The 56,823-nt window shown below is 63.7% G+C and carries 51 protein-coding genes and 1 tRNA gene (2 of these 52 only partly in view); 27 read left to right on the forward strand and 25 right to left on the reverse strand.

Annotation, left to right across the window (positions count from 1 at the left end; genetic code table 11):
- Window positions 1-1,507, reverse strand: the 5' portion of a protein-coding gene (locus LB515_RS15420) for a phytoene desaturase family protein (protein WP_224708226.1). The gene continues 113 nt to the left of window position 1, outside the view; 1,507 of the gene's 1,620 nt are visible here — the first part of the coding sequence; it begins with the start codon at window positions 1,505-1,507; the stop codon falls past the left edge of the window.
- Window positions 1,508-1,762: 255 nt separating this feature from the next.
- Here LB515_RS15420 and LB515_RS15425 point away from each other — a divergent pair, with 255 nt between their 5' ends.
- From LB515_RS15425 to LB515_RS15440, 4 genes are all read left to right on the forward strand, one after another.
- Entirely contained in the window at window positions 1,763-2,557 is a 795-nt protein-coding gene (locus tag LB515_RS15425; protein ID WP_224708227.1) for a methyltransferase domain-containing protein, read from the forward strand.
- A gap of 6 nt (window positions 2,558-2,563) precedes the next feature.
- Window positions 2,564-3,250: a transcriptional regulator BetI gene (betI, locus tag LB515_RS15430; protein ID WP_224602325.1), complete on the forward strand. Its 687-nt coding sequence runs from the start codon at window positions 2,564-2,566 to the stop codon at window positions 3,248-3,250.
- A gap of 94 nt (window positions 3,251-3,344) precedes the next feature.
- On the forward strand, window positions 3,345-4,427 hold the full coding sequence (locus LB515_RS15435) for an ABC transporter substrate-binding protein (RefSeq protein WP_224602326.1): 1,083 nt from the start codon (window positions 3,345-3,347) through the stop codon (window positions 4,425-4,427).
- The gene (locus LB515_RS15440; RefSeq protein ID WP_224602327.1) at window positions 4,424-5,722 is read left to right on the forward strand and encodes a flavin monoamine oxidase family protein; all 1,299 of its coding nucleotides are present in this window, start codon (window positions 4,424-4,426) and stop codon (window positions 5,720-5,722) included. Before LB515_RS15435 ends, LB515_RS15440 begins: the two co-directional genes overlap by 4 nt.
- Here the strand turns inward: LB515_RS15440 and LB515_RS15445 are convergent.
- From LB515_RS15445 to LB515_RS15455, 3 genes are read right to left on the reverse strand one after another with little or no spacing between them, the layout of a single operon-like run.
- Complete coding sequence (locus LB515_RS15445; RefSeq protein WP_224602416.1) at window positions 5,686-6,759, reverse strand: ABC transporter ATP-binding protein; 1,074 nt, start codon at window positions 6,757-6,759, stop codon at window positions 5,686-5,688. The two genes, LB515_RS15440 and LB515_RS15445, sit on opposite strands and share 37 nt — an antisense overlap.
- A gap of 37 nt (window positions 6,760-6,796) precedes the next feature.
- Window positions 6,797-7,618, reverse strand: a complete 822-nt coding sequence (locus tag LB515_RS15450) for an ABC transporter permease (protein ID WP_224602328.1) — start codon at window positions 7,616-7,618, stop codon at window positions 6,797-6,799.
- Entirely contained in the window at window positions 7,615-8,532 is a 918-nt protein-coding gene (locus tag LB515_RS15455) for an ABC transporter permease (protein ID WP_224602329.1), read from the reverse strand. Before LB515_RS15455 ends, LB515_RS15450 begins: the two co-directional genes overlap by 4 nt.
- A gap of 289 nt (window positions 8,533-8,821) precedes the next feature.
- On the opposite strand from LB515_RS15455, the gene LB515_RS15460 reads away from it, so the two are divergent.
- Window positions 8,822-10,240, forward strand: coding sequence for an aminotransferase (locus tag LB515_RS15460; protein WP_224708228.1), 1,419 nt, complete (start codon window positions 8,822-8,824; stop codon window positions 10,238-10,240).
- A gap of 44 nt (window positions 10,241-10,284) precedes the next feature.
- Here LB515_RS15460 and LB515_RS15465 read toward each other — a convergent pair whose 3' ends face one another.
- A complete protein-coding gene (locus LB515_RS15465; RefSeq protein ID WP_224708229.1) occupies window positions 10,285-11,487 on the reverse strand; it encodes an aromatic ring-hydroxylating oxygenase subunit alpha in 1,203 nt (400 codons plus the stop codon).
- Window positions 11,488-11,964: 477 nt separating this feature from the next.
- Here LB515_RS15465 and LB515_RS15470 point away from each other — a divergent pair, with 477 nt between their 5' ends.
- Complete coding sequence (locus LB515_RS15470; RefSeq protein ID WP_224602332.1) at window positions 11,965-12,375, forward strand: hypothetical protein; 411 nt, start codon at window positions 11,965-11,967, stop codon at window positions 12,373-12,375.
- 261 nt (window positions 12,376-12,636) lie between these two features.
- Here LB515_RS15470 and LB515_RS15475 read toward each other — a convergent pair whose 3' ends face one another.
- Both LB515_RS15475 and LB515_RS15480 read right to left on the reverse strand, forming a co-directional pair.
- Window positions 12,637-14,739 (reverse strand): ATP-binding protein, encoded by a 2,103-nt coding sequence (locus LB515_RS15475; RefSeq protein ID WP_224708230.1) that lies wholly within the window; start codon window positions 14,737-14,739, stop codon window positions 12,637-12,639.
- A 152-nt stretch (window positions 14,740-14,891) separates the two neighbouring features.
- The gene (locus LB515_RS15480) at window positions 14,892-15,668 is read right to left on the reverse strand and encodes a response regulator transcription factor (protein ID WP_263490298.1); all 777 of its coding nucleotides are present in this window, start codon (window positions 15,666-15,668) and stop codon (window positions 14,892-14,894) included.
- Between the two features lie 44 nt (window positions 15,669-15,712).
- Between LB515_RS15480 and LB515_RS15485 the strand changes: the two genes are divergently transcribed.
- Window positions 15,713-16,414, forward strand: a complete 702-nt coding sequence (locus tag LB515_RS15485; RefSeq protein ID WP_140692892.1) for a response regulator transcription factor — start codon at window positions 15,713-15,715, stop codon at window positions 16,412-16,414.
- Window positions 16,415-16,489: 75 nt separating this feature from the next.
- Here the strand turns inward: LB515_RS15485 and LB515_RS15490 are convergent, their stop codons facing one another.
- Together LB515_RS15490 and LB515_RS15495 are read right to left on the reverse strand one after the other, a co-directional pair.
- Entirely contained in the window at window positions 16,490-16,657 is a 168-nt protein-coding gene (locus LB515_RS15490) for a hypothetical protein (protein WP_224708232.1), read from the reverse strand.
- Between the two features lie 31 nt (window positions 16,658-16,688).
- On the reverse strand, window positions 16,689-17,021 hold the full coding sequence (locus LB515_RS15495) for a hypothetical protein (protein WP_140842958.1): 333 nt from the start codon (window positions 17,019-17,021) through the stop codon (window positions 16,689-16,691).
- Window positions 17,022-17,369: 348 nt separating this feature from the next.
- On the opposite strand from LB515_RS15495, the gene LB515_RS15500 reads away from it, so the two are divergent.
- A complete protein-coding gene (locus LB515_RS15500) occupies window positions 17,370-17,825 on the forward strand; it encodes a L,D-transpeptidase (RefSeq protein WP_224527241.1) in 456 nt (151 codons plus the stop codon).
- A 136-nt stretch (window positions 17,826-17,961) separates the two neighbouring features.
- Here the strand turns inward: LB515_RS15500 and LB515_RS15505 are convergent, their stop codons facing one another.
- Both LB515_RS15505 and LB515_RS15510 read right to left on the reverse strand, forming a co-directional pair.
- Window positions 17,962-21,045: an efflux RND transporter permease subunit gene (locus tag LB515_RS15505; RefSeq protein ID WP_095767407.1), complete on the reverse strand. Its 3,084-nt coding sequence runs from the start codon at window positions 21,043-21,045 to the stop codon at window positions 17,962-17,964.
- Window positions 21,042-22,337 (reverse strand): efflux RND transporter periplasmic adaptor subunit, encoded by a 1,296-nt coding sequence (locus LB515_RS15510; protein ID WP_224708233.1) that lies wholly within the window; start codon window positions 22,335-22,337, stop codon window positions 21,042-21,044. The genes LB515_RS15505 and LB515_RS15510 overlap by 4 nt, the downstream gene beginning before the upstream one ends.
- 147 nt (window positions 22,338-22,484) lie before the next feature.
- Between LB515_RS15510 and LB515_RS15515 the strand changes: the two genes are divergently transcribed.
- Window positions 22,485-23,018 (forward strand): TetR/AcrR family transcriptional regulator, encoded by a 534-nt coding sequence (locus LB515_RS15515; RefSeq protein ID WP_095767408.1) that lies wholly within the window; start codon window positions 22,485-22,487, stop codon window positions 23,016-23,018.
- Window positions 23,019-23,153: 135 nt separating this feature from the next.
- Window positions 23,154-24,764, forward strand: coding sequence for an inorganic phosphate transporter (locus tag LB515_RS15520; RefSeq protein WP_224708234.1), 1,611 nt, complete (start codon window positions 23,154-23,156; stop codon window positions 24,762-24,764).
- Window positions 24,765-24,890: 126 nt separating this feature from the next.
- Here LB515_RS15520 and LB515_RS15525 read toward each other — a convergent pair whose 3' ends face one another.
- The 3 genes from LB515_RS15525 to LB515_RS15535 all read right to left on the reverse strand — a co-directional run bounded on the left by LB515_RS15525 (window position 24,891) and on the right by LB515_RS15535 (window position 27,859).
- Entirely contained in the window at window positions 24,891-25,733 is an 843-nt protein-coding gene (locus tag LB515_RS15525) for an MFS transporter (RefSeq protein WP_224708235.1), read from the reverse strand.
- A 184-nt stretch (window positions 25,734-25,917) separates the two neighbouring features.
- Window positions 25,918-27,078 carry a patatin-like phospholipase family protein gene (locus LB515_RS15530; RefSeq protein ID WP_224708236.1) on the reverse strand — a complete coding sequence of 387 codons (1,161 nt, stop codon included), beginning with the start codon at window positions 27,076-27,078 and terminating at the stop codon, window positions 25,918-25,920.
- Complete coding sequence (locus tag LB515_RS15535) at window positions 27,071-27,859, reverse strand: acetoacetate decarboxylase (RefSeq protein WP_224708237.1); 789 nt, start codon at window positions 27,857-27,859, stop codon at window positions 27,071-27,073. The genes LB515_RS15530 and LB515_RS15535 overlap by 8 nt, the downstream gene beginning before the upstream one ends.
- A 241-nt stretch (window positions 27,860-28,100) precedes the next feature.
- On the opposite strand from LB515_RS15535, the gene LB515_RS15540 reads away from it, so the two are divergent.
- The 8 genes from LB515_RS15540 to LB515_RS15575 all read left to right on the forward strand — a co-directional run bounded on the left by LB515_RS15540 (window position 28,101) and on the right by LB515_RS15575 (window position 36,072).
- On the forward strand, window positions 28,101-28,889 hold the full coding sequence (locus LB515_RS15540; RefSeq protein ID WP_224708238.1) for a 3-hydroxybutyrate dehydrogenase: 789 nt from the start codon (window positions 28,101-28,103) through the stop codon (window positions 28,887-28,889).
- Window positions 28,890-29,051: 162 nt separating this feature from the next.
- On the forward strand, window positions 29,052-29,867 hold the full coding sequence (locus LB515_RS15545) for a chromate resistance protein ChrB domain-containing protein (RefSeq protein WP_224708239.1): 816 nt from the start codon (window positions 29,052-29,054) through the stop codon (window positions 29,865-29,867).
- Window positions 29,867-31,252, forward strand: coding sequence for a chromate efflux transporter (gene chrA, locus LB515_RS15550; protein ID WP_224708240.1), 1,386 nt, complete (start codon window positions 29,867-29,869; stop codon window positions 31,250-31,252). Before LB515_RS15545 ends, chrA begins: the two co-directional genes overlap by 1 nt.
- 246 nt (window positions 31,253-31,498) lie before the next feature.
- On the forward strand, window positions 31,499-31,708 hold the full coding sequence (locus LB515_RS15555) for a hypothetical protein (protein WP_224527262.1): 210 nt from the start codon (window positions 31,499-31,501) through the stop codon (window positions 31,706-31,708).
- A 43-nt stretch (window positions 31,709-31,751) separates the two neighbouring features.
- Window positions 31,752-32,291, forward strand: a complete 540-nt coding sequence (locus LB515_RS15560; protein WP_224708241.1) for a sigma-70 family RNA polymerase sigma factor — start codon at window positions 31,752-31,754, stop codon at window positions 32,289-32,291.
- On the forward strand, window positions 32,278-33,192 hold the full coding sequence (locus tag LB515_RS15565; protein WP_224708242.1) for an anti-sigma factor family protein: 915 nt from the start codon (window positions 32,278-32,280) through the stop codon (window positions 33,190-33,192). Before LB515_RS15560 ends, LB515_RS15565 begins: the two co-directional genes overlap by 14 nt.
- Window positions 33,193-33,385: 193 nt before the next feature.
- Window positions 33,386-34,276: an adenylate/guanylate cyclase domain-containing protein gene (locus tag LB515_RS15570; RefSeq protein WP_224708243.1), complete on the forward strand. Its 891-nt coding sequence runs from the start codon at window positions 33,386-33,388 to the stop codon at window positions 34,274-34,276.
- A 389-nt stretch (window positions 34,277-34,665) separates the two neighbouring features.
- Complete coding sequence (locus LB515_RS15575) at window positions 34,666-36,072, forward strand: NAD(P)-dependent oxidoreductase (RefSeq protein ID WP_224708244.1); 1,407 nt, start codon at window positions 34,666-34,668, stop codon at window positions 36,070-36,072.
- 41 nt (window positions 36,073-36,113) lie between these two features.
- On the opposite strand, the gene LB515_RS15580 is transcribed toward LB515_RS15575, so the two are convergent.
- Window positions 36,114-36,190 (reverse strand) — tRNA-Arg (locus tag LB515_RS15580).
- Between the two features lie 132 nt (window positions 36,191-36,322).
- A complete protein-coding gene (locus LB515_RS15585; RefSeq protein WP_224708245.1) occupies window positions 36,323-37,486 on the reverse strand; it encodes a M20 aminoacylase family protein in 1,164 nt (387 codons plus the stop codon).
- A 220-nt stretch (window positions 37,487-37,706) separates the two neighbouring features.
- On the opposite strand from LB515_RS15585, the gene LB515_RS15590 reads away from it, so the two are divergent.
- Together LB515_RS15590 and LB515_RS15595 are read left to right on the forward strand one after the other, a co-directional pair.
- Entirely contained in the window at window positions 37,707-38,873 is a 1,167-nt protein-coding gene (locus tag LB515_RS15590; protein WP_224708246.1) for a D-alanyl-D-alanine carboxypeptidase family protein, read from the forward strand.
- 8 nt (window positions 38,874-38,881) lie between these two features.
- Window positions 38,882-39,988, forward strand: coding sequence for a CobW family GTP-binding protein (locus LB515_RS15595; RefSeq protein ID WP_224708247.1), 1,107 nt, complete (start codon window positions 38,882-38,884; stop codon window positions 39,986-39,988).
- Here the strand turns inward: LB515_RS15595 and LB515_RS15600 are convergent.
- From LB515_RS15600 to LB515_RS15620, 5 genes are all read right to left on the reverse strand, one after another.
- Window positions 39,985-40,242 carry a sulfurtransferase TusA family protein gene (locus LB515_RS15600; protein WP_095767426.1) on the reverse strand — a complete coding sequence of 86 codons (258 nt, stop codon included), beginning with the start codon at window positions 40,240-40,242 and terminating at the stop codon, window positions 39,985-39,987. The genes LB515_RS15595 and LB515_RS15600 overlap by 4 nt on opposite strands.
- Before the next feature lie 9 nt (window positions 40,243-40,251).
- A complete protein-coding gene (locus tag LB515_RS15605; RefSeq protein WP_224636960.1) occupies window positions 40,252-41,550 on the reverse strand; it encodes a murein L,D-transpeptidase family protein in 1,299 nt (432 codons plus the stop codon).
- Window positions 41,551-41,770: 220 nt separating this feature from the next.
- A complete protein-coding gene (locus tag LB515_RS15610; protein ID WP_140843171.1) occupies window positions 41,771-42,721 on the reverse strand; it encodes an acetyl-CoA carboxylase carboxyltransferase subunit alpha in 951 nt (316 codons plus the stop codon).
- 100 nt (window positions 42,722-42,821) lie between these two features.
- Window positions 42,822-43,736 (reverse strand): site-specific tyrosine recombinase XerD, encoded by a 915-nt coding sequence (locus LB515_RS15615; RefSeq protein ID WP_224527325.1) that lies wholly within the window; start codon window positions 43,734-43,736, stop codon window positions 42,822-42,824.
- Window positions 43,737-43,771: 35 nt separating this feature from the next.
- Window positions 43,772-43,924, reverse strand: a complete 153-nt coding sequence (locus LB515_RS15620) for a hypothetical protein (RefSeq protein ID WP_042643428.1) — start codon at window positions 43,922-43,924, stop codon at window positions 43,772-43,774.
- 191 nt (window positions 43,925-44,115) lie between these two features.
- Between LB515_RS15620 and LB515_RS15625 the strand changes: the two genes are divergently transcribed.
- From LB515_RS15625 to LB515_RS15635, 3 genes are read left to right on the forward strand one after another with little or no spacing between them, the layout of a single operon-like run.
- Window positions 44,116-44,745 carry a shikimate kinase gene (locus LB515_RS15625; RefSeq protein ID WP_224708248.1) on the forward strand — a complete coding sequence of 210 codons (630 nt, stop codon included), beginning with the start codon at window positions 44,116-44,118 and terminating at the stop codon, window positions 44,743-44,745.
- Window positions 44,742-45,887, forward strand: a complete 1,146-nt coding sequence (aroB, locus tag LB515_RS15630) for a 3-dehydroquinate synthase (protein ID WP_224708249.1) — start codon at window positions 44,742-44,744, stop codon at window positions 45,885-45,887. The genes LB515_RS15625 and aroB overlap by 4 nt, the downstream gene beginning before the upstream one ends.
- Window positions 45,884-46,777, forward strand: a complete 894-nt coding sequence (locus LB515_RS15635) for an HlyC/CorC family transporter (RefSeq protein WP_224708250.1) — start codon at window positions 45,884-45,886, stop codon at window positions 46,775-46,777. Before aroB ends, LB515_RS15635 begins: the two co-directional genes overlap by 4 nt.
- 25 nt (window positions 46,778-46,802) lie before the next feature.
- On the opposite strand, the gene LB515_RS15640 is transcribed toward LB515_RS15635, so the two are convergent.
- Genes LB515_RS15640 through LB515_RS15650 form a run of 3 tightly spaced genes read right to left on the reverse strand, consistent with a single transcriptional unit; the run spans window position 46,803 to window position 51,658 of the window.
- Entirely contained in the window at window positions 46,803-48,350 is a 1,548-nt protein-coding gene (locus LB515_RS15640; RefSeq protein ID WP_224708251.1) for a SpoVR family protein, read from the reverse strand.
- A gap of 28 nt (window positions 48,351-48,378) precedes the next feature.
- Window positions 48,379-49,689, reverse strand: a complete 1,311-nt coding sequence (locus LB515_RS15645) for a YeaH/YhbH family protein (protein WP_095767434.1) — start codon at window positions 49,687-49,689, stop codon at window positions 48,379-48,381.
- A gap of 19 nt (window positions 49,690-49,708) precedes the next feature.
- Window positions 49,709-51,658, reverse strand: coding sequence for a PrkA family serine protein kinase (locus LB515_RS15650; protein WP_095767435.1), 1,950 nt, complete (start codon window positions 51,656-51,658; stop codon window positions 49,709-49,711).
- Between the two features lie 276 nt (window positions 51,659-51,934).
- Here LB515_RS15650 and LB515_RS15655 point away from each other — a divergent pair, with 276 nt between their 5' ends.
- On the forward strand, window positions 51,935-52,741 hold the full coding sequence (locus tag LB515_RS15655; protein ID WP_224708252.1) for an alpha/beta hydrolase: 807 nt from the start codon (window positions 51,935-51,937) through the stop codon (window positions 52,739-52,741).
- A gap of 4 nt (window positions 52,742-52,745) precedes the next feature.
- Here the strand turns inward: LB515_RS15655 and LB515_RS15660 are convergent, their stop codons facing one another.
- Window positions 52,746-53,048: a BolA family protein gene (locus LB515_RS15660; RefSeq protein WP_224708253.1), complete on the reverse strand. Its 303-nt coding sequence runs from the start codon at window positions 53,046-53,048 to the stop codon at window positions 52,746-52,748.
- A 136-nt stretch (window positions 53,049-53,184) separates the two neighbouring features.
- Between LB515_RS15660 and LB515_RS15665 the strand changes: the two genes are divergently transcribed.
- The 3 genes from LB515_RS15665 to cobT all read left to right on the forward strand — a co-directional run.
- Window positions 53,185-53,808 carry a J domain-containing protein gene (locus LB515_RS15665; protein WP_095767437.1) on the forward strand — a complete coding sequence of 208 codons (624 nt, stop codon included), beginning with the start codon at window positions 53,185-53,187 and terminating at the stop codon, window positions 53,806-53,808.
- A 125-nt stretch (window positions 53,809-53,933) separates the two neighbouring features.
- Window positions 53,934-54,920: a cobaltochelatase subunit CobS gene (gene cobS, locus LB515_RS15670; RefSeq protein WP_095767438.1), complete on the forward strand. Its 987-nt coding sequence runs from the start codon at window positions 53,934-53,936 to the stop codon at window positions 54,918-54,920.
- Between the two features lie 55 nt (window positions 54,921-54,975).
- A protein-coding gene (gene cobT, locus LB515_RS15675) for a cobaltochelatase subunit CobT (RefSeq protein WP_224708254.1) crosses the window boundary here: on the forward strand, window positions 54,976-56,823 show its 5' portion. It continues 51 nt past the right edge of the window; the window shows 1,848 of its 1,899 coding nt (coding positions 1-1,848); its start codon is at window positions 54,976-54,978; its stop codon lies beyond the right edge, outside the window.

The following is a 56,823-nucleotide window of genomic DNA, read 5'->3' on the forward strand; positions in this document are numbered from 1 at the left end:
TGGAGGAGCCGCACATATAGAGCCCACCGACCGGCGAACGGTATTGCGCGTAGCCCGGCACCGGGCGGTTGAAGAGCAGCTGATCGAAGGTGAGCTCGCCCTGGAAAATATTGCCTTCGGTGAGGCCGACCTCGGCCTCGATCTCGCGCGGCGTGCGCACCTCCATATGGACGATGCGGTCGCGGAAGCCGGGCGAATATTCAGCGATCTGCGCAATCACGCTTTCGGCGAAGCCGTCGCGGTCGGCATCGGTCCAGTCCGCCCCTCTTATCTTCGGCGGCGCGTATTGCACGAAGCAGCTCATGAAATGCTTGCCCGGCGGCGCCATGGTCGGATCGAGCGTGGTCGGGATCATCATGTCGAGGAAGGGATCGGCCGACCAGCGTCCAGCCTTCCAGTCGTCATAGGCGCGCTCCATGCGCTCGATGGAATCGGTGAAATGCATGTCGGCGCGGTAGACCGGCGAATCCTTCGGCAAAGCCGGGAACTCGGGCAGGGAATCGAGCGCGATGTTGACCTTGCCGGACGAACCGCGGATTTTGAAATTGCGGACGCGGCGCAGGAAGATGTCGGGCAGCTCCTTTTCCTCGACCAGCTTCAGGAAGGTGCGCTTGACGTCGGCATTGGAGATGACGAGCTTGCCGTAGATCTCCTCGCCGCCGGCAAGCACCACGCCCTTGGCCTTGCCGTTCCTGATCAGCACGTGATCAACTTCGGCGCCGGTGCGGATGGTGCCGCCACTGGCCTTGAAGGAGGCGGCCAGCGCCTTGGTGACCGCGCCCATGCCACCGCGCGCGTAGCCCCAGGCGCCGACCGAGCCGTCGACCTCGCCCATATAATGATGAAGCAGCACATAAGCCGTGCCGGGCGACATCGGGCCCAGCGCCGTGCCGATGATGCCGGACAGCGCGAAGTTCGCCTTGATGACGTCGGTCTCGAAATACTCGTCGAGGAAGTCCGAGATCGACATCGTCCAGAAGCGCAAGGTCAACGCCATCTCCTCGGCCGAGAGGCCGGCGAATTTCTTGCCGAGATAAAGCAGCTCGCCAAGGTCGCGCGGCCTGAAGCTGGTCGGGTCGGGCGCGGTGCGCATCAACAGCGGCTGGATGAAGCGGCACTGCCTCGTGACGTCGCGCGAATAGCGGTCATAGGCCTCGGCGTCGCGCTTCGAAAAGCGCGCGAACTCGCGGCGATGCGCGTCGGGGTCGCGGTAGTTGGCGAGGTAGTCGCCGTCGCGCGTGAATACCGCGCCACCCTCGTAGGAGATAACCTGCAGGCCGAAGCGCGGCAACTCCAGGTCGCGCATGATCTCGGGCCGAAACAGCGAGCAGATATAGGAACAGTTGGAATAGAGGAAGCCCGGCGTCAGCTCGCGGCTGGTGGCCGCGCCGCCGACCCAATCGTTCTTCTCGACCACCAGCACGTCCAGCCCGGCGCGCTGCAGATAGCAGGCGGTGACCAGCCCATTATGGCCGCCGCCGATGACGATCGCGTCCCATGCCTTCATGCGCGCCGAACCTCCCGCCGGTTGCCTTATCTACTTGTTTCTCCGCAATTCCGGACGGAGAACCGCGTCACGCTTTCCTGGAACTGCTCCGTGCGTCTTGTTCCCGATTGCCCCGAATTTGGCACGGATCACAGTTTTTTGTCCAGCAATATTGAATGAATGTTCAACAAATGGTGTTGCGTTTTCCTGTTGATGCGCTAGGCTTTGCCTTGATTTCTGGATTGATCCGCATCGCCATTTGAGGTTGAGGATCGGATGATCGAGACGGCCGACGCCGAGCCGGAATATGACGAAACCGCCATCCGCTTCCTCGAAGCGCTGTGGGGCGAGGGTTACTTGTCGCCGGGCGGTCCGGACGAGGTCGACCGCGTGGTCGAAGGCCTCTCCCTCAAGGGCAAAACGATCCTCGATATCGGTTGCGGCGCCGGCGGCATCACGCTGCATCTGGCGGCAACGCACGGCGCGGCTCGAGCCACCGGCTTCGACGTCGAAAGGCCGGTGATCGAGACGGCGAGGCGAGGGGCGATCATGCAGGGCCTCGAGGATCGTGTCAGCTTTGTCCAGGCGCCGCGGGGACCGCTTCCTTTCACGAACGCTTCCTTCGACGTCGTCTTCTCCAAGGACGCGCTGCTGCATGTGCCGGACAAGGACGCGCTGTTCGCCGAGATCTTTCGCGTGCTGAAGCCCGGCGGGGTGTTTGCGGCGTCGAACTGGATGATTTCGCATGACGGCGAGCCGTCGCCTCAGATGAAGGCCTATATCGCGGCCGAAGGGCTCTCCTTCGCCATGGCCTCGCCGGCGCGCTATGCCGAGGCGATGCGGCGCGCCGGCTTTACCGACATTACGGTCCGCGACCGCAATCCGTGGTACCGCGAGGTCGCGCGCGAAGAGCTTTCGCGGCTCAAGGGACCGCTCTACGCGCAGGCCGCGGCAGCGGTCGGCGCGGCCTATGTCGACAAGAACATCAAGACGTGGGAGGCGATGCAGAAGGTGCTTGACAGTGGCGAGCACCGCCCCACTCATCTGCGCGGTTGGAAGCCGGTTGGATAGCCGGCGATGCTGGAGATCGTCACACCCATGAAGACTGCAGAGGCGAGCGATGCTCTCCCCGAAACGGCGCGGAAAGGCGACGCCGAAAAGCGCGGCCGCAAGGCCTCGAAAGAGGTCCGGCGGCTGCAGCTGATCGAGGCGACGATCGATTCCCTGGCCAAGCGCGGCTATGCCGAAACGACGATGGCGGACGTGGCCGACGGCGCGGGCCTGTCGCGCGGCATCGTCAACTTCCATTTCGAGAGCAAGGAGAAGCTGCTGATCGCCACGCTGCAGCACATGTATGACGAATATTCGGCGCATTGGCGCACTTCCCTGCAGAAGGCGGGCGACGATCCGGCGAGACAGCTGCAGCATCTGGTATGGGCCGATTTCGACCGCTCGATCTGCAACAAGCGCAAGCTTGCCGCATGGCTCGCCTTCTGGGGCGAAGCCAAGTCGCGGCCGACCTACCAGGCGCTGAGCAGCTCGCGCGACGCCTATTATCAGCAGGTCTTCATCGATCTCTGTACAACGCTCAAAGAGAGCGGCAACTACACCTATGACCCGCAGGTCATCGCGCTGGCGCTCAGCGCCATGCTCGAGGGCTTGTGGCTGCGGCTGATGATGGGGACTGAGGACACCACGCGAGAGACCGCATTGCAGGCGGCGAATGCGTTTTTGGCCGCCGCCTTCCCGAAACACTATGGCTAGCGAGAACTGGAGCTAGCGAGAACTGGAGCTAGCAAAAGCCGGGTTAGCAACAGCCGGCCAATAAGACCGGCAAACCAAAAGAGGATGGAACAGCATGAAGAAACTCAGCCGACGCCTGACATTGACCCTGGCGCTTGGGAGCGCGCTCGCCGCTTCGGCGGCGGCGTTCGCGGTCGCCGCCGACAAGGATCTGATCGTCTTCGACTGGTCCGGCTATGAGGATCCGAGCTTCCACGGCAAGTATGTCGAGAAGAACGGCGATTCGCCGACCTTCGCCTTCTTCGGCGACGAGGACGAGGCCTTCGAAAAAATCCGCTCCGGCTTCAAGTCCGATCTCGGCCACCCGTGCTCGCAGAGCGTGGTGAAGTGGCGCGAGGCGGGGCTGCTGCAGCCGCTCGACACCTCCAAGATCGCAGGCTGGAAGGATCTCAACCCCGGCATCATGGCGATGAAGGATCTTGCCACGACGTCCGACGGCAAGGCCTGGTTCATGCCGTGGGACTGGGGCAACACCCAACTCACCTACAATTCCGACAAGATCGCCGAAAAGGACGTGCAGTCGCTGAAGGCGTTCGCCGATCCGAAATACAAGGGCAGGGTTTCGATCGGCGATAATGTCGACGACGCCTACGCGCTGGCCAGCCTCGCCATCGGGCTCAAGGACTGGACCAAGATGACGGACGACCAGTTCAAGCAGGCATCCGATTTCCTGCGCCAGGTGCACAAGAATGTGCGCTCCTACTGGACCGACACCACCGACATCGTGCAGCTGCTTTCCGGCGGCGAGGTCGACCTCGCCTGGGCCTGGAACGATGCGACCGTGCAGTCGGTCAAGGCCGGCGTGCCGATCAAATCCAAGAAGGACACTGACGAAGGCATCTCGACCTGGGTCTGCGGCTACGTGCTGTTCAAGGACGCGCCCGGCAACGTCGACAAAGCCTATGACTACCTCAACGCCGTCAACGATCCGGAAGTCGCCAAGGTGCTGGTCAAGGATTGGGGCTACGGCCAGGCCAATGCCAAGGGCATGGCCGGCGTCGATCCGGCGGTCCTGAAGGAAAAGGGCTACGACAACGTGGAAAAATGGGTCGACAAGACGCTGTTCCAGCAGCCGCTGCCCTCGGAGCTCAAGCTCAAGATGATCGCCGAGTTCGAGAAGATCAAGGCCGGCTATTGAGCAGCATCATCGAAAGGACCGACGTCGTCATCGTCGGCGCCGGCTTCACCGGCCTGTCCACCGCACTCGAATTGAAGCGCGCCGGTATCGATTTCCTTGTGCTCGAGGCGCGCGACCGCGTCGGCGGCAGGGTAGAGGCTGTGCGCAATGGGCTCGGCGAATTGGTCGACAGCGGCGGCCAGTTCTTGTGCGTGGACATGCCCGAAGTGATGGCGCTGGCGAGGGCCTACGGCAAGAGCTTCGTCGAGACCTATGTCGAGGGCGAATTCATCACCTATCCGTCGATGACGCCGGCGCGGGCGGAGCGGACCTATCATGTCGCGATGTCAATCCGCGAGCGCATGAACGGGATCGAGCCGGACGATCCGTCGATCGCCGGGTTGACCGTGGCGACATGGCTCGAGCGCCAGGCGGACACGGCCGACGCCAAGGCAGCCTTCCGTTCGATGATCGAGGGCCTGTGGTGCCTGCCGCTGGACAAGGTGCCGTTGTGGTACCTGATCGACAATGATCGCCGCATCACCAACGAAGTGTTCGAGCTGCAGTATTTCCTGCGCGAGACGATGCGGTCGCTGGCCGATGATCTGGCAGCAGATCTCGGCGACCGGCTGCGGCTGGGCGAAGCCGCGACGCGGATCGAGCGCGGACGGCAAGGCATTCGCGTCGTCTCGACCGGCGGTGTTGTCGAGGCGGGCGCAGCGCTGGTCGCCTTGCCGCCGGCGACGGCCGCGAAGCTCGACTTCGCGCCGCCTTTGCCGACTGAGCTGGCGAGCGCGCTCGGCGTCTGGGAAAGCGGCGCGGTGATCAAGATCCTGGTGCGTTACGCAATGCCTTTTTGGCGCGAGCGCGACCTGTGCGGCATGGTCATGTGGCGCGACCAGCCGGGGCTGTTTGCCTGCGACGCCAGCACGGATGCCGACCATGCCGCGCTTGTCGTCTTCGTCGGCGGGCCGCTGGCGCTGCGCTGGCATACGCTCGGCGAGGCGGCGTTGCGTGCGGAAATCATCGCGAGGCTTGTCCAGGCGCTCGGCCCGCGGGCCGCCGACATCGTCGATTTCAGCTCGCGCGACTGGACGCATGACCGCTGGAGCGGCGGCGCTTATAGCGACCTCATCGTCGACGTCACCGCGCGGCATGCCGAGCGCGTCATCCTTGCCGGCGCGCCGCCCATCTATTTCGCCGCCTCGGAAGTGTCGCCGTCTTTCCCGGGCTATGTCGAAGGCGCGATCGTGGCGGGGCGCATCGCTGCTGCAAAAATTCAGTCCGCCATCGCCACCAGCGCCTCGGGGTCGTAGGCGAGACGGATCGGCGCGCCGACCGGAATGTCGTCGGCGCCGAAATCGTTGGTCTCGGTCACCGAGAGCGGCTTTTCCAGTCCGGGGATCTCGACGATCAGATGCGTGATCTCGCCGAAATAGTGGCGCTCGACGACCTTGCCTGAGACCTCGAACTTCGCCGTTGCGTTGTCCCACAATACACGCAGCCGCTCGGGCCGAATGCCAAGCGTCGCCGCGCCGCCATTGCGCACGAAAGCCCTTGGCTTGTCGGTCCTGACGCGGCCGAAGCCCAGCGTGTCGAGCACCAGCGAAGCGCCGTTTTCCTCGACGATCTCGGCCTTGACGAAATTCATGCCGCCGAGGAAGTCGGCGACCTGGCGGTTGACCGGGCGCTGGTAGATTTCCTTCGGCGAAGCGACCTGCGCGATCTTGCCGCCGAACATCACGGCGATGCGGTCGGACATTGCCAGGGCCTCGTACTGGTCGTGCGTGACCAGCACGAAAGTGATGCCGACCGCCTGCTGCAAGCGGCGCAGTTCGACCTGCATCTGCTCGCGCAGCTTCTTGTCCAACGCCGAGAGCGGCTCATCGAGCAGCAGCACCTTGGGCCGCATGACCAGCGCGCGGGCCAAAGCGACGCGCTGGCGCTGGCCGCCGGAAAGCTCGGTGGCGCGGCGCTTGCCGAGACCGGTAAGCGAGACCTGCGCCAGCGCTTCCTCGACGCGGCGCTTCTCCGCGCCGGCGTCGAGCTTCAGCCGCTTCAGGCCGTAGGCGACATTCTGCTCGACATTGAGATGCGGGAAGATCGCATAGCTCTGGAAGACCATGTTGGTCGGCCGGCGGTTGGCGGGAATGCCGTCCATCGGCTGGCCGTCGACGGCGATGGAGCCGCTGGTCGGCGTGTCGAAACCGGCGATCATGCGCAAGAGCGTGGTCTTGCCGCAGCCCGAGGGCCCGAGCAGGGAGAAGAACTCGCCCTCCCTGATCGCCAGCGAGGCATTGTCCAGCGCCTTGAAGGAGCCGTAGCTGCGGGTAACGTCGCGGATCTCGATCATGGTGCGATCCGATTGCGTGCGCTCGGACTGGACCCGCTCAAGCATAGAGGCCTCCCTCGTTCTGGGTGCGTCTCGCCGCACGGCGGCGCAGGATTTCGGCAATCGTCATCAGCAGGAACGACGCGAAGAGCAGCAACGTGCCGAGCGCCAGCACGCCGGGAAGCTTGGCCGCAAACCGCAACTGGCCCCAAATGTAGATCGGCAGCGTCGCCTCGGTGCCGGTGAGGAAGAAGGCGATGATGAATTCGTCGAGCGAGATGGTGAAGCAGACGAGCAGGCTGGAGATGATCGCCGGCGCGACCATCGGCAACGTCACGCGCCGGAAGGTGCCGAACGCGCTCTCGCCGAGATCGGCCGAGGCCTCCTCGAGGCTGCGATCGAAACCCTCGAAACCGGAGGTCAGCACGGTCATCGAATAGGGAATGCAGACCAGCACATGGCCAAGCACCACGGTGAACAGCGACAGGCTCAGGCCGAGCTGCAGCATGACCAGCAGCATCGAGATAGCGACGATCACTTCGGGAAGCACCAGCGGCGCCATGATCAGTCCGTTGATGGCGCGGCGGCTGGGATAGCGGTAACGGGTGATCGAGCGGGCGGCGAGGATGCCCAGCACCGTCGACAGGATCGAGGCGGAGACGCCGACGATGAGGCTGTTCCAGGTGGCGTCGATCAGCGCCGGCGTGCGCGGCAGGTCTTCGTACCAGTGCAGGGTGACGCCCTCGAGCGGGAATTTGGGCGTCGCCGCCGTGTTGACCGAGAAGATCGGCAGGAAGACCACCGGCAGGTAAAGGAACAGCAGATAGAGGGCGGCATAGCTCGACAGCCAGCCGGGCAGGTAACGTCTGATCGCCGTCATCGTGCCAGCCTCTGCAGGGCGCGGAAGACCAGCACAGTGGCGCCGGCCATCAACGAGACGATAATCATCGTGGTGACGGAAAGTGCTGCACCCAGCGGCCAGTTTGACGCCTTGCCGAATTGCGCCTGGATTGCGTTGGCGATCATGACGCCGTCCTTGCCGCCGACGAGCTTCGGCGTGACGTAGTCGCCGACTGTCGGGATCATGACGATCAGCGCCGCCGAGATGACGCCGGGCGCCGACAGCGGCAGGGTGACGCGTAGGAAGGAGCGCAGCGGCCCGTCGCCGAGGTCGGTCGCCGCTTCGACCAGGGTCCGGTCGACCTTCTCCAGCGAAACGAAGATCGGCAGGATCGCGAAGGTCGCCCAGGCATGGGTCAGCGTGATGATGACGGCGGTGGAATTGTAGAGCAGCGCCGTCGACGGCTCGTCGATGATGCCGAGGCCCATCAGGCCGGAGTTGAGCACGCCATTATAGCCGAGGATCACCTTCCACGACATCACGCGCAGCAGGTAGCTGGTCCAGAACGGGATGGTGATGAGGAACAGCCACAAGCTCTTGTGTCGGCCGCCATGGAAGGAAATGAAATAGGCAATCGGATAGGCCAGAGCCACGGTCAACAGGCTGACGGTCAGCGAGATGTAGAGCGAGCGCCAGAGCAGGTCGCGGTAGATCGGCTCGGTCAGCGCGATCCGGTAATTCTCGAGCGTGAATGTGTGGTCGATGGTGAGATAGTTCTGCGTCCAGAAGGAATGGGCGATGACGACCAGGATCGGCAGGACGAGGAGAATGAGAGCGTAGACGAAGGTGGGACTGATCAGGGCAAAGCCCTGGACGGCTTCCGATTGCAGAAGGGGCCTTCGTCTCGATCCCGCCATGCGCAACGGGGGCGACCCTTCCGCGGCAACCGTCATTGCAGCGCTCCGGGCGTGATTTCGGTAGCTGGCTCGGACTGTCCCGCCATGCGCCTTCCCATTCGTGGCGCCGGCTGCCTGTTCCCGAATTATGCTTGGAGCGCGATCGCTCCCTGGCTTGCCGGCTTTCTTTCATCATGAGCGCATCCGCCGATTGAAATCAAGCGCTATTTCTGCGATATTGATTGAACGGATATTCAAAATGAAGTGATGAAAAGTTGAATTTCCATGGTTTTCCGCGCAATTTGATATCCGGTGGAATTCAAAAACCTGACAATGCGAGGCGAAAATGGCGGCTCAAAGCAAGATCAAGGCAAGCGAACTCATCGATGCCGGCGATGACGACGCGGTCGAGCTCGCCAAGCGCCATCTCTTGCAGCCCTGGCCCTATGCCGGCTCGGTCGGCAACGAGGCGCGCGCGCTGATCGGCGAGGGCGACGGCATCTACATCACCGACGCTTCCGGCAAGCGCCTCATCGACGGCCCGGCCGGCATGTGGTGCATCAATGTCGGCCATCGCCGCGAAGAGCTGGCCAAGGTCATGTACGACCAGGCGATGGCGCTCTCCTACAACACGCCTTGGTATACGATGAACGCGCCCTCGGCCGAGCTTGCCCGGCGCATCGCCGATGCGGCACCTGGCGATCTCAGCCACACCTTCTTCACCACCGGCGGCTCTTCGGCGGTGGAGACGGCGCTGCGCTTCATGCAGTTCTATAACAATGTGCGCGGACGGCCGGAGAAGAAGCTGATCCTCAGCCGCGGCGGCGCCTATCATGGCTCGACCTATCTGTCGGCCTCGCTCAACGGCCGGCCGCGTGACCGCGACTGGATGGACGGCGCCGACGATCTGGTGGTCAAATTGTCCTCGCCCGACCCGTTCCGGCGGCCGAAGGAGATGAGCATCGCCGCCTTCATCGATTTCCTGGTCGACCAGTTCCGCGACACCGTCGCGCGCGTCGGCGCGGAGCGCATCGGCGCTTTTGTCGGCGAACCGGTACAGGCTTCTGGAGGCGTCATCGTGCCGCCGGACGGATATCTCAAGCGCATCCGCGAGATCTGCCGCGAGAACGACATCCTCTATGTCTCGGACGAGGTGGTGACCGGCTTCGGACGGCTCGGCCATGTCTTTGCCTCAGGCGACGTGTTCGGCATCGATCCGGACATGATCACGTTCGCCAAGGGCGTCACATCGGGCTATTTCCCGCTCGGCGGCGTCATCATCTCGGAGCGGCTGCTCGAAGAGCTGCGCCGTTCCAACCACCCGGATGCGCTGTTCGGCCATGGGCTCACCTACACCAGCCATCCGATCGGCTGCGCCGTCGCATTGAAGAATCTCGATCTGCTGGAAGAGGGCGTGCTCGCCCACACGCGCGAGATCGCGCCCTATTTCCAGGCACGACTGAAGACGCTGGAAGAGCTGCCGCTGGTCGGCGAGGTGCGCGGCGTCGGGCTGATGGCTTGCGTCGAATGCGTCGCCGACCGCGACAGCAAGGATCCGCTGCAGCTCGACAAGAATGTGGGCAAACGCATCGATGCGCATTGCCACGAGCTCGGCCTTCTGGTGCGGCCGCTGATCAACATGTGCGTGATGTCGCCGCCGCTGATCATCAGCCGCGAGCAGGTCGACGACATGGTGGCGATCCTGCGCGAAGGTATTTCACGCACCATGGATGATTTAAGGAAGGAAGGGGTCTGGCGGGGGTGACGGCCCTTTTCCTTCTCCCCGTCGAACGGGGAGAAGGTGAGAGCTCATCCCCTCGACCTCAGCGCGTCGTTCAATCCCCACATGTCCTTTTCCTCGGGTGCCGTCTCCAGGTTCAGAACCGGGATCTGCCTGCGTAGGTGGTCGTGGTGGGTGCGCACGCCGTATTCGAGGTCGGAGAGGTAAAAGCCCTCGAAGGCTTCCGACAGCATGGATTCGTTCGACCACACCGAGAGCTGCACGTCTTCGTTCATGGTGTCGCGGTCGATGCGATAGGCGAGGTAGCGTGCCGCCGCCTGTTCGCGCGTCTCGTCCTTGTAGCGGTAGATGGCGCCGCGCAGCAGCGTCTCGCCGGTCGACAGCGGGAACTCCTGATAGAACTGGACGGATTCCGGCATGATCGACAGCGCGTTGTTGGGGAAGATGCCGTAATAGATCCAGGCCTTGCGCAGATGTTCCGGCAGATGCGTGGCCTCGGGCGCGAGCTTGATGTACTCGCGAACGCTCCAGCGCCGCCCGGCATGCGGATTGTAGGTGGCGAGGGACCGCGACACGCCGTTGATGAAGGGCTCGTCAAAATAGGTCTCGCCATAGAGGTCCTGCAACGCGGGATGCGCCATGGCGACGTGGTAGCCTTCATTGTCGACGTCGCGCACCGACTTCCAGTTGACCGGCGATTTCTGGGTCCAGATGCCCCAGGACGGGACCATGTCGGCGACATTGTAATGCGCCATCTCGGCCTCGATCGGCTTCAGCAGCTCGGCCACCGAAGGCTGCGGGCCGCCCTTGCGGAAGCGGATGAAAATGAAGCCCATCCAGATTTCGAGGTCGAGCGGCATCAGGCCGAACTCGGTCCTGTCGAGCTCGGGAAAGGAACGCGGACGGGCAGCACCGCGCAGCGTGCCGTCGAGATTGTAGACCCAGCCATGGAATGGGCACACCAGGGCGTTCTTGCAGGTGCCCTGGCTGTCGGCGACGACGCGGCTGCCTCGGTGGCGGCACATGTTGTTGAAGGCGCGCACGACGCCGTCCTTGCCGCGCACGATCAGGGCGCGCTCGCCGATGACATCCATGGTCAGATAGTCGCCGGAATTGGGCACGTCGGAAACGTGGCCGGCAATCTGCCAGTGGTTGCGGAAGACGTACTCCTTCTCAAGCTCGAGAACGGCGTTGGAATGGTAGCTCCACCCCGGCAAACCCCGCCGGTCCCAATCGTTGGGGATCGCCACGTCACGGAGGTGCGGGTTCATGGATATGCTCTGCTTTTTATTGAATGCTCATTCAATATAAGCATATTTTTCATTGAAATGCAATGGCTTGCGGAAATGTGAAAATTGCATGGCGGCAAATCCGGCCCCGCCCGGGCTGGAAAAATCCCGGAAAATCCGGGTCTTAATTGAGGAAGCGGAAGGGTAATTCAGAAGGCGGATACCCGTCTCGGAGAAGGCCTGTTTCGACGGTCACGGGCGTGCGTAGACAGCGGCGGAGCGCTCGATTCAGGCGTTGCTGTGTGAGGCTGTTTACAGTCGGGCCGGCACGGCAGGCGCATATCTGCGCCGACCATTTCGATGGCCGCTCGAATGGTTGCCTCGGATTGGGAAGGCTGGCGCCCCCGGCATCTGTTTCAATCCTGTTACACAGGCAATCATCGCCGACCATCCGGCAGTTACCTGGTGCGATTATGTTCGTTTCATAGCAAAAAAGAAAGACAACGAAGGGAGCAACCGATGTTTGCGAAAGTTCGCACCACCGATGCCAATCGCCGCCTGCATGGACCGCAACGCAATGACCGCCGGCCGAAGCTTGCGCTGCGGCAGCGCGCCAGCGACCATCCGATGGCGATGTTCATGCTGATCGGCGCCTGCGCCTTTGTCGCCATGCTGGCCGCGCCTGCCTCAGGGCCGGCTTTCGCCTCGATCAATCCGCCGGCCAATGTCGTCGAGGGCGCGCAGACCACGCTCAAGACCGCTCGCCTGCCGGAATCCACGATCGACTTTGCCTGCAAGGGTCAGAACTGGGGCGCCGAGAGCCTTGAGTGCCTGCGCGCCATCGCCGAGCAATCCGGCCAGCACAGGGAGCGCGCGGTGCGCATGATCGCCAACGCCGCGCCGCTCACCAACACGCCGAACGTTTTTTAAGACCTCCCCTGAGCGCGCCCTCCTGCGCTCCAGTCAGGCTCCCGCCGTGGAAATCGGTCGGGAGCCTCTTTTTTTGGTGCCTGTCGATATTCAGGTGAGGCCGGCCTGCGAAGGGCAGCTTCCTGCGCTTCCGGTGCTCACGTACTGAAAGTACGCTCCGCTCCGGTTCTCGGAATCCACCCTTCTCGGCTCAGCCTGACCTGAATCTCAACAGACCCCGCGGCGGCGCTCATGAGAGCTCGGCCGCGTAGTCGGCCCGCTTTAGATGTGGGCGCCGTTGTCGGCGGCGGCTTCGTCGGCAATGGTCGAGAGGATGCCGCGGACGTCGAGCGTCGAGAATGGCTTTTCCAGGATGTGCGGGCGCTGCTGCGGCGGCAGCGCTTCGATTTCCGCCTTGGCACCGATCAGATCGCCGGTGACCAGCACGAAGCGCTGCGCCAGCGCGGGCCGCTGAGCAAGCAGTTCGCGGTAGATCGCAATGCCGCTGATGCCCGGCATGCGCAGATCGGAAAAAACGATGTCCGGCGGCATGTAGCCGCTCAACACGTCGGCCGCCGATGTCCAGCTTGCCACGACGCGCGACTTCACGCCCATCAGTTCGAGTATGTCGGACAACGAGCCGGCGACGTCCGGCTCGTCGTCGATCACCAGTGCGTGGCGCAGCCCGCTTGAACGCGCCGGACCTTCGCCGGGCGCGGCGCTGCCGCCCGCGATCGCCGGCAACTGCACGACGAAGCGCGCACCTTGCGGCTCGACCTCCTCGAACCAGATGTTGCCTTTGTGGCGCTCGACGATCGATTTCGAGATCGACAGGCCGATGCCGGTGCCGACGCCGACCGGCTTGGTGGTGAAATAGGATTCGAAGATGCGCGAGCGGATCGCCGCGGGGATGCCCGGGCCGTTGTCCTCGACCGAGAAGCCCGGATTGCCGTGCTCGTTGCGGAACGTCCGCACCTTGATGCGCCGTTCGCCGGCGATGCCGGCAAGCGCATGCTGGCTGTTGATGAGGAAGTTTGCCGCGACCTGCGTGATGTGGTCGGCGTCGGCCATGGCAAGCAGCGGCCCGCCGGTGAAATCGGTGTCGATGATGATGCCGCTGGAGCGCGCGCCATAGGCGGTGACTTCGAGCGCCGAGCGCACCACCTGGTTGAGATCGGTCTCGGCTTGCTCGGTCGGGTGTAGGCGCACCATCGACAGGAAGCTCTTGACGATGCGGCCGCAACGCTCGGCGGCGGCGCGCACTTTCTCGGCGCGGACCTTGGTCTGCGGATCGCCGGCGAATTCGTGCAGCAGCGTCGACTGCGCCACAACCACCGCCAGCGGGTTGTTGAGCTCATGCGAGACGCCGGCAAGCAGCGAGCCCATCGCCGCCATCTTCTCGTTCTGGTGCAGCTTCTCGCGCTGACGGTTGATCTCTTCCTCGGCCTGCAGCTTTTCGCGCAGGTCGCGGATCGAGCCGAAGATCAGGCGGCGGTCGGCAACCCGCATCTCGGTCGCCGTCAGCTCGATCGGGAAAATCTCGCCGGCAGCGTTCTGCGTGACGGTCTCCAGCCGCTGGCCGACCATCGGCGCGCCGCGGCCAGCCATGTATTCGGCGCCAGAGGCATAACCTTTGCGGTAGTATAGCGGAACGATGGTATCGAGCAGGTCCTTGCCGAGGATTGCGCTGCGCTGGAAGCCGAACATCTTCTCGGCGGCCGGATTGAATTCGATGATCGAACCCGTCTCGTCGATGACGATGATGGCGTCCAGTGAGGCCTGCAGCATGGTGCGGCGGATCACTTCACTGGCATGCGCTTCCGATGGCGAGCGCTCGATGGCGTCGCCGATGGCCAAAGCGATGATGTGCAGCGTCGCTTCTTCCTCATCCGTCCATTCGCGCTCAGCGATGCAGTCATTGATGGCCAGCGTACCCCAAAGGTGGCCATGCGCGAACACGGAGACGGACAGGAACGACTTGATGTTCTGCTTCTCGAAATCGGCCCGCAGGAAACCCTCGAGGTCGCGCGTGTGGCCGGAGAAAATCTTGCCTTGCCGCTCGTCCTCCTGCAACTGCTCAAGCAGCGAGTCCGAGTTGATGATCGACTGCATGATCACCGTGGGCGAGGCCAGCTCGCCGCCGAAGTCAGGGTCGATCCAATAAGCGGCGACGGACTGGGCGAAGCCTTCGCCCGGCAATTCACGCAGGCGGAAGAGAATGCCGCGCTGGCAATCCATCTTGCGGCACATCGTCGCCAATATGTCATCCATCTCGCGCTGCCAGTCGCCTGCCTCGCGCAGGCGGCGCACGACATGGACAGCCGCCATGGCGGCGCCGCCGGGACGCGAGCCATTCGTATCGGTGCGTGCTGCATCAGCAGTCATGGTCATCCAGGCCCGGACGTCGGTCGTTCAGAGCGCCCCTCCGTTCCACGGAAACGGCGAACCGCTCTATCGCTTTGTTTTGGCGCAATTCCGGACGGAAGGCTACGGCCAAGGCGCCGAGCCTAGCCGTTTCATGCCATTCCCGGAATGCTCTAGTTGGCGTCGCCGCTCGGCAGCGAGAAGATATAGCCTTCGCCGCGCACCGTGCGCAGGAATTTCGGATTGGCGGGGTCGGCCTCGATCTTCTTTCGCAACCGCATGATGCGGATGTCGACCGCGCGCGAGGATTCTGGATCCTCGACGAAGCCGATCGCTTCCGAAATCGCCGCTCGCGTCAGAAGCCGGTTGGCGCGGGTGAGAAAAACCTCGAGCACGTCGAACTCGCTTTTGGCCATCTCGATCACCGCGCCATTGGCGCCGATGACCAGACGGCCGTCGAAGTCGGCCTGGAAGCCGCCGAAATTCACGAAACGGCGATTTGCGGTTTCGGCCTTCGCCGGCTGCGGCTCGGCCGGCTGCGGCACGCGGCGCAGCACGCTGCGCACCCGCGCCAGCACCTCGCGCAATTCGTACGGCTTGACGATATAATCGTCGGCGCCGAGCTCCAGTCCGACGATGCGGTCGAGCGCGGTGCCGGCGGCCGTGGCGTAGATGACGCCGATCTGCGTTTTCGAGCGCAGCCAGCGGCCGAGCGACAGCCCGTCCTCGCCGGGCATGGCGATGTCGAGAATGGCGAGGTGGAAGGACTGCGCCTCGAACAGCGAGCGCGCGGCGGCAGCATTCTCGGCCATGACGACGTCATAGCCGCTGGCGCCGAGATATTCGGCCACAGCCTCCCTCAGATCCGGTTCGTCCTCGACGACGATGATACGTGCCTTCACGACGCGCTCGCTCCCGCTTTCAGCAGAAAGTAGATTGGGTATAAACATGATGTCCAGACTCATCTCGAGTTGTCTGTGGCGGGGTGAAGAAAATGGCCGCACGATCCGTCATTGCGCTTGTGTCCGTCGCCGAGGTGGTGGCCAAAAATCTCGCGGACCATCTCGAACGGCGCGGGCACGATGTGCGCCAGGCGCGCCAGCCCTGGGAGGCGGAGACGCTGCTTTCGGCCGGCGGCATCGATGTCGTGGTCGTCGGCGACGACGTCACCCAGGCCGAGGGCCGCGAACTGCTCAGGCGTTACAGCAGCCAGGGCGGGGGTGGCGAGGGCGGTCCCGACTTCATCCTGATCTGCCGGCCGCGCGACCTCGTCGACAAGGTGCTGGCGCTCGAGCTGGGTGCCGCCGACGTCATCGAAAGCCCGCTCAACGTGCGCGAGCTTGCCGCGCGCATCGGCGGCCTGCTGATGAGACGCGGCAGGGCCGGCGGCGAGCTGATCGTGCTGGAAAACGCCACCGTCGACCTGCGGTCGGCCATGGTGATGCATCGCTCGGGCGCGGAGGAGCAGCTTTCCCCGGGCCAGGTGGCGCTGCTCAAGCTGTTCCTGGCCAGCCCGCGCAAGGTGCTGACGCGCGACGATATCATTGCCGCGGCGCCGGCGGAGAATGCCGACGCTTTCGACCGATCGATCGATTCGCGCATCGTGCGGCTGCGCCGCAAGCTCGACACCGAGACTATCACCACCATCAGGGGCGCCGGCTATCGTTTCGATCCGCCGGTTCCACGCAACGAGTAAGCTTTGATCAGCGAGGCTTTTGAGCATCGGCTTTCCCAAAGCGATGGTCATTTTGGGTCCGACAACGCCTGGCGTTCAGCGCACGACGATGACAGAGGGTCCAGTTGGAACGTTCGCGCTGACGGTTGTTATCCCGGCCTGGGCGCGCTCCTTTAGCAATACCGTCGCAAGAGCGGCAAAGCCCAGCAAACCCTGCGCGTAAAGCAGCGCGGAAAGCACCGAGGCGGCAAGTTTCGTCTTCATCTCTTCAAATCCTCGATCTCGAAATCGGGCTTCAGGAAACTCCCGAAGCGCCCGCGCCGCTGACGGAGCCCCCCGCTGCGGCGCGGGCCTTCGGTCCTCTCGGCAGCAAGTAGCCGGAGGGGCCGCGCGTCCTCATCAACCGGAGGCCGACCCGCCAGAAGGCCTTCAGCCGGTGGACGCGCAGGCTGGACAAAATCCAGACCGTGGCGATGAACAGAGCCATGTGCAGCGTCGAAACCTCGCCGGAAGTCATCGCCGCCAGCGTCGTCGCCGGCTTGCCGGCTACCGAGCCGGCGCCGCCGAGCACGATCGCCGCGACGCTGATCCTGAGAAACCAGGAGCGGAGTTTCGATTTCCTGCCCATTTTCGTTTGTGGATGTCTGTTCCCGTTGCGTCAAATTTGATGCCGGCCTGTATCCAAATCATGCCGCCGCAGATGCATTTTGTTGCAGATCGGTTTCGAAAGTGGGTCCTAGTCTTTCATATACATATCAAATGAACTTTCGTTTCTGGCCGAAGCCGATTGTGCGACGCCTGACCGCCACCTCTCGCAAAGGTCCGCGGTACTGCTCAACCGGCCTCGCTGTTAATTTGCAGAAACGAATTCGAAACAGAAACGAGTATTAAGCGAAATAGGTCTGAAACGGACGAGCACGATAAGGCCCCATCGAAATTGAAGCCGGACACAACGGCAAAAAACAGAGGGATCGTCATGCACACCGCCATTTCGGCCAAGCTTATCCATATCACCGCCGCCGCGCTCACCGGCGCGGCGCTTCTGTTCGGCGCCGGCAATGCCGCCCACGCCAACCAGCTCGTCGCCAAGGTTTCGCTGTCGCAGCAGATCATGGAAGTCACCGTCGATGGCCGCCCGACCTACATCTGGAAGGTCTCGACCGGCAGCAGAGGGCACATCACGCCGACTGGCTCGTTCAAGCCGACCCGCTTGCACGAGATGTGGTATTCGAAAAAATACGACAACGCGCCGATGCCGCATTCGGTGTTTTTCAGCGGCGGCTACGCCGTCCACGCCACCTATGCCGTCAGCCGTCTCGGCCGCCCCGCTTCGCATGGCTGCGTGCGGCTGCATCCCGATGCTGCGGCCGATTTCTATCAGTTGGTCGAGGCCTTCGGCCCCGGCAACACCAGCATCGTCATTGTCAAGTAAGACTTGGCCAAGTAACCGACTAGGTAAGAGTAGCAGGCTGGTTGCCGCCTTCCACCGATCGCGAAGCTGTGAGGCAGCCGCCAAAAAAAGAGGCCGGAATTTTCCGGCCTCTTTTGTTTTCGCTTCGGTTGCCGTCTCAGCTCGGCAGCGCCGGCATCAGATTCGGATCGGGCTTCTCGGCGAGATGCGGCAGGTCCTTGCTGGCGATGAAGGTGTAGAACATCGGCACGACGAAGAGCGTGAACATGGTGCCGACCAGGATGCCGGTGAAGATGACCAGACCCATCGAATAGCGCGCGGCTGCACCGGCGCCGCTGGAGACGATCAGCGGCACGACGCCGAGCGCCATGGCCGCCGTGGTCATCAGGATCGGCCGCAGGCGCACCTTGGCCGAAGCGATGATGGCGTCGCGGCGCCGCATGCCATGGATTTCACGCTGCTGGTTGGCGAATTCCACCAGCAGAATGCCGTGCTTGGTAATCAGGCCGATCAGCGTGATCAGGCCGACCTGGGTGTAGATGTTCAGCGTCCCCAGGCCGATGTTGAGCGGCACGATCGCGCCGAAGATCGACAGCGGCACCGCCATCATGATGATAAGCGGATCGCGGAAGCTCTCGAACTGGGCCGCCAGTACCAGGTAGATGACGATCACCGCCGCCGCGAAGGCGATCAGGATGGTGTTGCCCTGCTCCTTCTCCTGCCGCGACTGGCCGGAATAGTCGACGAAGAAGGTGTCGGGCAGGGTCTCCTTAGCGAGATCCTCCAGCACCTTCAGTCCGTCGCCGGTGGTCACGCCAGGCAGAGGCAAGGCCGAGATCGTCGAGGAGTTCAGCTGGTTGAACTGCTCGATGGCCGCCGGCGAGGCATTGGTCGAGATCTTCACGACCGCCGACAGCGGCACCATCTTGCCGTCGACACTGCGCACGAAATACTCGCCGAGCTTGTCGGGATTGTCGCGGAATTCCTGCGGCACCTGCGGGATGATGTCGTAGCTGTTGGAGTCGCGGTCGAACTGCGCCACTTCGGAGCCGCCCACAAGCAGCGTCAGCGTATTGCCGATATCCGCGATCGGCAGGTTCAATGCTGCTGCGCGCTCGCGGTCGATGGTCACGGTCACCTGCGGCGCATCGTAAGACATCGAGTTCTGCACGACGATGAAGCGGCCGGAAGCCTGCGCCTTGCTCTTGATCTTCTCCGCCTGCTCGAAGACCTCCGAGGGAGCTCCGGTGGAGCGCACCACCATAGAAATCGGCAGGCCGCCGCCGGAGCCGGGCAGCGTCGGCGGCGCGAAGACGAAGGCTTCGACGCCGGCGACCTTGGCGAGGCGGCCCTGAATGTCGGCCTGGAGCTCCTTCGAACTGCGCTTGCGCTCTGCCCAGTCCTTGAAGGCGAAGCCGACGAAGGCGCCGTTGGTCGCGCCGCCGAAGGCGACGGCAGAGAATTGCGCCCTGGTCTCGGGAATGTCCTTCACCAGGCCAAGCATCTGGTTGACGTAGGCCTCGGTGTAATCCGATGTCGCATAGCGCGGCGCGGTGACGATCGAGAGCAGGAAACCCTGATCTTCTTCCGGCGCCAGCTCAGTCGAAGTCTTGGTGAACATGAAGCCGGTCAGCGCCACGAGAGCGACGACGATGATCAGCGTCACCGGGCGGTTCCTGAGCGAAGCGGTGACCGCCCGTTCGTAGACGCGCTCGACGCGGCTGAAGGTTCCGTCGACGATCCGCTGGAAGCGGCCGTGCTGGCCCGGCTTCAGCAGGCGAGCGGACATCATCGGCGTGATGGTCATGGCGATCACGCCCGACAACACCACCGAGCCGGCCAGCGTCACCGCGAACTCGCGGAACAGCGCGCCGGTCAGGCCGCCGGTGAAGGCAAGCGGGGCGAACACGGCGGCCAGCGTGATGGTCATCGCCACGATGGCCGTCGCGATCTCGCGCATGCCGTTGAAGGCCGCCTGCATCGGCGACATGCCGTCTTCCTCCATGTGGCGGTGGATGTTCTCCACCACCACGATGGCGTCGTCGACGACAAGGCCGATCGCCAGCACCATGGCCAGCAGCGACAGAAGGTTGATCGAATAACCGACCGCAAACAGGATGAAGCAGACGCCGATCAGCGATAGCGGGATCGTCACGATCGGCATCATCACCGAGCGGAACGAGCCCAGGAACAGGAGGATGACCACGATGACGATGGCGACGGCTTCGCCGATGGTCTTGAACACTTCCTCGATCGAGGCGCTGATCTGGCCAGTGGCGTCGTAGACGACCTCGATCGTCATGCCTTTCGGCAGCGTCTCCTGGATCTGCGGCACGAGCCGGGTGACCGCGGCGGCGGTCGTCAGCGGGTTGGCCGCAGGCGTCGGGAAGATGGCCAGGAAGGTTCCCGGCTTGCCGTTGAAGCTCACCCTGGTGTCGGTGTTTTTCGCGCCGAGCTCGACATGCGCGACGTCGCGCAGGCGCACCACCTGGCCATCCGTCGAGCGTATCGGGAGCTGGGCGAAGGCCTCAGGCGTCTGCAGGGTCGAATGCACGGTGATCGAGGAGACCACATATTCGTTCTCGGTGTTGCCGGGCGCCGACAGGAAGTTCGAGTTGTTGATCGCGGTCAGCACGTCCACGGCGGTGGCGCCGCGGGCGGCAAGCCTGATCGGGTCGATCCAGACGCGCATGGAATATTCCTGGGCGCCGAAGATCTGGACGTCGGCGACACCTTCCACGGTCGAGATGCGAGGCCGGATGACGCGCTCGATATATTCGGTGAGCTGCTCCTTCGTCATGTTCGGGTTCTGCATCGAGATGTACATCATCGCGAACTGCTGGCCGGTGCCCTTGACGATGACCGGATCCTTGGAGGCGTCCGGCAAGGTGCCGCGCACGCCCTGGACCTTGGACAGCACCTCAGCCAGCGCGACGTCCGGATTGGAGCCGAGCTTCATCTGTACCGTGACCGTGCTCGAGGACGGACGGCTGGACGAGGTGACGTAATCGATGTTTTCGGTCGAGGCGACGGCGCGCGCGATCGGGGCCGATATGAAGCCCTGGATCAGGTCGGCACTGGCGCCGGGATAGGCCGTGGTGATGGTGATCGCCGTCTCGTCAACCTTAGGATATTGACGGATCGACAGGCCGAAGATGCCCTGGAAACCGAGCAGCAGGATCAGGCAGGCCAGCACCGTCGACAGCACGGGCCGGCGGATGAAAAGGTCGGAAAAGCTCATTGCTGAACCTGTTTGTTCGCCGATTTGCTGGGATCGATGGTGTTGTCGACGGCAACCGACATGCCGTTGAAGAGCCGGTTCTGGCCGGCCGTGACGACCTGGTCGCCGTCCTTGAGGCCCTCGACGATCTCAACCATGCCGTTGTTGCGGCGGCCGAGCTTGACGAAGACCTGCGAGATGGTGAGCGCAGGCTGCTGCGCGGCCTCGGCCGGCTTGGCGGCGTCGCCGGCCGCTTTGTCGGCCGGCTTCGCGTCCGCCGGCTTTGCGGCGTTGTCGGCTGGCTTGGTGGCGTCCGCCTGCGGCTTGGCGGCATCGCCGGCCACCTTATCGGCGCTGGCCTTCTGCTCATCCGGCTTCGCCGGCGCGGCAGCGGGCTTCGCCGGCTCGACCACGAAGACATAATCGCCATAGAGGCTGGTCGTCACCGCCGTCTGCGGCACGGAGATGACATTGTTTTCCTGCGGCAGCTCGACACGGATCTGGACGAACTGGCCAGGCGTCAGCTTGCCTTCCGGATTGGCGACCTCGCCGCGAATCGAGACCAGCCGGCTTGCCGGGTCGATTTTGGGGTCGATGCCGCGAATGGAGCCGGCAAAGGACATATCGGCGAGATTGGTGCCGAGCTTGATGGTCTGGCCGATCTTGAGCAGCGGCAGCTGCTGTTCGGGTACCGTGAAGTCGACCCGCATCGTGTCCAGGTCCTGGATCGTCACCACCGCGTTGCCTGGCGCCAGATACTGGCCGATGTCGATCTTCGGGATACCGACCGTGCCGCCGAATGGCGCGGATAATTGCTTCTGGTCGAGCACTGCCTGCAGCTTGTTGACCTGCGCGGCCGAGGCGTCCGCCGCAGCACGCGCGGCGTCAAGCGTCGCGTCGGTGCCGACGCCGCGCCGCTGCAATTCGATCGCGCGGGTCAGCGCCGCCTGGTCCGAGGCGGCCTGCGCCTTCTGCGCCACCAGATCGGCTTTCTCGACGGCATCGTCGAGTTGCACCAGCACCGCGTCGGCGGCAACCTTCTGGTTTGCGTGGAAAAGGATGTCCCTGACGATGCCGCTCGTCTCGAGGGTGAGATCGACGCCTCGCACGGCGTTGACGGTGCCGATGGCCTCGATGCCGGGGGTCCATGCCGAAGGCTTGACCGTCACTGTCGAGACCGTCGCGGCCGGCGGCTTCATGGTAGCGAAATACTGCTTGATGCCGGCGTCGCGCATGAAGTTGAAACCAACGATGCCGACGCACACCAAGGCAAGCAGCAGCAAAAATCCGGCGATGATGAAAAAGCGCTTCACGGATGGTCCCCTCGAGCCGGCAACCGGCAAATCAATCGATGCCGGGGCACATATCGACGATAAGTCCCGATTTCAAATCGGCGCGCTTTACTGTACCGGCTGGACGGTCTTGTCAATTCTGCCTAAGCTAATGTACGGGGAGGCGCGATGAGAGTACCCAGGGCGAACTCGCGCGAAAAGATACTTGCCGCCGCTGCCGACGTGGCGCGCGAGGCTGGTCCGGGAAGCCTGTCGCTCGAGGCGGTCGCAAGCCGCGCCGGCGTGTCGAAGGGCGGCCTGCTCTATAATTTTCCGACCAAAGCCAAGCTGATGCAGGGGCTCGTCGAAAGCTATCTCAACGACTTCCAGAAGGCGCTGGAAACACGCGCCACCGAGGCCGGCCACGAGAGCGTCCTCTCAGCCTATATCAAGCTGTCTGCCGACGACTGCGAGCGGCCGAAACCATCGGCGTCGTGGATGTTCTCGGCGATTGCGGAGGATCCCGATTTTCTGACACCGATCAAGGCCTTCAAGCGCCAGCTGTTCGAAAGGCTGAAGGGGGAGACGGACGACCTCGGCTCGCTGCTGGTCTGCTTTCTCGCCATCGAAGGGATGCGCAGCATGAATCTGTTCGATTCAGACGTGCTCTCAGAAGACGAGCGCAAGCTTCTGGTGTCCTCGCTCCTGAAGATAGCCGGATAGGTCACCAACGGTTTGGTGGTGACCAAACGGCTTGGTAGTGGTGGTGACCAAACGGTTAACAGCGTCACACCAGCTTCATCCTAGGGACATAGCGTCCTCCCCGGTTCTTTGCTGCAATGCAAAAGGAGTGGGACAATGGTGGACGTAGTTTCGAGTGAAGCGGGGATCCCGAGACCGGATCATCCCCTGGATCAATCGGGCGGTGCCAAATGGTTCCTGCCGACTTTCGGCGTGCTGGTGCTCGTCGGCATCGTCTATGTCGGCTATGCGCTCAGCCAGGATCTGGCCATCGCCAAGACGGTGCCCTGGATCCTGCTTGGGATCGCGCTTCTGATCGCGCTGGGCTTCGAATTCGTCAACGGCTTCCACGATACCGCCAACGCGGTCGCCACCGTCATCTACACGCGCTCGCTGCCGGCCGAATTCGCCGTCATGTGGTCGGGCGTCTTCAATTTCCTCGGGGTGCTGACCTCGAGCGGCGCGGTGGCCTTCGGCATCCTGTCGCTGCTGCCGGTCGAGCTCATCCTGCAGGTCGGCTCGTCATCCGGCTTCGCCATGGTGTTCGCCCTTCTGGTCGCCGCCATCCTGTGGAACCTCGGCACCTGGTTCCTCGGCCTGCCGGCCTCGAGCTCGCATACGATGGTCGGCTCGATCATCGGCGTCGGCCTCGCCAACCAGTTCATGGCCCCGGCCGGAAGCGCCACCAGCGGCGTCGACTGGGGGCAGGCGACCAATGTCGGCATCACCTTGCTGGTCTCGCCGATCGTCGGCTTCTTCGCCGCCGCCATCCTGCTCTATGCCATGAAGCTCCTGGTGCGCAATCCGGCGCTCTATGAAGCGCCGAAGGGCAATGCGCCGCCGCCATGGTGGATCCGCGCGCTGCTGATCTTCACCTGCACCGGCGTCAGCTTCGCGCATGGCTCCAATGACGGTCAGAAGGGCATGGGGCTGATCATGCTTATCCTGATCGGCGTGGTGCCGACAGCTTACGCGCTCAATCGCACGCCCGACATCAACTATCTCGACGCCTACAAGGCGGCCTCGGTGTCTGTCGAGCAGGCTCTGGGCAAGTACGTCAAGCCTGGCGTTGCTGTCGCCGATGCCAATGCTGCCAAGGCTGCCGTGCAGGAGGCCGTGCGCAGCAAGAGCTGGAACGATCAGACCACGATCGCGCTGCAGACCTACATCCACAACACCACCGCCGGGCTGCAGCCTTACGCCTCGGTCAATAACGTGCCGACCGACCTGGTCAGCAACGCGCGCAACGACATCTACCTGATCGGCGAAGCGCTGAAGCTGATCGACAAGAAGAAGCTGCTGCCGATGCAGGACGCCGATCTCAAGGCGGTCACCGACTATCACAAGGCGGTCGACAACGCGACGAAGTTCATTCCGCTCTGGGTGAAGATCGCCGTGGCGCTGGCGCTCGGCCTCGGCACCATGGTCGGCTGGAAGCGCATCGTCGTCACCGTCGGCGAGAAGATCGGCAAGAGCCACCTGACTTATGGTCAGGGCGCCGCCGCCGAGCTGGTCGCGATGATCACGATCGGCATGGCCGACCGTTTCGGTCTGCCGGTGTCGACGACGCACGTGCTGTCGTCCGGCGTCGCCGGCACCATGGCAGCCAACGGCTCCGGCCTGCAATGGTCGACCGTGCGCAACCTGCTGCTGGCCTGGGTGCTCACGCTGCCCTGCTCGATCGCGCTGGCCTTCATGCTGTTCGTGATCCTCCGCCACGTTTTCTGAGCGGGAAGGCCCTCAAGGAAACGGCGCGGCTGGCGGCGCCGTTTCTTTCTATCGCCGCGCAATTTCCGCCCTGCTAGAGCGGTTCACCGTTTCACGGAAACGGCGAACCGCTCTACGGAAAACCGCTCACACTTTTCCTGGAATTGCTCTAAGGCGGCGCAGCTGGCGTAGCGACAGAAGATGCAGCAGGATTGAGCTTGGCACCACGAAAGCAGGGGTCAGCACACCCGGATAATCGCCAGCGCCGATGCTCAGCACATTCGGAACGATCAACTGCCACGGGCCGGGCGAGGTGATTATGCCCATGGTGATCGCGACAGCGAAATCGGCAAGGCCGAGGATATTCCAGAGAATTGCTGCCCTCCGGCCCCCGGCTGTGCCGGTCGCCACCGCGATCGCCGCAGGCAACGCGAACAGCCCTGTCAGCACGTCGCCGACGCCTGCCGGCACCGCGAACACGCCGGGCAGCGCGCGATGCAGCCATGCCGCGAGCGCCCAACTGCCGAATACGCGGTAGAGCTGAACCGCGACGAGCCAGCTCGCCGGCGTCGCATCGAGCACCTGCCCGACCCGCCTGGAGAACAGCAACAGCGGCGCACCGATGATCACCGGCAGGAAGATGGCCGATGGCAACGCCGGTAAAGCCGTGGCGTCCGGATGGAAGATGCCATTGATCGCGGCGCTCCAAGCGACGGCGAACCACAGCGTATCCGGGATCATGATTGCCAGCCAAGTCGCGCGACGTTGACCCGGTGTCAGGCTCGTATGTTCGAGGCCGAGCCACAATCCCAGGGCGATGAGCCCATGGGCCGCGAGCTGGTGGAACGTGGTCGGAACGCCGCTCTCCGGGATCGCCGGCCAACGATAGATCAAGAGTAGCCACAGCGTTGTGAGCGGCACAAACCACAGCAGGCCTCGCCAGGCGTCACGCAATGGAACGACGGCAGGGGGAATAGCTTCGGCGGTCATCGACGGTACTCCATTGAGCCCAGCGCATTTTGCTGACGCCCAGATGTAAGCCCGCTCTCCGCGAGGGGCTATCCGCGACAATGTTGATGGCCTGTGAAGCAGAGCTTCACAGTTTGCGGGCTCCCAGGCGAGCGGCCGCTGTGACTTTTTCCCGAGATTGCTCCGCTTGTGGCGGATGCAAATATCAGGTCGGATCTTCGCGATGCAGGTCGTGGATGGTCACGCCGTCGGCGTTGTCGGGCAGCATCAGCCACTTCTTGTGACGCAGCGTGCGCTCGGTGTCTTCCAGGCCCATTTCCCAGTGCTCGCGCATCGAGGTGCCGGAGAACTCGTAGTCCTTCGCGTGACCTTCATAGCCTTTGTGCTGATAGATCAGGTGGACGATGTTGACCACGCCTGCGTCGGAATAGTCGGCTATCAATTCCTTCTCGCCATCCTTGAGCTGGTCCGGCGGCACGCGCTTCAGCGCGTCGAGCAGCTTCATCTTGAGCGCATGGATGCGCTGGAAGTTGTCGGTGTTCTGGCGCGTGCGGCTGGAATACATGATGTCCTTGTGGCGCGACAAGACGTCGGCCAAGCCGCGCGGCAGCACGCCGCGGGCGCTGAACAGATCGACCTGGAACACCAGCGAGGAGCGGTCCTCCTCCTGGTCGAGCAGATATTGCAGCGGCGTATTGGAAACGATGCCGCCGTCCCAGTAATACTCGCCTTCGATACGGATCGAGGGGAAGGCCGGCGGCAGCGCGCCGCTCGCCATGATGTGCTCCGGCCCGATGCGCACCTTGTCGGTGTCGAAATAGACGAAATTGCCGGTCCTGACATTGACCGCGCCGACGCTCAGCCGCTTCTTGCCATCGTTCAGCACGTCGAAGTCGATCAGGCTTTCCAGCGTGTCCTTGAGCTCGGCGGTGTCGTAGAAGCTGGTGGCGCCTTCGGCTCCCGCCAGCTGGAACCAGGGGTTCGGGCTGCGCGGCTTGAAGAAGCCCGGCTGGCCCATCGTCATGGTCATCAATGACGAGGTCTGGTTGCGGATATCGCGATAGATGTCGCCCTCGGGCGTATAGGCCCATATCTTGCGGCCCGAGATCGTCTGCCAGAACTGCTCCAGCCGCTGCAGGCGGCGGCTAGGCTCGTTGCCGGCGATGATCGAGGCGTTGATGGCGCCAATCGAGACGCCGGACAGCCAGGTCGGCTCGCAGCCGGCGTCGGCAAGCGCCTGATAGACCCCCGCTTGGTAGGCGCCGAGTGCGCCGCCGCCCTGAAAGACCAGGGCAATGCGGTCATATTGCGCCGTGATTTCCGCGATGGTGGCGGCGGCCGCCTTGTTGCGGGTACGCTCAAGCACCGACTTTCTCCAGTTCCTTCGCGCCGGCAGCCGATCGGCCGCGGTCTGCGAGATAATCATGCACGACTTCGCCGAGACCCAGCGTCAGGTCGGCGGTGAAGTGAACGGCCGAGACGATGTCGAGCACAGGCAGCTTGGCGACATCGGCCATGACATGCGGCCGAAGGTCGAGCGCGGCGGGCGCCGTCCAGGCCTCCTTCAGCGTGATATCGGTGAGGTAGTAGCGGACCAGCTCGCAGATGCGTGGGCTGCCGTCGACATGCGGGATGATCTTGATGAGGAAATTGGGCGCGGCGAGCGAGGCGAGCACCTGGTCGTGGTCGGCTTCGCTGTGCTTGTAGCCCATGGTGCCGGTGGCGCAGAGCACGCTGCCATAATGCAATGTGCCGACCACCACCTCGCCCTCATGCACGATCTTGGGGTTGGCGAGCTTTTTCGGGAAACCCCAGAGCTCGCGGCCGCCGGCGATCGGCGCGTCATCGTCGAGATACATGGAATGCACGTAGCCGCCGTGCTGGCCCTTGTAGCGCACCGGAATGACCTGGCCGGTCTCGGTGTAGTCGCCGAAACCGGTCGAGTCCGGCATGCGGATGAATTCGTATTTGACCAGCGGCTCGTCAATCTCGAGCGGCGCCGGCACGACGGCTTCCAGCGCCTCGCGCGTCGTGCGGTAGGTGATGATGATGTATTCGCGGTCGAAGAAACGATAAGGGCCGGGCGGGAAGGAGGGGTTGGTGAGCGGCATGGCATAGGCTCGCTTCACGACATCGGCGATTTCCATGGCTGGTGCCCCAGTAAGGTTTGAATGACCCGCGCGAATGCGCTGGCAAATATGTTGCATGGCAGCATGACAGTGCCGTGTCAGCCCGGCGACACGCCGCCACGGAGCCGGCAAAATGGCGCTGCCGCGGTGTAATCGAGCCGACACATGGCCGTGCCATTGTCGTGCTGCACTGCACCAACTATCTGCTCTCCCAACTCGTTGCGTTGATAAGTCCCTCCCACCTCTTGCGAGATCTCCCATGGGTTCCCTGTCTTCGAAGAATGCGCTCGTCACCGGCTCGACCAGCGGCATCGGCCTTGCAATCGCCCGTGCCTTCGCCGCAGAGGGCGCCAACGTCACCATCAACGGCCTGGGCGACGCGGCGGCGATCGAGCAGGAGCGGGCCGGCATCGAAAAGGATTTCGGCGTCAAGTGCCGTTACTCGGGCGCCAACATGATGGACGGCGCCGCCGTCACCGCCATGATCCACGAGGCCGAGGCGGCATTCGGCAGCCTCGACATCCTGGTCAACAATGCCGGCATCCAGCATGTCGCGCCGATCGAGGAATTTCCCGACGACAAATGGGAAGCCATCATCCGCATCAATCTTCTCGCCGCCTTCTACGCCATCAAGGCGGCGGTGCCCGGCATGAAGAGCCGCAAATGGGGCCGCATCATCAACACGGCTTCGGCGCATGCGCTGGTCGCCTCGCCGTTCAAGTCGGCCTATGTCTCGGCCAAGCACGGCATTGCCGGCCTGACCAAGACGGTGGCGCTGGAGGTCGCGCAGAACGGCATCACCGTGAACGCGATCGCGCCCGGCTATGTCTGGACGCCGCTGGTCGAGAAGCAGATTCCCGACACGATGAAGGCGCGCGGCATGACCGAGGAACAGGTCAAGCACGACGTGCTGCTTGCGGCGCAGCCGACCAAGGAATTCGTCACCGTCGAGGAACTGGCGGCGCTGACTTTGTTCCTGTGCTCGGACGCCGCCAGGCAGATCACCGGCACCACCCTGCCGATGGATGGCGGCTGGACGGCGCAGTAAGCGCAACGGCGATCGCAAAACGAAGGCGGTCGGAGGCAACGCCTTCCTTGACAATCGGCGGTGATCGTTCCAGCATTCCGGCAAGGGGTTCCCCGCGACGACCCCGTGAGGCGTCAGCCCAACGATCGCGTCCAAACTCTCTTTGCTCAGGAGGTGGACGCTATGCCGTCAACAACCGCAATCACCGTTCCGCAACTTTCCCGTCTCGTCGGCTTGCCCGATGCGCCTTGCCTGGTCGATGTGCGCATCGACGAGGACTATGAAGCCGATCCGCGCCTGTTGCCGGCGTCATGCCGGCGCGATTTCAGGACTGTCTCAAGCTGGGCGTCGGAATTTTCGGGACGCAAAGTCGTCGTGATCTGCCAGAGGGGGCAGAAACTCTCGCAAGGCGTTGCCGCGTGGCTGCGCCACGAAGGCATTCCGGCGGAATCGCTTGAAGGCGGCTTCGAGGCCTGGGTCGCCGCCAGGGCGCCGTTGGTCAGCGCCGGCGCGATCCCGCTCCGTGACGAGAAGGGCCGCACCATATGGGTCACGCGTTCGCGGCCGAAGGTCGACCGCATCGCCTGCCCCTGGCTGATCCGCCGCTTCGTCGATCCCCAGGCGGTTTTCCTGTTCGTCGATCCAGCCGAGGTGCCTCTTGTGGCGGACCGCTTCGCAGCGGTTCCCTTCGACATCGAGGGCGTGTTCTGGAGCCATCGTGGCGATCGCTGCACTTTCGATACGATGATCGAGGAATTCGGCCTGCGGGTGGACGCGCTCGATCGCCTGGCGCTGATCGTGCGCGCCGCCGATACGGCGCGCCTCGGCCTCGTGCCGCAGGCGGCCGGGTTCCTCGCCGCCTCGCTCGGCCTCTCGCGCATGTTCCGCGACGACCTCGAGCAGCTCGAAGCCGGCATGCTCATCTACGACGCCTTCTTCCGCTGGTGCCGCGATGCCGCGGACGAGACGCACAACTGGCCGGCAGGAGGCAAGGCGTAATGACCGTACTCGCCAAGAACGACGCCGCGCCGCTGGTCGATGTCCCGACCGTGCCGAGTTTTCGCGAGGCGACGCGGCTGTGGGCAAAGATCGGCCTGCTGTCCTTCGGCGGGCCGGCCGGGCAGATCGCGCTGATGCACAAGGAACTGGTCGAGGAGCGCCGCTGGATCGGCGAAGAGCGGTTCCTGCACGCGCTCAACTACTGCATGCTCTTGCCCGGGCCCGAGGCGCAGCAGCTTGCCGTCTATATCGGCTGGCTGCTGCATCGGACGGCAGGCGGTCTCGTCGCCGGCAGCCTGTTCGTGCTGCCGGGCGCGCTGGTCATGCTGGGCTTGAGTAGCTTCTACATGCTCTACAACGATGCACCGGTCGTCGAGGCGCTGTTCTTCGGCGTCAAGGCGGCGGTGCTTGCCGTCGTCGTCGAAGCGGTGATCCGCATCGGCAAGCGGGCGCTGAAGAACCGGGCCATGATCGTGATCGCGGTGGCGGCCTTCCTCGCCATCTACGTCGCCAGAGTGCCGTTCCCGCTGATCGTGCTCGCGGCAGGCCTCATCGGCTGGATCGGCAATCGGTTTGCGCCACGGCTGTTTTCCGGCTCGGCACATGGCAAGGGCAGCGTCGCCGACATCAAAGGCGTGGTCGACCTGATGTTCGAGCGCGGTGAGCTCGGCCACACCGTGCCGACCAGATGGCATGCGGCCCGCACCATCGCCATCTGGCTGCCGCTCTGGCTGGGGCCTGTAGCACTGGTCGCCGTGCTGGCGGGGCCGGGCAGCGTGTGGACGCAGATCGGCGGTTTCTTCAGCCTGATGGCCGTGGTCACATTCGGCGGCGCCTATGCGGTTCTCGCCTATGTGGCACAGGCGGCGGTGACCTCGTTCGGCTGGCTTTCGCCTGGACAGATGGTCGACGGGCTGGGGCTTGCCGAAACGACGCCCGGGCCGCTGATCCTGGTGTTGCAATTCGTCGGCTTCGCCGCCGCCTATCGCCATGCCGGTGCAATCAATCCTTTGCTTGCCGGATCGCTCGGGTCGGCGCTGACGCTCTGGGCTACTTTCGTCCCGTGCTTCTTCTGGATATTTTTAGGCGCGCCCTACATCGAGCAGCTGCGGCAGAACCGGGCGCTGGCGGCGGCGCTCGGCGCGATCACCGCGGCGGTGGTGGGCGTCATCATGAACCTTGCGCTGTGGTTCGCGCTGCATGTCGTCTTCGGCAAGGTCGCAAGCGTCGGCTGGGGCGTGGAGGTTCCGGTCCTGTCCTCGCTCGACTGGCGCGCCGCGCTGCTATCGGCGGCGGCGATGGTCGCCATGTTCAGGCTGAAACTCGGCATGCTGCCGACGCTGGCGGGATCGGCTCTGGCGGGGCTTGCGCTGCAGGCGCTGTAGGCCCGCACGCCGTTCGATCAAGTTGGCGTTAACGAAAAAGCCGACCGGCCGGGAATAAACCGCCCGGTCTGCGGGTCTCCAGAGCATGCGCCATTTGTGCGCAACAGCAGGAGACCGACCATGAAGCGGCGCGAAGACGAATACGCATGTGAACAAGGCGAAGGCGTCAGCCGCCGGCGTCCTATGGAGCGGATGAGCCGGGCGCATCCGGTCCGGGCGATACCGCCTCGCCGCCGGCCCTGATCCGTGCCGATCGCAACCATCGAGATCCACGACCATGACGGCGACCGCCCCTTTGCAGCCAGCGATGCGCCGTCCTCTTCCGAGGCACGCCTTGCTTCCGAGACACTTGACTCCGGTGACACCAATGCCTTCTCCTCCCTCGAAGCAGGCGCCATCGCCTGCGGTCGCGATCTTCGCCCACACGAGCAGGGACAGATCGTCGCCTCCCGCTGAGGGCGGCAAACCCATTGCGGGAGCGCCCGACGGCGGAACGGTGTTGAGCGAAAAGATGCTGGCAGCGCGTTTTGCCGAAGTGGTGCTGCCGCATCTTGGTGATGCGCTGTCGCTTGCCCGCTGGCTCACGGGCAATCAAGCCGACGCCGAGGATGTGGTGCAGGAGGCCTGCCTCAAGGCGCATGCAGGCATTGCCGGGTTCGCTGGGGGAAACCCCCGCGCGTGGCTGCTCACCATCGTGCGCAACGCTTCCTACACATGGATGGCGCGCAACCGCCCGCGCAGCGTGGTCGCCGTCGGCGACCTCGCCGATCTCGACGACGTGTCGCCGCCGCCCGACACTGACACCGACAGCCCGGAGGCGGCGCTGATCGCCAAGGCCAATTCGGCGGCGGTGGAAGCGGCGATCGCCAGGCTGCCGCAAGCCTTCCGCGAAACACTTGTGCTGCGCGACATCAACGGTCTCAGCTACCGCGAGATCGCCGCCATGCTCGGCGTGCCGCAAGGCACGGTGATGTCGCGGCTGGCGAGAGCCCGCGGCCTCTTGATGACGGAACTTGGAGGGCCCCATGAGCCCGCATGAAAATCGCCCGCGTGAGGATGGATTGCCGCAAGACCCGCAGGATATGAAGCTGATGATCCACGCCCTTGTCGATGGCGAGCTCGATGCCGCGGCCGCTTTGGCGGTCGAGCGGCGCATGGCCGCCGATCCGGCGCTGGCCGCCGAACACGCGCGCCTGGTGGCGCTGCGCGGCGCTGTCGCCAATGTGCCGCGCCAGGCGGTCCGCGACGATTTTCTGGCCCGCATTGCGGCCATCGCCGAGGTGAGTGGGGCCGACGAAGCCGTCCAATCCACAGCCGTGAAGGCGCAGTCACAGCCGCAACAGCAGCAAGGCAATGTCGTCGAGATGCGGCCGCGCGCGGCACGCTGGTTCAACTCCTTCGACTGGCGCCAGATGGCGGCCTCGATCGTGCTGACGGCGTTTCTGGCCAGCGGCGCGACGCAGTGGCTGGCGACGGCGGACAATGGGTCCGACAGCTTTGCCGTGGCCGTCGCCAACGGCCATCGCCGCAGCCTGCTCGCGGCGACCCCGGTCGACATCGTCTCGTCCGACCGCCACACGGTGAAGCCATGGCTCGACGGCCGCATCGGCGTCTCGCCGGCGGCGCCCGACATGGCCAAGGATGGTTACGCCCTGCTTGGCGGGCGCGTCGAGGTGATCGGCGACAGGCCGATGCCGGCTCTGGTCTACCGCCATCAAGAGCATCTGATCACGCTGGTGGCGGAGCCACGGCAGAACGAGGCCAAATCGGTGCCGGTGGCGGACGATCTGTCGGCAGGTGGCTTCCTGCTGGTCCACTGGACAGACGACGCCTTCTCCTACTGGGCGATCTCGGACGCCGAACGCCCGGCGCTCGACGATTTCGTCGCCCGCTTCCGGGCGGCGATCATCGCCAATCCGGCGGTCGGCAGCCCGGGTTAGGGAAACGAAACTTCTTTCGCCGCTATTTCAGAGCCCGATAACCTGTTTTGGCGGGATGAGCGAAGGCAGATGCCTGTCCGTGCGAGATAATCGCGCCGAAGCACCTGCCCGGCGGCGCGGGCGCGCACGTGGATAAGTCAAAGTCGACCTTGGTATGTTATACACGCTTCGTTCTCGGGGCGGACACGAGTCGATGGATCAGGAAAGACTTCTAGCCGCGGTCCTCTTGGCTGACGTCGTGGGCAGCACGCCGCTCTATGAGCGCATCGGCGACGATGACGCTTTGCGGCAGGTCTCGGATTGCCTCGACGCGATACGCGAGATCGTCGCCCAACACGGCGGCGACTTCATTTACTCGAAGGGCGATGACGTGCTCAGCCTGTTCGAGAGGCCGGAGGCGGCGCTGAGGGCCGTCTGCCAAATCAGCAGCCAACTGATGAAGGGACCGTTGAGCGCCCGGATCGGATTGCATTTCGGGGCGGTCATTCGCGCGCGCGGCGCGCTATTCGGCGACGTTGTCAATGTCACCGCAAGGTTGTCCACCACGGCCAACCCCGGGGAGGTGCTGATCAGCCAGAGCTTCTTCGAAGCCCTTTCCGCGGGCAGCCGCAGTACCTTGCGGCTCCTCGACAAAATGGCCTTCAAGGGAAAGCAAGAACTCTTCGACGTCTATACGCTGAGGAGCGACGATGGGGCCCTCAGCACGCACATCGCCAACCGAGGCACCTTTGTCGATAGGCGCTCCGCCCCGCCGCCGCAGATCAATCTGGTCATCCGCTATGAAGATCAGTCGCGATCCTGCCGAAACAACGAATTCGTGACGATCGGCCGATCTCCGGAATGCAATATCGTCGTCCAGCGGCCCTGGGTTTCAAGGCTCCACGCGACCTTCACCATTTCGAATGGTAAAGCGCGCCTTGTCGAGCGAAGCTCGTCGGGCACATTTGTGTCGATGGGACCCGGCCATGAAGTGTTCATACGCCGCGAAGATATTCTTCTCTTCGGCTCCGGCGTCATCTCGCCCGGACGCAGATCGTCCCTCGGCGACGCCCAGATCCTTCACTACGACATTATCTCAGGCTGACCCGGCCGGGCATCTGACCACGATCAGTCCGATCCATGGAAAATTGTTCGGGGAGGAGCCCTCGAAGGCGGATCGTTCCTTCTAAGGCAAGCCAGAATCTATAAAAATTATAGAAATTAGATCCAGCGCCGGCTTCCGAGGAACGCGCATGCCCCATCCAACCGTTGTCGGTTTCTCCGGAACATATGGTTGACGCCGACCAGGCCGGCTTCGGGCGCGAGCCTGCTCTTCTGCGCCTGCGCCATTTCGCGGGTCCTCACCTTTCAGAGCCGACAAGTTTTAACTTCCTTACGGCGATCTCTCGGTTGCGACCCGGATATGCCGTTTCGCGCGATCCATCGGATCACGGATTGGAGTAACTGGAGACAGCTGCAGGGAAACGACGCTCCATGACATCAGCCAATATTCTGATCTGCGATTTTCTCGGGCTGCGCTTTGGCGCGGACGGCAATCCCGACCACAGCGAGGTCAAGGCCTATATCGAAGCCAAGGGCGGCGTGTTCCACCAGACAGGCATCGCCAAGGCCGGCGCCCTTGACCCCGACAGGCTGCATTTCTTCTACCTGCCGCAATTGAGCACGCGTGACGAATTGCTGGCAGAGGCCGGTGACGGCCGCTACGACGCCGTCATCGCCGCCGCGACCTTCATTCCGGCGGAGACCAGGTTCCGCCTTGGCGGCGTGCGTATCGGCGCCGGCACCGGCAATATGGGCTCGGCATCCTGGGGCGGAGGCAGCGGGGAAGGCGGCGAAGCGCCGTTGATGAACACGCCGGGCATCAACAGCCGCGCCACCGCGCAAATGGCCATGAAGGCGCTGCTGAAAGTCAGGCCGGATCTCCCCGTGGACAAGCTCAACACCCTGGTCGCCGGCGGGCAGTTCGATACCGGAAAAGATCTGCGGCATTATCCGACCGAGAAGCTCGAAGGCAAAAGGCTGGCGGTGATCGGCTACGGCAATATCGGCCGGGAATTCGCCAGGCTCGGCCAGGCCTTCGGCATGCGGGTCACCATCCATGCGCGGTCCCGTCACCATAAATGGATCGAGGCAGAAGGCTTCGACTATGCCGAGACCATCGAAGACGCCGCGCGCGGCGCCGACGCGCTTTCGGTCCACCTAGGCCTCGGTCCCTACGATGCCGGCCAGCAGCGATACGCCAATGCCGGACTGATCGGAGATGAAGTCCTCTCCCTCCTCCACCACGGCGCGGTGCTCATCAACTACGATCGCGGCGAGCTGGTCGATGTGGCAGCACTGGAGCGCGCGCTGGCGTCAGGGCGCGTTTCCCATGCGGCGATCGATGCGGACCTGTTCAAGGACGGCAGCACCCTTTCGGGACCAATGCTGCCCTATCTCAGACTGGTCGAGGCCTATGGCCAGCGTCTGGAACTCCTCCCTCACGCCGCGGCCGACACCGACCACCCCTCCCGTGTCGCCGGCGCCAAGCAGGCCGTCGACCAGATCTACGCCGCCATCGTCGAGCATCGCGTCCACAATCTGAAGGGATCGCTGCCTCCGGGTTTCGTCGACATGGGAGCGAAAGTCCCGCCCGGTATCGGCGGCATCAATCCCCAGCATCTGGCGGCGCTGGCCGACGATCAAAACGCGGCCGCCGATCTCGCCCGGTCGAGCGCCGTCGTCGCCGCGTTCTGGGAACGCGTCCTGGCTGCGCCCGAACAGGAAAGACCGGCGCTGATCGCTTCCGGAGGCGAGACATTCGCCGAGGCCGCGAACCGTCTCTCCACACTTATGCGCAGGCACCATCTTTCGGGGCCGTTCACTTCGGGATCACTTTGACCCCAGCGTGCGGCGACCTGCTCGCCAAGCCTTTGAAAATATGGTGATCCCGACAGGAATCGAACCTGTGACCTACAGATTAGGAATCTGCCGCTCTATCCTACTGAGCTACGGGACCACGCGGCCCGACACATAAACGCTTCGGGCCGGTTCGCCAAGGGGCATGCTGACCTCCCCTCGGGCTGCAATTCATCTCGGTGGGCCGCGCCGCCAAGCCGGATGGCGGAACGTCGCCTTCGCCTGCGTGCGCTCAGGCTGCCAGCGCGGTCTCGGCCAGCTTCACCCAATAGCTCATGCCGTGCGGGATGACCTCGTCGTTGAAGTCGTAGGCCGGGTGATGCAGGCCGGCCGAGTCGCCATTGCCGATGAAGATGAAGGCGCCGGGGCGGGCTTCCAGCATATAGGAAAAATCCTCGCCGCCCATCACCGGCTGGATGGCGCGGTGGACGTGGCTGTCGCCGGCGATGTCGGCGGCGATGTCGCCCGCAAACACGGTTTCCTCGGCATGGTTGAAGGTGACAGGGTAGTTGGCGTCGTAATCGACCTCGATGGTGGCGCCGAAGGCGGAGGCGAGGCCGGCGCAGAGTGCGCGAATGCGCTCTTCCGATTTCTTGGCCACTTCTTTCTTCAGCGTGCGCACGGTGCCGGCGATCTCGGCGCTTTCGGGGATGACGTTATAGGCGTCGCCGGCGTGGAACTTCGTCACCGACACCACCACGGACTCGACCGGATCGGTGCTGCGCGAGGCAATGGTTTGCAGCGCGCCAACCAACTGGCTGGCGATGACGATCGGGTCGATTGTGCCGTGCGGCATCGCGGCATGGCCGCCGCGGCCCTTGACGGTGATGGTGAATTCGGCGGTCGCGGCCATGATCGGGCCGGGCTTGATGGCGAACTGGCCGACCGGCAGCCCCGGCATATTGTGCATGCCGAACACTTTCTCGATGGCGAAACGCTCCATCATGCCGTCCTTGACCATTTCGTTGCCGCCGCCGCCGCCTTCCTCGGCCGGCTGGAAGATCACCGCCACGGTGCCGGCGAAATTGCGCGTCTCGGCCAGATATTTGGCGGCGCCCAAGAGCATGGCGGTGTGGCCGTCATGGCCGCAGGCATGCATCTTGCCGCGCACGGTCGAGGCCCACGGCTTGCCGGTGATCTCGTCGATCGGCAGCGCGTCCATGTCGGCGCGCAGCCCGATGGTCGGGCCATCGCCCTTGCGGCCGCGGATGATGCCGACGACGCCGGTCTTGCCCAGTCCCGTCACCACCTCGTCGCAGCCGAAGGCCGTCAGCTTCTCGGTGACGAAACCGGCAGTCTGGAAGACGTCGAAATTCAGCTCCGGTGTCTGGTGCAGATGTCGTCGCCAGCCGGCAACTTCTTCCTGCATTTGCGCGGCGCGGTTCAGAATCGGCATGGTCGGTCCATCTCTTGGTTGACTGGCGGCAGTCGGTTCAGGGCCACTGCTCAGCAATTGTGAATATATGGCACTTTGCCATTTTGGCGTCACATAGGGTAAATAGCACCGCAACAATGCGGCCCGGGGTCGAGGGTCGGGTCGCATTATGCTGGCGATGGGTAACGAAATCTTACGGAGCCAGCGGCGATCACGGCAAGAGGCGATTTCGGATTTAATCATGCGGCAAAGGCATTTCCTCAACCTGTTGCTGGCAGGCGCGCTGGCGCTTCCGGTGCTTGCCGGCACGGCGCGCGCCAATCCGGTCGTGCTTTTCGACCTCAAGAGCGGCTCTGTGCTGGAGCACCAGGACGCGTTCAAGCGCTGGTATCCGGCCTCGCTCAGCAAGCTGATGACGGCCTATGTCGCCTTCCGCGCGATCCAGGCCGGCGAGGTAGCGCTCGATTCGCCGATCAAGGTGACGAAGCATTCGGCCGGCGAGCCGCCGAGCAAGATGGGCTTCAAGCCGGGTTCGGTGATGCGGCTCGACAATGCGCTGAAGATGATGCTGGTCAAGTCGGCCAACGACATAGCCATGGCGGTCGGCGAGAATATCGGCGGGTCGCAGGCCGCGTTCGCCGAGCGCATGAACGCCGAGGCGGCCCGGCTCGGCATGGTCGGCACGCATTTCGTCAATCCGAACGGGCTCTATTCGCCGGACCAGTATACGACCGCGCGCGACCTTGCCGTGCTGGTGACGGCGTTGCGCAATGATTTTCCGCAATATGCCCCGTGGTTCTCGATCGAAGGCCTTGCGGTCGGCAAGAAGGCGCTCCCGAACTACAATCTCCTGATCGGCCGCTATCCGGGCGCCGACGGCATGAAGACCGGCTTCGTCTGCCCGTCCGGCTTCAACATGATTGGCTCGGCGACGCGCAACGGGCGCACGCTGGTCGCCGTGGTGCTTGGCGAGAAATCGGCGGTCAGCCGCGCCGAAGCGGCGGCAAAGCTGCTCGACCAGGGTTTTGAGATGCCGGCGGTCGGTTCGACCACGCTCGCCGCTCTCAAGCCATATGGCGACACGCTGTCACCCAACGACATGCATGACGAGATCTGCGCGAAAAAGCCGAAGGCGGAGCAATCGGAGGCGGCGCCCGAGGTTGCCGCCAAGAATAAACCGAAATCGCCCTATCAGGTGAAGCTCGCCCATCCCACGCTCATCGCAGTCGGCCTCGGCGGCGCCACGGGACCCGCGCCGAAGGCCTTCGTCGACCAGACCGACCAGAACTATGCCGATGTGCCGCTGCCGGTCTGGCGACCGGACAGGCCGGCGCCGCCCGGCGCCGAGCCGCTGGCGACCGCCGCTGCCGGAGCGCAGGGCGACCAGCCCGTCAAAGCTGCCAACTAGGCAAACCAATGAGTGGCTTTCCCATCCCTGTTTCGGTGCTCACCGGCTTTCTCGGCGCCGGCAAGACGACGGTGCTCAATCGGCTGCTCAAGGATCCGGCGCTTGCCGATACGGCGGTGATCATCAACGAGTTCGGCGAGGTGGCGATCGACCATCTGCTGGTGGAGCAGGCTTCGGACGGCATCATCCAGCTTTCCGACGGCTGCCTCTGCTGCACGGTGCGCGGCGACCTGGTCGATACGCTCGCCGATCTGGTCGACCGGCTCCAGACCGGCCGTATCGCGAAATTGGCCCGTGTCGTCGTCGAGACGACGGGCCTGGCCGATCCGGCACCGGTGCTGCAGTCGATCATGGCGCATCCGGCGCTGGTGCAGGCGTTCCGGCTCGACGGCGTCATCACGCTGGTCGACGCCGTCAACGGCGAGGCGACGCTGGACGCCCATGTCGAGGCGGTGAAACAGGCCGCGGTGGCCGACCGCGTCGTGCTGACCAAGACCGATCTTGTGGACGCGGCCGCAGTCGAGGCGTTGCGGGCAAGGCTCAAGCTGATCAATCCGGGCGCGGTCGTGCTCGATGTCGAGGAGGCCGGCGCAGCGGCGCTGTTCAATTGTGGTCTCTATGATCCTGAAACCAAGTCCGCCGACGTGCGGCGCTGGCTTGGCGAAGAGGCGGCGCACGACCATGATCACGACCATCACCACCATGACGGCGAGCATGATCGCCACCACCATCATGAGCATCGCCACGACACGCGCGTGCGCTCCCACTCGCTCGTCCATGACGGCCCGGTGCCGTTCTCGGCGATCGAGATGTTCCTCGATCTCCTGCGCTCGACGCATGGCGAGAAACTCCTGCGCATGAAGGGTGTCATCGAACTCGCGGAGGATCCCTCGCGGCCGCTGGTCATCCACGGCGTGCAGAAGATCCTGCATCCGCCGGCGAGACTGCCGGCCTGGCCCGACGGCCAGCGCGGAACCAGGCTGGTGCTGATCACGCTCGACATGCCGGATGACTATATCCAGCGGCTGTTCGCGGCCTTCACCAACAAGCCGTCGATCGACACGCCGGACCGCGCAGCGCTGGAAGCCAATCCGCTCGCGATTGCCGGGCTTTAAGCTGAAGCAAGCAGGTCAGCCGCGTTGCCGCGCTCGACCAGGAAACGGTGGCCGCCAGTGACGGCCGCCGTCTCGAGCAGCTGGTGGCCGGCATCGGCGCAGAAGGCCGGGATGTCGATCACCGCCAGCGGATCGGTGGTTTCGAGCCACAGCCGGGCGCCGGGTCGCATCGCAGCCAGCCGCTTGCGGGCCTTCAGCACCGGCAACGGACAGTTCAGTCCCTTGAGATCGTAGATGGCGGGCGGCTTTGCCAAGCGGAAGTCTCAGCCGCCGAACATGCCGAGAAGTTTCTTCTTCAGCTTCGACACGGTGCCCTGGTCGGCGTCGGCGGCGGCCTGCGTTTCCTGCGCCGGCTGGGCGGGCGCGGCCTCGACGCCAGCGGTGACGACCGGCTGCTGCGCCGCCTGCTTGGCGGCCTCCTTCTCGGCCAGCGCCTGCGCCCTTGCCTCTGCCTTTGCGGCCTTGGCCGCCTCGATCGCGGCCAGGCGCTGCTCTTCGGCCTTGCGCTTGGCTTCCTTTTCCGCGTCGGCTGCCGCCATCTTGCGGCCGAGCGGGGAATCGATGCGGCCCATGCGGGTCGTTTCGGTCACCGAGCCGTCGGAATTCAGCGACGGCGGGTCGATCGGCACGCGCTCGCCGCGGGCGCGGCGCTTCGACCAGTCGGAAACGATGCTCGCTTCCTTGATGCCGGCAATCGTCGGCTTCGGCGGCGGCGTGCTGGAATTGACGGCTGCTTTGAAGGCCGCGTCATAACGCTTCTCGTAGTCGGCGTAGGCCGTTTTCAACGAGTCAGGCTGCATGGTCGCGGGGCAGGGGCCGGTCGGGTCGAAGGTCGTGCCTTCCGGCGCCACCTGGTTGAAGACGTAGCGCTTCTCGCAGACGTCGACCTTCGGCGGCACCTTGGTGATCTCGAAATTGTCGTAGCCGACCTTCAGCATCTTCCAGAACTCGTAGTTCGGGTCGTTGCGGTAGCGCGCCATGTTGGCGGCGGTCATGCGGAACGGAAAGGCCTGGATCTGGAACTCGGTCTGGCCGCCCTGGAAGGCGTCGCGGCCGAAGGCATAGATCTGCTCGATCTGGGCATCGGTCATCGAATAGCAGCCGGACGACGAGCAGGCGCCATGAACCATCAGGTTCTGGCCGGTGCGGCCATTGGCGCGGTCATAGGCGTTGGGGAAGCCGATGTTGAAGGACAGATGGTAGCTCGAGCGCGGATTCATCTGCGAGGGACGCACCGTGTAGAAGCCTTCCGGCGCCTGGCGGTCGCCCTCGGTGTATTTGGGGCCGAGCTTTCCCGACCATTTGCAGATGTCGTAGGTGGCGACAAGATCGTAACGGCCATTGGTCTTGGCCTTCCAGATCTCGAGCTTGCCTTCCTCCTTGAAGATGCGCGCCATCACCGAGGAGGTGCGTACCATGCCCTTGGCCCTCATGTCGGCGAGGATCTTATCGGGCAACGGCTTGTTGGCCTCCGGCGCGAAGTCCTTCATCGACGAATCATTGCAGCCGGCGATGCCGATAGCGGCGATCAGGATTCCGGTGCGGGCAAGCTTGGCAAACATCGATACGGCTACGTCTCTTCTCTCGGGCCAACGGCCGTCGGCATGGCCGGGCCCATAGGCTGAACACCAGTGGACCGTAAGCCCGTTAACCTTGAAAATTCCTTACCGCAAGCCTTGGCAAACCCCTCACGGCGATTTCCATTGAGCCGAATCCGGCGGCATTTTTGTGGCGGAATTGCTTATTCCGGCCACAGTTGAACATCTTGCCGGACTTGAGAGGTCAGAGGCTGCGGCCCATCGCCAGGTATTTCTCGCGGCGCTGCTCGCGGAAATCGGTGTTGGCGCCGGCGAAATCCTTCATCGTCCTGGCGATGAGGTCGCCGGTCGAGGCAATCACCGTTTCCGGCGCGCGCTGGGCGCCGCCCATCGGCTCGGGAATGATGGCGTCGATGATCTTCATCTCGAGAAGATCCTGCGCGGTGATCTTCATGTTGGTCGCCGCGTCCTTCGAGCGCGTGGTGTCGCGCCACAGGATCGAGGCGGCGCCTTCGGGCGAGATCACCGAGTAGATGGCATGCTCCAGCATGTAGACGCGATTGGCGGTGGCGATCGCGATGGCGCCGCCGGAGCCGCCTTCGCCGATGACCACCGAGATCGACGGCACCTTCAGCGAAAGACAGGCCGAGGTCGAACGCGCGATCGCTTCGGCCTGGCCGCGCTCCTCGGCGCCGACGCCGGGATAGGCGCCGGCCGTGTCGACCAGCGTCAAAAGCGGGATCTGGAAGCGGTCGGCCAATTCCATCAGGCGCACCGCCTTGCGATAGCCTTCCGGCCGGACCGAGCCGAAATTGTGCTTGATGCGGCTTGCGGTGTCCGAACCCTTTTCCTGGCCGATGATCGCTACCGGCTCGCCGCGAAAACGCGCGAAGCCGCCGACGATCGCCTGGTCGTCACCGAAATTGCGGTCGCCGGCCAAAGGCGTGAAATCGGTGAACAGCCCTTTGATGTAGTCGACACAATGCGGACGGTCGGGATGGCGCGCTACCTGCACCTTCTGCCAGGGCGTGAGCGCCTTGTAGAGGTCGCGCAACGCGTCGCGCGAGCGCTTTTCCAGCCTGCTGATCTCTTCGCCGACATCGACCGCCTCTCCGTTCTCGGCAAGCTTCTTCAGCTCAAGGATCTTGAGCTCCAGATCCTGCACCGGCTTTTCAAAGTCGAGGTAGTTGTACATGCTTGAGCGGACCGATCCGTCGGAAGGCAAATGGCTGGCGGAACCGCTGAAATGCCGGCTCCGGGCGGTGGAACGTCGCCCTCACATAGCGATATGAGGCCTAGTCGGCAAGCGGGTGATGATCGTTGACCAGCCGCACCAGCCGCTCCTCCAGCACATGGGTGTAGATCTGCGTGGTCGAGATGTCGGCATGGCCAAGAAGTTGCTGAACGGCTCTGAGATCGGCGCCGTTCTGCAGGAGATGGCTGGCAAAAGCATGGCGAAGCACATGCGGCGAGATCTTCGCCGACGCTATGCCGGACCGCGCGGCCAACCCCTTGAGATCGCGGGCGAAAACCTGCCGGGAGAGATGGCCGCTGTCGGAAGACGCCGGAAACAGGAACGGGCTCTCGGCAAAGGCCGGCCGCTCGGCCCTTGCGGCGAGCCAGGCGCGCATGGCGGCGCGCGCCTTGGTCGAGAGCGGCACCATGCGTTCCTTGTCGCCCTTGCCACGCACCATGAAGAAGCGATCGTCGCGCAACGCCACCGTGACCGGCAGGCCGACCAGTTCCGACACGCGCAAGCCCGTTGCGTAGAGCACTTCGACTAGCGCGTGCAGGCGCAACGCGGCCAACCTGTCGCCGTCCGGCCCGGATTCTCCGGCTTCCTGCGCTGCCCGGTCGAGCAGGCGCCCGGTCTCGGCTTCGCTCATCGTCTTCGGCAGCGGCCGGCCCTTGCGCGGGCTGTCCAGCGTGCCGGTCGGGTCGTCGCCGCGCAGCCCTTCGGCATAGAGGAATTTGAAGAACTGGCGGATCGCCGACAATTTGCGCGCCTGCGAGGTCGGCGCGAAGCCGCGCGCGGCGATGTCGTCGAGATAGGCACGGATGTCGGCCGATCCCGCGCCCGCCAGTCCGCCGTTGATCGCCTCGGATGCATCCTCCAGGTCGCGACGATAGGACGAAAGCGTGTTCTCGGCCGCGCCCCGCTCGGCGCTCATCATCTCGAGGAAGGCTTCGATGCGGGCGGCGCTGTTCATCGGGCCGGGATCAGCTCTTTGTCGGTTTTCGTGGGTCAGTTTTTCTTCGGGTTGAGCTTTTCAGCCGGAATGCGGATGCTCATTTCCGCCTTTTTCGGCTCCACGAACATCGCCAGCGCGAACATCGCGCCATAGGCAATGCCTGCAAGAACCGCCAGCGTCACGACGAAGCGAAACAAAGTCGGCATTCAATTTTCGCCCGTCTTGTTGTTCTGCTTTTCCAAAGCCCTGTGCCCTTATGGGACGCCAATCCGGCCAATTCAAGCACGAAGGATTTCGGTGAACAGGAGGTTTTGCCGGGGAAGCTTCGCGGCCGTTTGTCCCGGCCGTGCTTGACGCAAACAGGCTTTTGATGTCGATACGGCGCAAAGAGGCCCTGATGAACGCTCTGCCACCAAATCCGACGGACGAAGGCCGCGCCGCGCTGATCGAACGGCTCGGAAGCCGGTCGATCGTCTTCGTCGGACTGATGGGCGCCGGCAAGACCGCGATCGGCCGCAAGGTGGCGGCGATGCTGTCGTTGCCCTTCATGGACAGCGACCAGGAGATCGAAAGCGTCTCGCGCATGACGGTGCCGGAGTTGTTCGAGCGCTATGGCGAGCCGGAATTCCGCGCGCTGGAGCAGCGGGTGATCCTGCGCCTGCTGGAGAACGGACCGCAAGTGCTGTCGACCGGCGGTGGCGCCTTCATGAATGCGCAGACGCGCGAGGCGATTTCCGCGCATGGCGTATCGGTCTGGCTGAAGGCCGATCTGGACCTGTTGATGGAGCGCGTTTCGAAGAAGCAGAACCGGCCGCTCTTGAAGAATCCCGATCCGCGTGGCGTGCTGGAGAAGCTGATGGGCGAGCGCTATCCGGTCTACGCCACCGCCGACCTGACGGTGCCGACGCGCGACGATCGCAAGGAGATCATAGCCGACGAAGTCGTCGCCGCGCTCTGCGCCCATCTCGGCATCGACACGATCACAACGGGCGCTACGAGTGCCACAACTGGCGAGATTCAATCGTGAGCGATGCCGAACCGGTGAAGGTCGAGGTCGGACTCGGCGACCGCGCCTATGATATTCTGATCGGCTCAGGATTGCTGGAGCGTTCCGGCGAGGAGATCGCGCGCCGGCTTCCTGGTACCCGCGCGGCTATCGTCACCGACGAGAATGTCGCCGCCGCACATCTCGACACGCTGAAGGCTGGGTTGGACAAAGGCGGCATCCAGGCCGCCGTCATCACGCTGCCCGCCGGCGAGAAGACCAAGAGTTTCGTCCATCTGGAGGAAGTGGTCGACGGCGTGCTCGCGGCAAGGCTCGAACGCCGCGACGTGGTGATCGCGCTCGGCGGTGGCGTCATCGGCGACCTTGCCGGCTTTGCTTCCGGCATTGTCCGCCGCGGCATGAATTTCGTGCAGATACCGACCTCGCTGCTGGCGCAGGTCGATTCTTCCGTCGGCGGCAAGACCGGCATCAACAGCGCGCGCGGCAAGAATCTCGTCGGCGTCTTCCACCAGCCCAGGCTGGTGCTCGCCGACACCCAGGTGCTCGACACGCTGCCGATCCGCGAGTTCCGCGCCGGTTATGCCGAGCTTGCCAAATACGGGCTGATCGACCGCCCGGCCTTCTTCGCCTGGCTTGAACAGAACTGGGGGCAAGTCTTTGCCGGCGGTCCGGCGCGGGTCGAGGCGATCGCCGAGGCCTGTCGCGCCAAGGCCGACGTCGTTGCCCGCGACGAGTTCGAGACCGGCGACCGCGCCTTGCTCAATCTCGGCCACACTTTCGGTCATGCGCTCGAAGCTGCCACGCAGTATGACGGGAGCCGGCTCGTCCATGGCGAGGGCGTCGCCATCGGCATGGCGCTGGCGCACCGCTTCTCGGCGCGTCTCAACCTAGCAAGCCCGGACGACGCGGAGCGCGTCGAAGCGCATCTGCGCGCCGTCGGCCTGCCTTGGCGGATGGCCGACATTCCGGGCGAGCTGCCGGACGCCGAGGCGCTGCTCGGCTTCATCACCCAGGACAAGAAGGTCTCGCGCGGGGCGCTGACCTTCATCCTGACGCGCGGCATCGGCCAGGCTTTCATCGCCAAGGACGTGCCGTCCTCGGAAGTGCTCTCCTTCCTCAAATCGAGCCATCCCGGGTGGCTCGAGGTGAGCCATCCCGGATGAACGGCGCGGGCTGGATCGTCGCCGCCGTCCTTGCCGCCATCGTGCTTTTGGCGCTTGTCTTCCGCGCTCGATTGCTTGCCGCTTGCGGCTATGCGCTGCGGCCGATCGAGCCGCCGCAGCGGTCCGAGCGCAACGGCAAGGATGAAGACGGCGACGAACCCCGGCGCGAGGGCACGGCTGCCGAGGAGCGCAATCGGCTGGAGGGGCTGTTCGATCTCGACGAGCTCGAAGTGTCGGATGTCATGGTCCACCGCACCAATATGCGCTCGGTCAATGCCGACAATGCGCCGGAAGCGGTGGTGCGCGAGATCCTGCAGAGCCCGCACACCCGCATGCCGCTGTGGAAGGGCTCGCTCGACAACATCGTCGGCGTGTTGCATGCGAAGGATCTGCTGAGGGCCCTCAACGAGGTCGGCAACGATTTTTCGCGGATCGACGTCATGAAGATCGCGGCCAAGCCGTGGTTCGTGCCGGACACCACCACCTTGCAGGAGCAGCTCAACGCCTTCCTGCGGCGCAAGGCGCATTTCGCCATCGTCGTCGACGAGTATGGCGAGGTCGAAGGGCTGGTGACGCTGGAAGACATCATCGAGGAGATCGTCGGCGAGATCGCCGACGAGCACGACATCGACATGCAGGGTGTCAAGAAAGAGGCCGATGGCTCGGTCGTCGTCGACGGCACGGTGCCGATCCGCGATTTGAACCGCGCGCTCGACTGGGACCTGCCCGACGAGGAAGCCACGACGATCGCCGGCCTCGTCATCCATGAGACGCAGTCGATCCCTGAGGAGAAGCAGGCCTTCACCTTCCACGGCAAGCGTTTCGTGGTGATGAAGCGCGAGAAGAACCGCATCGCCAGATTGAGGATACGTCCCGCCAGCGAGGGCTAAGGCGTGCCGATGTCCGGCGATGCCCTCAAAGTTCCTTGGTCCAACGCTCGCTGAGTATCGCGCCGGTACCGGCATCAATTGCCGCCAGGCTGACATCATAGCCCCAGAGGTTGCGGATATGGCGCAGCGTCGCGTCGCGGCTCTGGCCCTCGAGCATGACGCCATCCTTGACCGTGTGCTGGAGCCGCAGATGCCGGTCGCCGAGCAGGTCGACGTCAACCACCTGGATGTCGGGACGGTTGGCGCCGATATCGTAGCTTTGCGCCAACGCCGACCTTATCTTGCCATAGCCGCGCTCATTGTGAATCGAGGCCACCTCATAGTGCGGCTCGTCGGCACCGTCGGCCAGCACGAAGAGCCGCCATTTGCGGATCAGCCTTGGGCTCAGATACTGCCGGATGAAGGATTCGTCGCGATGGTTGGCCCAGGCGTCGAGCAAGGTGTCGCGCCAGTCGCCGCGGCCGGCGATGTCGGGAAACCAGTCGCGGTCCTCGGCGGTCGGCGCGGTCGAGATGCGCTGGATGTCCTGCATCATGTCGAGACCCAGCGCATAAGGATTGATGCCGGAAAAGCGGGGGTCGTCATAGGCCGGCTGGAAGACCACGTTCGAGTGGTTGCGCAGGATTTCGAGCATGGCGCCTTCGCTGATGCGGCCACGGTCGAACAGCATGTTCATGAGCGTGTAATGCACGAAGGTCGCGCAACCTTCGTTCATCACCTGGGTCTGCCGCTGCGGATAAAAATATTGCGCGATGACGCGCACGATCCTGACGATCTCGCGCTGCCAAGGCTCGAGGACGAGACTGTTCTTCTCGAGGAAATAGAGCAGGTTCTCTTCCGGTAGATTGAGCGATTTCTTCCGCTCGGCCGCGTCGTCGTCACCGGCTGTTTTGGTATCGCCACTCTCTTGCGAAGGCGGCAGTGTCCGCCAGAGATCGTTGAACGAACGCTCCTCGTATTCCAGGCGCTCGCGCAGCCCTTCGCGCTGCTGCTCGGACGACAGTCTCGGCGGCCGATGATAGCGGAACACACCCTGCTCCATCAGCGCGTGGGCCGAATCCAGGATTGCTTCCACGGCCGCCAAGCCATGCCGTTCCTCGCATCGGGCTATGTAGCTCTTGGCAAAATCCAAATAGCTCAGGATGCCGCCGGCGTCCGTCCATTGCCGGAAAAGGTGATTGTTCTTGAAGAAATGATTGTGTCCCAGCGCGGCATGCGCCGTCACCAAAGCCTGCAGGGCCATGGTGTTTTCTTCCATGAGGTAGACGATGCAGGGATTGGAGTTGATGACCAGTTCGTAGGCCAGACCGCGTGCGCCCTTGCGGTAGAGCAGTTCGTTGTAGAGGAAGTGCTTGCCGAATGACCAATGCCGGTACATCAGCGGCATGCCCACCGACGAATAGGCGTCTAGCATCTGCTCGGAAGAAATGATCTCCATCTGCACCGGGTAGATGTCGAGGCGAAGCTCTTCGAGGCCGATCGCTTCGATCTCGTCATAGACCCGGGACAGCTTGTTGAAATCCCAGTCCGACCCGGAAAACAGCAATTCGGATTTGCGCGCCTGGCTGACCATCGGCCTATGTCCCTTCGAGCCTCAGTCCTCAAGCGCTCTTGCGCAGATCAGGTTGCCTGGCGAAGAGCTCGCGGAAGACCGGGTATATGTCGGCCGGCGCGGCGATGCGCCTCATCTGGAAATTCGGCCATTTTCCGTCGACGGCGTTGTAGGCGCGCCAGAGCGATGTGCCGTTCTCGGTCGAGCCGAAAATGTGGCTTTCCCGCTCGTCGATGATCTCCACATAGGCGAAATACTGGCAAAGCCGCATCAGCTTGCGGTCGAGCAGTTCTATGCAGCGCTCGGAATCGGTGGCGAAATTGTCGCCGTCGGAGGCCTGTGCGGCGTAGATGTTCCATTCGGCGACCGGGTAGCGTTCCTCGATGATGCGGTGCATTTCCTCGAGCGCGGTGGAGACGACAGTGCCGCCGCTTTCGGTGTGGTAGAAGAACGTATGCTCGTCCACCTCCTTGGCTTCGTGAGTGTGGCGGATGAAGACGACCTCGGTGCGTTCGTAGCGCCGTGTCAGAAACAGATGCAGCAGCACGAAGAAGCGTTTGGCCAGATCCTTCTCGCGCTCTCCCATCGAGCCGGAGACGTCCATCAAACAGAACATCACCGCGCTGGCGTTCGGCACCGGCTGGGGATCGAAGCGATTGAACCGGATATCGACCGGATCGACATAGGCAATTCGCCTGCGCCTGCGCTCGATCCGGTCGAACTCCTCGCGCAGGGCAGCGATGCGTTCGCTCATGGCCGTGCTTGCCGGCTTCGCTTCAAGCTCGGCAATCTGCAGGGCGATTGCGTCCAACTCCGCCTGCTTGGGGCGTCTGAGCGCGATGCGGCGCCCATGGCTGTTGCGCATCGTGCGCCCGACATTGATGTTGGTCGGCGCTCCGCTTGCCGTGAAGCCTGCCCGTCTCGGCTTGAAGCTCAGTATCTGCTTGAGATTGAGCTTGACCAGATCCGGCAGTTCGAGGTCCTCGAAGAAAAGGTCGAGCACTTCCTCGCGTGACAGCACAAAGCGGAAGTCGTCTTCGGATTCCGTGGTCCCTGGAGCCGATCCGTAGCCTCCGCCGCCACCCGGTTTGGAGATAAGATCGCCAGGGCTGAATGTCCTGTTGCCGGGCAGGATGTGCTGGCGCCTGCCGCTTTCCTTGTCGTCGCCGAAGGTCGGTTCGCTGGTGCCCTTGCGAGGCATCGGCACGGCATGCTCGCGGTCAATGTCGGCGATACGACCTGTTCGGACGTGGTCGCGGATGCTGCGCTTGAGCTCATCACGGGCGCGCCGGAGGAAGCGCTGGCGATTGCCCAGGCTCTTGTCCTTCGGGTTCAGGCGGCGGTCGATGAAGATCGGCATGGAACCGTCCCGGCTTTGCTCAACCCGCCTTGTTCACGCGCATATACCAGTCGACCAGCCGGCGAACCTGCCGCTGGGTGTAGCCGCGTTCCACCATACGCTGCACGAATTCGTTGTGCCGCTTCTCCGTGACGCTGTCCTGCTTGGAGCCGAAGCTGATCACCGGCAGCAGGTCCTCGACTTGGCCGAACATGCGCTTCTCGATGACCTCGCGAAGCTTTTCATAGCTCGTCCAGGAGGGATTGCGGCCGTGGTTGCGCGCCCGGGCACGCAAGGTGAATTTGACCACTTCGTTGCGGAAGTCCTTGGGGTTGGCGATGCCGGCCGGTTTTTCGACCTGCGACAATTCCTTGTCCAGCACCTCGCGGTTGAGGATCTGGCCAGTGTCGGGGTCCTTGTAGTCCTGATCCTCGATCCAGGCGTCGGCATAGGCGATGTAGCGGTCGAAGAGGTTCTGACCGTACTCGCTGTAGGACTCCAGATAGGCCTTCTGGATCTCATGGCCGATGAATTCGGCATACCGCGTCGCAAGTTCCGACTTGATGAATTCGAGGAAGGCGGCCTCCGTTTCCTTCGGGAATTGCTCGCGCTTGATGGCCTCCTCGAGGATGTACATCAGGTGCACGGGATCGGCCGCCACCTCCTTGGTGTCGTAGTTGAACGTCTGCGACAGGATCTTGAAGGCAAAGCGCGTGCTTACCCCGGTCATGCCCTCGTCGACGCCTGCAGCGTCGCGATATTCCTGGACCGACTTGGCCTTGGGGTCGATCTCCTTGAGGTTCTCGCCGTCATAGGCGCGCATCTTGGTGTAGAGCGGTGAGTTCTCGTGCTCGGCAAGGCGGGTCGAGACGGTGAAGCGGCTGAGAATGTCCAGCACTTCGGGCGCGCATGGGCTGTTTGCCAGCTCGCTCTCGCGCAGCAGCTTCTCGTAAATGTGCCTCTCCTCGGTAACACGAAGGCAATAGGGAACCTTGACCACGAGGATGCGGTCGAGGAAGGCTTCATTGTTCTTGTTGTTCTTGAACTGCTGCCATTCCGATTCGTTGGAATGGGCCACGACGATGCCCTGATAGGGGAAGGCACCGAAATTCTCGGTGCCGTTGTAGCTGCCTTCCTGGGTTGCCGTCAGCAATGGGTGCAGGACCTTGATGGGCGCCTTGAACATCTCGACGAATTCGAGCAGCCCTTGCGTGGTCCGGTTGAGGCCGCCGCTGTAGGAGTAGGCGTCCGGGTCGGACTGGCTGAAGTGCTCCAACTGCCTGATGTCGACCTTGCCGACCAGGGCCGAGACATCCTGGTTGTTCTCGTCGCCGGGCTCGGTCTTGGCGATGGCGATCTGGCGCAGCCGCGACGGCATCAGCTTGACCACGCTGAATTTGGAGATGTCGCCCGACAGTTCGTCGAGGCGCTTGGCCGCCCAGGGCGAAATCAATCCGTTCAGGCGGCGGCGGGCGATGCCGTATTTATCCTCCAGCAGATCGCCCATGCGATCGGGATGGAAAAGGCCGAGCGGCGATTCGAAGACCGGGCTGATCTTATTGCCGACCTTGAGCGTGTAGATCGGGCGCTCCTCCATCAGCTTCTTCAGCCGTTCGGCTAGTGAGGATTTGCCGCCGCCGACCGGGCCAAGGAGATAGAGGATCTGCTTGCGCTCCTCGAGGCCCTGCGAGGCATAGCGGAAATATCCGGCGATGCGCTCGATCGTATCCTCCATTCCGTAGAAGTCGGAGAAGGAGGGATAGACCTTGATGGTGCGGTTGGAGAAAATGCGGCCGAGCCGCTCGTCCTTGCTGGTGTCGACCAGGTTCGGCTCACCGATCGCCTCAACCATGCGTTCGGGCGCCGACGCATACATGGATTTGTCTTCGCGGCAGGCCAGGAGATATTGCTGCAGGCTGATCTCTTCCTGAGCCGCGTTGGAATAAATCTCCGAAAACAGATCGAAGACGTCTGATTGGTTCTCGCGCATGGTGCTTTGCCTCGGAGCCGGTGGGCTGCCAATCGGCTCATCGCTGCATCAACTGCCGGAAAGCACTGTTTGTTCCCTTCACATGAAGGATAGCGCATGCAATCTGGCATTGACCCGGGGGATACCCGACGCGGCCGAAAATGCTCGCCCGAGAAATACGTGGTGATTGCCGGCGGAGCTTCAAGGTCCTGATTTGGTTTGCTGCCCACAAGTTGTCATTATTGATCCAATCGAGGTGCGCGGCGCGCCTGCGCCGCAACCTGGCCGGAGATGACGATGATCGATCGACGCGGCTTCATCGCGGCATGCCTGGGGGCGCTGCTGCCGGCAGGTGCGTCAGCCGCCAGGCGTCCGGGCCGGCAGGCACCGCAAACCATCGATTACGGTCCGGCCAAGCTCGATATCTACGCGCCGGACGGCGCAAACAACCTGCCGGTGGTTTTCTTTGTCCATGGCGGCGCCTGGCGGTTCGGCAAACGCGGCCAGGTCGGCTCAAAGCCGGACTTCCTGCTCGCCAATGGCTTCGTGTTCGTCTCGATCGATTACCGCATGCTGCCGGAAGCCGATGTCGCCACCCAGGCCGGCGACGTCGAAAAGGCCTACGGCTATGTGCGCGCCAACATTGCCCGATACGGCGGCGATCCCAGTCGCATCGTCGGCATGGGCCATTCGGCCGGGTGCCATCTGATCGCGCTGACCGGCATGCGCGGCGGTTTGCCCGGTGTCGCCGCGCTGATCCTGGACGATACCAGGGCCTATGATCTTGCAGCGCTTTCCAGGAATGGCGGCATGATCGGCGCCTATGCGCGTGCCTTTCCCGACCCGACACAATGGGCGGCGCTATCGCCGTCGACCTATGTCGACGGCAGGAAACATCCGCCGACCTTCATCGCCTATTCGCGCGCGCCCGGGCGAGGCGAGGCGTCGAAGGCTTTCGCGGAACGCCTGCGCGCCACCGGCGCCAAAGTCACGTTGTTCGACGGCAGCGCCTATACGCACATGTCGATCAATCGCGATTTCGGCCAGGACGGCGACGCCTTGACCGCGGCTGTGTTGGCCTTCCTCAAGGCGAGCGTCGGCTGAGAGCTTACCAGCGCGTCTTCTCGCCGGGCGCCGCCGGCTCGATCGCCAGCGCATGCACGCCGGACTTCAGTTCGTCCGCGAGCAATTCGTTGACGGCACGGTGGCGCTCGATGCGAGCCATGCCGGCAAAGCTCGGCGAAACGATGCGAACGCGAAAATGCGTCTCGCCGGCGCCGTCGAACGTCGCGTGGTGGCCGGACTCGACGTGATGATGCCCGGCGTGAAGGTGGCTCTCATTGATGACCGCTAGCCGTTCGGGCGAAAATGCCGCTTTCAGCTTGTTTTCGATTGTCGACTGTATGGACATCCGGGTTTCCCTTCCCCACATCTGCGGCATAGCCGCAAAATCTTGAATTTCGACCGCTTTTAAGCCGCGATTCAGCGGTTAGGGCGATCATCGGCGAAATGTCAATTCTTGTTTCGCACCTGCGAACAGCCCATAAATGGGTGAGATGAAAGCGTACCCCAAATATTTCGAGAAAATTCGAATTCGGCCGGAGAAGGACGCGGAGCTGAAGTCGCGCGCGCCGATCTGCCAGTGGGACGGCTGCAACGAAGCCGGCACGCATCGCGCGCCGGTCGGGCGCCTCAAGGAGGGCGAGTATTTTCGCTTCTGCTTCGACCATGTGCGCGAATACAACAAGGGCTTCAATTACTTCTCCGGCGTGTCGGACACTGAGATCGCCCGCTTCCAGAAGGAGGCGCTGACCGGCCACAGGCCGACATGGCGCATGGGCGCCAATGGCGGCGGGACGCGCTCGGCGCCGGATTTCGCGCAGCAGCGTTCGGGGCGGGCCGGCTACTACAACCGCATGCGCGATCCCTTCAATCTGTTCAGCGGCGGAGCACGCGAGCCGCGCGAGCGCAAGGCAAAGCCACTTGAGGCCAAGGCGCTGGAAACGCTTGGCCTTGACACAAAGGCGACTGGTCAGGACATCAAGGCGCGCTATAAGGAACTCGTTAAGCGCCACCATCCGGATGCGAATGGCGGCGACAGAGGTTCGGAAGACCGGTTCCGCGATGTGCTGCAGGCCTATCGCGTGCTCAAGCAAGCAGGATTGTGCTGAGCGGCCCCACGGTACCAAGTCGTTTTTCCAACTTTCATATGGTTGGAAAAGGCTCTAAGACCGCCCCCGGACAAAATCGATTGCCGGCGAAACGCGGCGTTTCGCCCGTGGAGACGTTGATAGTGATGAACAAGGTCGATCGCGACATCGCCAACCTGCCCGACACGACCGTGCCGGTGAAGGAGAAATTCGGCTTCGATTCCAAGATGATCGTTCCCGCCTATTCGGCGGCGACGGAGCATGTGCCGGACATCGACCCGGACTATCTGTTCGACAAGGCGACGACACTGGCGATCCTCGCCGGCTTTGCCTACAACCGCCGCGTCATGGTGTCGGGCTATCACGGCACCGGTAAGTCGACGCATATCGAGCAGGTCGCAGCGCGGCTCAACTGGCCCTGCGTGCGCGTCAACCTCGACAGCCATGTCAGCCGCATCGACCTCGTCGGCAAGGACGCCATCGTCGTCAAGGAAGGGCTGCAGGTCACCGAATTCCGTGACGGCATCCTGCCCTGGGCCTATCAGCACAATGTGGCGCTCTGCTTCGACGAATATGATGCCGGCCGTCCGGACGTGATGTTCGTCATCCAGCGCGTGCTGGAATCGTCGGGTCGCCTGACCCTGCTCGACCAGAGCCGGGTCATCCGCCCGCACCCTGCATTCCGGCTGTTCGCCACCGCCAACACGGTCGGTCTCGGCGACACCACGGGCCTCTATCACGGTACGCAGCAGATCAACCAGGCGCAGATGGACCGCTGGTCGATCGTCACCACGCTCAATTACCTGCCGCACGACAATGAAGTGAATATCGTGCTGGCCAAGGCCAAGCACTATCGCGACAGCAAGGGCAAGGACATCGTCAACAAGATGGTGCGCGTCGCCGACATGACGCGTTCGGCCTTCATCAATGGCGACCTGTCGACCGTGATGAGCCCGCGCACCGTCATCACCTGGGCCGAGAACGCCGAGATTTTCGGCGATATCGGCATGGCGTTCCGGCTGACCTTCCTCAACAAGTGCGACGAGCTGGAGCGTTCGGTGGTGGCCGAGTTCTACCAGCGCGCCTTCGGCGAGGATCTGCCGGAAAGCGCCGCGAACGTGGTGCTGGGGTAGGCGCGCGGCTGAAGAGGCCTCCAGCCTTTCAGCATGAATCGCGCAGGGAATGATCATGGCGGGTCCAGGCGACAACACGCGCAACAAGCCGAAGAACGGGTCTGAAGCCGACAGCTTCAAGCGCGCGGTGACCGTGTGCATGCGCGCCGTCGCCGGCGACAAGGACCTCGAGGTCGGTTTTGCCAAGGACCGGCCGGCTTTGGCCGGCAACCGCGCGCGCCTACCCGAACTGCCGAAGAAAGCGTCCCGCAACGACATTGCGATCACGCGCGGCCTGGGCGATTCCATGGCGCTGAAGCGCGCCTGCCACGATCAGCGCATCCACAACAGGTTGGCGCCGGAAGGCAAGCTGGCGCGTTCCATCTTCGACGCCGTCGAGCAGGCGCGCGTCGAGGCGATCGGCAGCCGCGCCATGCAGGGCGTGGCCGACAATATCGGTTCGATGCTCGAGGATAAATACGCCAAGGCGAACCTCGTCGACGTCAGGGACAAGGCGGACGCGCCGCTCGAGGAAGCGATTGCACTGATGGTGCGCGAGAAGCTCACCGGACGTTCCGTGCCGAAGAGCGGCGAGCGGCTGGTCGATCTCTGGCGTCCCTGGATCGAGGAAAAGGCGAGCGGCGAGCTGGACGGCCTGTCGGCCAAGCTCGAGGACCAGCAGGCCTTTGCCCGCGTCGTGCGCGACATGCTGGTTTCCATGGAAATGGCCGAGCAACTCGGCGAAGACCAGGAAACCGACGACTCGGAGGAAAACGAAGAGAACGAGCAGCAGGGCGAGGAACAGAGCGAGGAAGGCGGCGAGGAGGATTCAGGCTCCGAGCAGTCGCAGTCGGAAGATGCCGAAGCCTCCGCCGACGACGAAGAGTCGGCCGAGACCGAAGCGACCGACGCCACCTCCGACGACCTGTCCGATGAGGACGACGCCGACGCCGAGACGCCGGGCGAGGCCAAGCGCAACGACAATCCGTTCCTGAACCTGCCGAAAGAGATCGATTACAAGGTGTTTACCACCGGCTTCGACGAGACAGTAGGCGCCGAGGAACTGTGCGAGGAAGAGGAGCTCGACCGGCTGCGCGCCTTCCTCGACAAGCAGCTTGCCAACCTTTCCGGCGTCGTCGGGCGGCTCGCCAACCGGCTGCAGCGCCGGCTGATGGCGCAGCAGAACCGCTCCTGGGATTTCGACCTGGAGGAAGGCTATCTCGATCCGGCCCGCCTGGTGCGCGTGGTCATCGACCCGATGCAGCCGCTGTCATTCAAGCAGGAGCGCGACACCAAGTTCCGCGACACGGTGGTGTCGCTGGTGCTCGACAATTCGGGCTCCATGCGCGGCCGGCCGATCACCGTCGCCGCGACCTGCGCCGACATCCTGGCGCGCACGCTGGAGCGTTGCGGCGTTTCGGTCGAAATCCTCGGCTTCACCACGCGGGCGTGGAAAGGCGGGCAGGCGCGCGAGAAATGGCTGAAGGACGGCAAGCCGCCTAATCCCGGCCGACTCAACGACCTGCGCCACATCATCTACAAGTCCGCCGATCATCCGTGGCGGCGCGCGCGGCGCAATCTCGGGCTGATGATGCGCGAAGGCCTGCTGAAGGAAAACATCGACGGCGAGGCGCTGCTATGGGCGCATAACCGGCTGATCGGCCGGCCCGAGCAGCGCAAGATCCTGATGATGATCTCGGATGGCGCGCCGGTCGACGATTCCACGCTGTCGGTCAATCCGGGCAATTACCTGGAACGCCATCTGCGGGCGGTCATCGAGCTGATCGAAACGCGCTCGCCGGTCGAGCTTCTGGCGATCGGCATCGGCCACGACGTCACGCGCTATTATCGCCGCGCCGTCACCATCGTCGATGCCGAGGAACTCGCTGGCGCTATGACTGAGCAGCTCGCCTCGCTGTTCGGC

It is taken from the genome of Mesorhizobium sp. CA15, from assembly GCF_020165215.1.
GTDB lineage: Bacteria > Pseudomonadota > Alphaproteobacteria > Rhizobiales > Rhizobiaceae > Mesorhizobium.

Coding starts and splice junctions, on each gene's coding strand:
- LB515_RS15425 (WP_224708227.1), top strand. CDS start 1,763: ATGATCGAGACGGCCGACGCCGAGCCGGAATATGACGAAACCGCCATC.
- betI (WP_224602325.1), top strand. CDS start 2,564: ATGCTGGAGATCGTCACACCCATGAAGACTGCAGAGGCGAGCGATGCT.
- LB515_RS15435 (WP_224602326.1), top strand. CDS start 3,345: ATGAAGAAACTCAGCCGACGCCTGACATTGACCCTGGCGCTTGGGAGC.
- LB515_RS15445 (WP_224602416.1), bottom strand. CDS start 6,759: ATGATCGAGATCCGCGACGTTACCCGCAGCTACGGCTCCTTCAAGGCG.
- LB515_RS15450 (WP_224602328.1), bottom strand. CDS start 7,618: ATGACGGCGATCAGACGTTACCTGCCCGGCTGGCTGTCGAGCTATGCC.
- LB515_RS15455 (WP_224602329.1), bottom strand. CDS start 8,532: ATGACGGTTGCCGCGGAAGGGTCGCCCCCGTTGCGCATGGCGGGATCG.
- LB515_RS15460 (WP_224708228.1), top strand. CDS start 8,822: ATGGCGGCTCAAAGCAAGATCAAGGCAAGCGAACTCATCGATGCCGGC.
- LB515_RS15465 (WP_224708229.1), bottom strand. CDS start 11,487: ATGAACCCGCACCTCCGTGACGTGGCGATCCCCAACGATTGGGACCGG.
- LB515_RS15470 (WP_224602332.1), top strand. CDS start 11,965: ATGTTTGCGAAAGTTCGCACCACCGATGCCAATCGCCGCCTGCATGGA.
- LB515_RS15475 (WP_224708230.1), bottom strand. CDS start 14,739: ATGACTGCTGATGCAGCACGCACCGATACGAATGGCTCGCGTCCCGGC.
- LB515_RS15480 (WP_263490298.1), bottom strand. CDS start 15,668: ATGTTTATACCCAATCTACTTTCTGCTGAAAGCGGGAGCGAGCGCGTC.
- LB515_RS15485 (WP_140692892.1), top strand. CDS start 15,713: ATGGCCGCACGATCCGTCATTGCGCTTGTGTCCGTCGCCGAGGTGGTG.
- LB515_RS15490 (WP_224708232.1), bottom strand. CDS start 16,657: ATGAAGACGAAACTTGCCGCCTCGGTGCTTTCCGCGCTGCTTTACGCG.
- LB515_RS15495 (WP_140842958.1), bottom strand. CDS start 17,021: ATGGGCAGGAAATCGAAACTCCGCTCCTGGTTTCTCAGGATCAGCGTC.
- LB515_RS15500 (WP_224527241.1), top strand. CDS start 17,370: ATGCACACCGCCATTTCGGCCAAGCTTATCCATATCACCGCCGCCGCG.
- LB515_RS15505 (WP_095767407.1), bottom strand. CDS start 21,045: ATGAGCTTTTCCGACCTTTTCATCCGCCGGCCCGTGCTGTCGACGGTG.
- LB515_RS15515 (WP_095767408.1), top strand. CDS start 22,485: ATGAGAGTACCCAGGGCGAACTCGCGCGAAAAGATACTTGCCGCCGCT.
- LB515_RS15520 (WP_224708234.1), top strand. CDS start 23,154: ATGGTGGACGTAGTTTCGAGTGAAGCGGGGATCCCGAGACCGGATCAT.
- LB515_RS15525 (WP_224708235.1), bottom strand. CDS start 25,733: ATGACCGCCGAAGCTATTCCCCCTGCCGTCGTTCCATTGCGTGACGCC.
- LB515_RS15535 (WP_224708237.1), bottom strand. CDS start 27,859: ATGGAAATCGCCGATGTCGTGAAGCGAGCCTATGCCATGCCGCTCACC.
- LB515_RS15540 (WP_224708238.1), top strand. CDS start 28,101: ATGGGTTCCCTGTCTTCGAAGAATGCGCTCGTCACCGGCTCGACCAGC.
- LB515_RS15545 (WP_224708239.1), top strand. CDS start 29,052: ATGCCGTCAACAACCGCAATCACCGTTCCGCAACTTTCCCGTCTCGTC.
- chrA (WP_224708240.1), top strand. CDS start 29,867: ATGACCGTACTCGCCAAGAACGACGCCGCGCCGCTGGTCGATGTCCCG.
- LB515_RS15565 (WP_224708242.1), top strand. CDS start 32,278: ATGAGCCCGCATGAAAATCGCCCGCGTGAGGATGGATTGCCGCAAGAC.
- LB515_RS15570 (WP_224708243.1), top strand. CDS start 33,386: ATGGATCAGGAAAGACTTCTAGCCGCGGTCCTCTTGGCTGACGTCGTG.
- LB515_RS15575 (WP_224708244.1), top strand. CDS start 34,666: ATGACATCAGCCAATATTCTGATCTGCGATTTTCTCGGGCTGCGCTTT.
- LB515_RS15585 (WP_224708245.1), bottom strand. CDS start 37,486: ATGCCGATTCTGAACCGCGCCGCGCAAATGCAGGAAGAAGTTGCCGGC.
- LB515_RS15590 (WP_224708246.1), top strand. CDS start 37,707: ATGCGGCAAAGGCATTTCCTCAACCTGTTGCTGGCAGGCGCGCTGGCG.
- LB515_RS15595 (WP_224708247.1), top strand. CDS start 38,882: ATGAGTGGCTTTCCCATCCCTGTTTCGGTGCTCACCGGCTTTCTCGGC.
- LB515_RS15605 (WP_224636960.1), bottom strand. CDS start 41,550: ATGTTTGCCAAGCTTGCCCGCACCGGAATCCTGATCGCCGCTATCGGC.
- LB515_RS15610 (WP_140843171.1), bottom strand. CDS start 42,721: ATGTACAACTACCTCGACTTTGAAAAGCCGGTGCAGGATCTGGAGCTC.
- LB515_RS15615 (WP_224527325.1), bottom strand. CDS start 43,736: ATGAACAGCGCCGCCCGCATCGAAGCCTTCCTCGAGATGATGAGCGCC.
- LB515_RS15620 (WP_042643428.1), bottom strand. CDS start 43,924: ATGCCGACTTTGTTTCGCTTCGTCGTGACGCTGGCGGTTCTTGCAGGC.
- LB515_RS15625 (WP_224708248.1), top strand. CDS start 44,116: ATGAACGCTCTGCCACCAAATCCGACGGACGAAGGCCGCGCCGCGCTG.
- LB515_RS15635 (WP_224708250.1), top strand. CDS start 45,884: ATGAACGGCGCGGGCTGGATCGTCGCCGCCGTCCTTGCCGCCATCGTG.
- LB515_RS15640 (WP_224708251.1), bottom strand. CDS start 48,350: ATGGTCAGCCAGGCGCGCAAATCCGAATTGCTGTTTTCCGGGTCGGAC.
- LB515_RS15645 (WP_095767434.1), bottom strand. CDS start 49,689: ATGCCGATCTTCATCGACCGCCGCCTGAACCCGAAGGACAAGAGCCTG.
- LB515_RS15650 (WP_095767435.1), bottom strand. CDS start 51,658: ATGCGCGAGAACCAATCAGACGTCTTCGATCTGTTTTCGGAGATTTAT.
- LB515_RS15655 (WP_224708252.1), top strand. CDS start 51,935: ATGATCGATCGACGCGGCTTCATCGCGGCATGCCTGGGGGCGCTGCTG.
- LB515_RS15660 (WP_224708253.1), bottom strand. CDS start 53,048: ATGTCCATACAGTCGACAATCGAAAACAAGCTGAAAGCGGCATTTTCG.
- LB515_RS15665 (WP_095767437.1), top strand. CDS start 53,185: ATGGGTGAGATGAAAGCGTACCCCAAATATTTCGAGAAAATTCGAATT.
- cobS (WP_095767438.1), top strand. CDS start 53,934: ATGAACAAGGTCGATCGCGACATCGCCAACCTGCCCGACACGACCGTG.